Raw genomic sequence first — 57,671 nt, 5'->3', positions numbered from 1 at the left:
CCACAGAGCCCGCCTGGGCCAACGCTACCCGCGCAATCCTGTACCTGCGGGCCGAAGGCCGGGAGTCCCTGCCCTCACCGCAGCGCATCGCCACTCTGTTTGGCCTGACGCGCCGCGAAGCGGCGCTCGCGCTTTTGCTCAGCAGAGGGCTCACGTTGTCGCAGGCAGCACAGAATCTCGGAATTTCGGTGATGACCGCCCGGGCATATCTGCGCCAGGTGTTCCAGAAAACCGGACTTTCACGCCAGGTCGACCTGATCCGCCAGATCCAGGCGAGCATTGCCGCGGTTGCCTGAAGCCCGGCGTGCGCCGGGTCTGCGAATGCAAGCTTGCCAGCCCATATCCTTTAGATGATTATATGCAAGGCAGGTGGAGTGTCTCCGCTTCCTCCGCCCGCACGATCTGATCGTCTGCGTCTGGCAACCCTCGCGCGAAAACGGCGGCAACGATTGACGGGAGAACGATGTGACGGACCTTTCCGGCAAGCGCGCGGTGGTGACCGGGGCCGCATCGGGTATCGGGCGGGCAATTGCCGCAGAACTCGCTGGCCGAGGTGCGCAGGTGCTGCTGGCTGACGTCAATCAACCGTTGCTTGGCGAAACCGCTGCGCAGATCGGCGGTGGTGTGCTGTGGCAGGTCTGCGACGTTTCGGACCATGCGGCGGTGGAAGCGCTGGCAGAGCGCGCGCGGAGCGAAATGGGCGGTGCCGATCTGGTGTTCGCCAATGCCGGTGTCATCGCGAGTGGGCCGTTGCTGAAGATGAAGCCGGCCGAGGTCGACTGGATACTGGGGGTAAACCTGCGTGGAGCGTGGAGCACCCTTGCCGTCTTCGGTACAATGCTGGCGGAGCAGATCGAGGGCGGTCGGCTCTGCGTCACAGGTTCTGAGCATTCGTTCGGGCTGCAGCATGCCGGCGCGGGTATCTATACCGCAAGCAAGCATGCAGTACTTGGGCTTGCCGACGTGCTGCGCGCCGAACTGCCGACGAATGTGAGCATAAGCGTGCTCTGCCCGGGTCTTGTGGCAAGCGGACTGGGGCAAGGCCGGCGACCCGAAGGCATCGCGCTGCCGGGCGGTAATCCCGAATTTGTCGCGGCGATGCAGGCCCGCGCAATGTCGGCCGGACCGGTTGCGCGGGCAACGGTCGAGGGTACGATCAAGGGCGAATTCCTGATCGTCACCCATCCCCACGCAGTGAAAGCGGCGGAGCGACGCCATGCCGAGGTCGCGGCGGCCTTTGCCGCACAGGCACCCTATTCCGGTGAAGCCGAGCGCTACAGCGTCCCAAGGATCATGGCCGAGGTCTCGGCAGAGCTGAAGGCCAAGCGGTCGTCCTGACCTGTCCTGATCAATCAAGGTCCCGACCGCGATCGCGTAATCGGTGTCTTCGCCAGCATCGATGAATCAGGGCTTGCCCGAGTCACGAGTTCGATGCATGACATATAGTATACCAGTTAGGAGGATTATCGGGTGAGCGGTCGGTATTCGAAATACGTCGGTCTCGACATAACGCTTGATGGGCCCGTGCTGACGGTGATGCTCAATGACCCGCCGATGAACTCTCCATCGCCCGAGGCGCATGACGAACTTGGCCGCATCTGGGCCGATGCCTCGGCTGATCCGCAGGTCAGGGTGATCGTATTGACCGGCGCGGGCGATAAGGCGTTTTCGGCGGGGGGAAACATCAATCGCATGGTCGAACTGTGGGGCGACCGCGGCCACTGGCAGGTCGGCATGGCGGAAGCACGGGCGCTGATCGTCGGTGCGCTGGAGTGCACCAAGCCGGTCATCTCGCGCATCAACGGGCATGCGATGGGGCTCGGCGCGAGCGTGGCCCTCACCGCGGACATTACGGTCATGGTCGACGATGCGAAGATCGGCGACCCGCACGTCAAGGTGGGCTTGGCAACGGGTGACGGCGGCGCGCTGCTGTGGCCCAATCTGGTCGGCATCGTCGAGGCGCGGCGACACCTGCTCACCGGTATCCCGCTTTCCGGCGCACAGGCCGCAGCAAAGGGCCTTGTCACCGAGGCGGTGCCGCGCGCCGAACTCGATGCTGCCGTGCAGCGTTGGGTGGATGCGCTGCTCGCACTATCACCCAGTGCGGTACAGACTACGAAGCGGGCGCTCAATCTCGCGATCATCGATCAGGCAAAAGCCTACATGGGCGAGATGCTGCGGCTTGAGACCAGATCGTGGACCTCGGTCAACCATCGCGAAGCGGCCACTGCAATCGCAGAGAAGCGCAACCCCAACTTTATCGACGAATGAGAACCATGGACGAAACGATTGAACTGGGCGTTCTCGCCGAAAGCTTTGCCGAGATGCTGGGCGCGGAATGGCCGCGCGAGAAGGCCATTGCGCACTCATTCGGGACGGATGCGCCCTTCGAAGAGGGGCTTTGGCAGACGATGGCCGATCTTGGCTGGACCGCGCTGACGGTGCCGGAGGCCCATGGCGGGCTTGGCCTTGGCCCAGACGCTGCCCTGCGACTTCACATGGCATTCGGCTCCTCTGTCGCACCGGTGCCTATGCTGGGTACCACGCTGGCCGCTGCGTTGCTGACAAGCGCACCTGATCATCCGCAAGGAGGCGCGCTGCTTGGCGGGCTTGCGGAGGGATCGGTGCGTGCAGCCTTCGCAGCCACGACAAGCGCGCCGCTTGTGGCCGATGGCGAGGCTGCAAGCGGCAAGGTGAACGACCTGCTCGACGCCCCATGCGCGACTCACCTGTTCCTGCGCGCGACCCGTGGTGGAGCCACCGGCTGGCTGGTCGTGCCTGCCAATGCCGCTGGCATTGCCATTGAACGGTTCGCTCTTGTCGATACTTCCCGCTCGATGGGGAATGTCATGCTCGATGGTGTGGCGATCGACGATGCCTCGTTTGTTGCTGCTGACGCCGCTGCCGAAGCCGCGGTAACGCGGGCTGCAATGCTGGCGATCGCTGGCGACGCGCAGGGCGGCGGCGAGGCCGTTCTGGCAGCGACGATAGAGTACATGTTGGGACGCGAACAGTTCGGTGTATCGATCGCCTCGTTTCAGGCGCTCAAGCATCGCGTTGCCGATCACCACACCGCGCTCGCTGCCTCGCGAGAGCTGCTCGAAAAGGCTGCAGCGCTACCCGCCGCCGATCCTGAAGCGCTGCTCTACGCCATTTCGGCCAAGCAGCATGCCACACGGCTGACCGCCGAGGTGGCACGCGACTGCATCCAACTTCACGGTGGGGTCGGCTTTACGGCCGAGTACGTGCCGCACATTTATCTGAAGCGCGCCAAGGTCAACGAGTGCCTGTGGGGCACCCGCTCCGCAACGCTCGACAGCGTGGCCGAACTGCTCGAGTGCATCGGCCTGGAGACCGTGAGTGCGGAGGGCACGCCCCGTGCCTTCGACATTCTTGGCAAAGTCGGCGACGAACCTGCATTCCGTCGGGAGATCCGCGACTGGCTTGCTGCCACGCTTGATCCGGCGTGGCGCGGCAAGTGGCAGTCGGCGCGCGAGAGCGACCTTCGGGCATTGATCATCACGTGGCTGGAGGAGCGGCGCAAGGTCGGTCTGGCCGCGCCGCACTGGCCAAAGGAATGGGGTGGCCCCGGTCTGCCCTTTGCATACCAGATCATGGTATACGAGGAGCTTTGCCGCGCTGACGCTCCCGAACTCGATATGTTCACCATTTCGTTGTTCCACACCCCGGCGACGCTGTTTGAGCACGGTTCGCAAGCGCAAAAGGACAAGTACCTCGACGGAATCGTCAACGGGACCGATATGTGGGTGCAGGGCTTCTCCGAACCCGGCGCAGGTTCGGACCTTGCAAGTCTGCGTACCAGCGCGGTCCGGCAGGGCGACCACTACGTGGTCAACGGCCAGAAGATCTGGTCGTCGGGCGGGATGAACGCCCGTTATTGCCTGCTGCTCGCGCGTACCGACCCGAACGGCAAGCGCAAGCATGACGGCATCTCCTATTTCATCATGGACATGCAGTCCCCTGGCGTCGAGGTCCGCCCCATCCGGCAGATCACGGGCGAAGCCGAGTTCTGCGAAATCTTCATGGACGACGTCAGGATCCCGGTCGAAAACCTGATCGGAGCTGAGGGCAACGGCTGGATGATCGCGCAGTCGACGTTGTCGACCGAGCGCGGTCTTCTGATATTTGGCGCAGTAGAGCGGCTGGCTCGGAGCTTCGCACTCGACGGACGTGACGCCGCCGGAAGCTGGATGCAGGACGCACAGTTCCGTCGCGAGTACGCGCAGTACTGGGCCGAACTCCAGACCATCCGCCTCATGATCCGCAAACTACTGATCGAGCTTGAAGCCAATCCGGACAAGGCCTCCCCGACGCTACCCACTTTCATCAAACTGACCTTCGGTCCGTTCCTGCAGCGCTACAGCGAGTTCCTGCTTCGTGCCGAGGGGATGGAAGCGATGAAGTGGGAGCCGGCGATCCCCGGCACCGGACATTCCAGTCGCCTGCGCTTCCAGGATTTCCTCAAGAGCTACGGCTGGACCATCGCAGGCGGCTCGAACGAGATCATGCGCAATATCGTTGCCGAACGTATCCTGGGCATGCCGCGCGGGTGACGCGAAGGGAGCAAGGGAAAAGCGGATGAACGAGAGCCCTTGCCCTGCGGAAAACGCGCGTTTCGTGGCGATGATCGTACCGTTGATGATGACCGAAGTTGTTGCCACGCTCGGTCTGGTCATGCTCTTCGCAGCGCTGCGCCAGCTCGCTGTCGATCTCGGCTCAGCCGCAGCCGCAGGTTGGCTGGTCACGGCGTTCATCCTTTCCTCCGCAGTCGGCGGCGCACTGCTCGGCCGGGTGGGAGACGTTGTCGGTCGGCGCCGTGTGCTGCTGGCGGTTCTGGCTGCGGCCGTGATCGGCTCGCTGATCGGTTGCTTCACGCGCAGCGCCGGCCCCCTGATGCTCGCGCGCACGCTGCAGGGCCTTGCCGGGGCATCGATGCCGCTGTGCATCGGCCTTGTCCGCGAGCGTGCACCTCCTGCGCTCGTGCCACGCGGCATTGGGTTGATTTCTGCAACTGCCAGCATTTCCGCTGGACTGGGACTACTCGTCGGCGGGGTTATCGTAGACCTGTTCGACTGGCAGGCGGTGTTCACCGTGCTTGCCATTCTCTCGGTGCTCGCACTTCTAGGCGTGTGGCGCCTCGTTGCGGCTGATCCACCCCGCGGCTCCACCCGGATCGAAGATGTTGTGGGTGGGCTGCTGTTCGCGCCCGGAATAGTGGGCCTGCTGCTGGGCATCGAGGAGATCGGGCACAGTGGCATGGCGGACCCGCGCAGCTGGCTGTGGATCGTGGTGTCCCTTGCGCTGTTGGCGATCTGGGTCTGGCGCGAACTGACCGTCGCGCAGCCGCTGATCTCAGTTCGGCTCCTGCTCGTGCCGCAGATCGCTCTTGCCAATCTTGCTTTGGTGTTCGCCGCCCTGGGTGCGTTCCAGTCGGGCCAGATGATGGCGCAGTTCGGTCAGCAGCCGCCCTCAAGCGGAGCCGGCCTCGGCCTCTCAGCCACAGGCGCAGCCATGCTGCTCACGCCGATCAACATAGCAGCCGGCTTCATCTACGCGCGCTTTGCCGGCCTCGTCGCTCGCCATGGGCCGCGCACGATGGCATTGCTTGGTGGCTTGCTGATGGCCGCGAGCTTCACCGGCCTCGTCCTGGTGCACGGCTCGGTCGTCGTGGTCGAGGTCTGGCTGGCAATCCAGATGGTCGGGCTTGGCATGGTCTTCGTTACCGTTCCGGTCGTGGTTGTGTCCGCATGCCCCCCTGAGCGGGTGAGCGAGGCAACCGGAATGATCGTTGTCATCAGATCAACCGCGATGGCGATCGGCGCGCAAGTGGTCGCCACGCTGCTCTCAACGCCCGGCGCTGGAACTCATGCCAGCGAAGGCACCTGGCGCATAGTCTTTGCCTGGGGCGCCATCACCGCCCTTGCAGTCGCGATCGTCGCTTTGCGGCTTCCTTCCCGCCTTCAGATCGAAAAGGCCCCCGATGTCCCTTGAATTCCAGGCAGAGATTGCCCCGCTTTTCGAACCCTTCGCGCTGCGCAGCCTTTCGCTCGCAAATCGCGTTGTCATGGCGCCGATGACGCGCGGGTTCTCGCCAAGTGGAGTGCCGGGAAAGGACGTCGCCGGATATTATGCCCGACGGGCCGATTGCGGGCTGATCATCACCGAAGGTGTCGGCGTCGATCACCCTGCCGCGCTCGGTGGCAGCGGCGTCGATGGTGACAACGCTCCGCACATGTACGGGCGTTGCGCGCTCGAAGGATGGCGCGCCGTCGTTGACACGGTCCACGCGGCAGGTGGCAAAATCATGCCACAACTCTGGCATCAGGGCGTGATGCGCGAGATGGGAACCGGACCGCACCCCGAAGTCGAAACCGTCCGGCCATCAGGTGTCTGGGGTCCGCTGGATCGCACTGCGATGGTGACGCCTGAATATCTTAGCAATGTTGCAGCAAAGCCCGGGCGCGCCATGACCGACGAAGAAGTCGTCGACGTGATCGAAGGTTTCGCCCGCAGCGCACGATATGCAATGGACGTCGGTTTCGACGGTATCGCCATTCATGGCGCTCACGGCTACATGGTCGATGATTTCCTGTGGGATGGTACCAACAGCCGTACCGACCGCTGGGGCGGCGACCACATCGGTCGCGCCGCGTTTGCAGTCGAACTCGTCAAGGCGATCCGGCGCGAAATCGGGCTGGAGCCAGTCATCAACTTCCGCTTCTCGCAATGGAAACAACAAGATGTACGCGCGCGGCTGGCAGAGACACCGGGCCAGCTCGGTGAAATCCTGGGGCCGATAGCTGATGCCGGCGTCGACATCTTCGACGGCAGCCAGCGCTATTTCGACAAGGCTGAGTTCGAAGGGTCGTCCCTCAACCTGGCAGGCTGGGCCAAGAAGTTGACCGGCAAGGCTGCGCAGACGGTAGGCGGCGTCGGCCTGAGTTCGGGCGTGTACGATTCCAAACGCACAGGTGGATCGGACGCAGCGCGCGAGAACATCGCCAATGTAGCCCAGCGGCTTGCGCGCGGTGAGTTCGATCTCGTCGGGGTGGGCCGCGCAATCATGCACGACCCGGCATGGGTCGGCCGCGTACAGAGAGGCGAGGAGTTGCTGCCGTTTGCCGAGGCCTCTCGCTTCGTCCTGACCTGAGGCTTGTGCAAGGTGCGGATCAGGGCAAGGTCGTCACCTGGGCCCGTTCGGCCTCTCGTTCGTTCCAGTAGCTGTTCCAGCTTGCATCGCTTTGAGGCAACTCGCAGGCGAAGTCCTCCTCACGCCCGGGCCACTTGTTGAAGTCGACGCTGCGCGGAGCTTCACGCGCATCGCCCACGAAAAGGAAGCGTGGGCGTCGGCCCAGGAAGAGCCAGCGGCCTTCTATCGCGACATAGCGGTCAAAATAGACCATGAGGTTGACGATCCATTGATCTCCATCCTCATGTTCGGCTCGGCAATAGACCGTGCCCCGTGCGGTCTCGCTGCCAAGGTCTGTTATCACATGGCCGACGACCTGATGGAAACTGCGGTAGAAGCGAGCCAGCACGGGTCCATAGAAGGCGCGCGCGCCTGCGGCACCCGTGCCATGCTCGCCAAAGCGTGTCTGCGGCGCGAACAGTTCGCCCAGCAATTGGATATCGCGGCTGTCCACTGCACGAGCATAGCTGCTGGCAAGTTGCCTGATTGCGAGCTGCGCTTCGACCGCAGCCAACCGCTCCTCAATTGTCCGGATCATCGTTCTCTCCTTTGGCTGACTACCAAATCAGTGCACTTGTTTATATGAAAATCAAGAGATGAGGACGTGGCGATGTCGAGGGATGCTATGGAGGCCGTACGGTGCAAGTCTGCTGGGGTAGCGACCGAGGCACGCAACACCGTACCGACCATCAGCGGTGCGTTGCATATGCTTGATGACGCGGCGAGGCGCATGGAAGCGGGTGAGTGCGGCGTCGGCTGGATGTTGACCAGCAACCCGGACCTTGTGAATCGTCTCCGCGCCTCGGAAGACATCGCAGTTCCGAAGGTTTAGCGAACGGAAGACTGGCTGAGCCTGGCATGACGCACGGTCAGCCCTCGCTTACCGGAGGATCGAACCGACCGGCTATGGGCGCGAAAGCTGGCACACGGCCTTCGCGCCGTGCAGCAACAGCTTCACGAAAATCGTGCCCCTGCAGCATTGTGAGGGCAAGCGTCGCAGCGTGGTCCTGCGCGGTTGCAAAATCGTGCGTGGCCGCCTGAAAGATCTGCTTCTTAATTGCTGCGAAGCTTGCCGGCGCCCCACTTGCGAGGTCCTGCGCGTAGGCCAGCATGGCTGATCCAAAACCTTCGACCGGCAGCACATGCGCGACAAGACCCTTGGCAAGTGCTTCGCCTGCGCCCATCCGTCGCGCCGACAAAAGCAATTCGGCCGCATTGCCCGGCCCCATCGCGTGTGACAGCAGCCAGGCGAGCCCGCCTTCGGCCGGCAGCCCAAGCTTCACAAATGGCGCAACGAATACGGCGTCCTCGGCCGCGATACGGATATCGGCCGCGCAGGCAAGTGCAAGGCCGATGCCAGCGCAAGCGCCCCTGATCGCTGCAACCACTGGTTTTTCAAGCCGCGTGATGCCATCGTAGCGAAGCCCGTTCGAGCCCGAATGGGCTGCATCAGGTCCGGCCGATATCTCGTCCAGGACCTGCAGGTCCGCACCGGCGCAAAAGGCTCGCCCCGCACCGGCCAGCAACACCACGCGAACTTGCGGGTCCACTGCTGCGCGAGTGAACGCGGCCGTCAGACCCTGGCTTAGCGCACGGTTTGAGGCATTGAGGCGGTCCGGCCGGTTGAGCGTGATTTGTGCAACGCCTCCCGCAGCGCTGTACAACACTGCCTCTTGGGCCTGCGTGTTCACCAGCCAGCCAAGTCAGCAGCACGCTGCCTGTGTCGGCTGGGCGTGCCGAGCCATGCCCAATCAAGCATTGCGCGCTTCATGTAGATGTGCGTGTCGTGTTCCCATGTGAAGCCGATGCCGCCGTGCGCCTCGACTGTATCGCGGGTAATCTGGAGATACGTCTCGGCAAGATGCGCCTTGGCCTGCGCAGCGGCGTGGCGAGCCTTGTCGGGCAGCGCATCCCAGGCATGCGCTGCAAACCAGTACAGCCCGCGCGCCGGTTCGGTGGCCAGAGCCATGGCGACGAGCTGATAGCGCAGCCCTTGGAAAGCCGCGATCGGCTGGCCGTACTGCTCGCGGATTTTCGCGTACTCGACCGACATGTTCACGCAATGATCGGCTCCACCAAAGGCGTCGGCAGCGAGCAGCACGGCAGCGGCATCGAACACTCGCGGTGCAGCGACGGTGCCGTTCGCCAGCAGTTCGGCCGATGCATCGGTGAACGTGACGGTATCGAGCGGACGGGTACGGTCGGCAACATCGAGCCGGGCCACGGTAAAGCCCGCGCCTTTCTCGACTACCGCCAATGCGCCAGTGCCCAGCCCGACGACGATAAGATCGGCCTCTTTTGCATTGGGCACCATTGTCTTGGTACCAGTCAGGGTTTCACCCAGAAGCGTCCATTCATCCGGTGCCCAACGGCCCGGGCCCTCGCCGAAGGCGACGGTTGCAATCTTCTCGCCGCTGGCAAGCGCCGGCAACCATCGTTCCTGCTGCTCTTCCGAACCGCCGAGCGAGATCGCCAGCGCAGCGAGCGCGTGGCCGAGAAACGGCACTGGCGCTGCTGCGCGGCCGAGCGCCTCGGAAACGATCGCGAGGTCGATCAGCTCGAGCCCAAGCCCGCCGTGCGCCTCAGGCACCATGATCGCCGGCACACCCAGTTCGGACAGCGCAGACCAGAGCGCTGCATCGAACGCTGCCTCGCCGGGGGTGTCGAACACCTGATGAACGTGCAGTGCATCACACCTGTCGCGCAAGAGTCCGCTGACGCTGTCGACGAGTGCGTGCTGTTCGGGAGAAAGAAGAAAATTCATGCTGCGGCTCCCTGGCTATTGGCAGCGCGTTCGCTCGTCCGCTCGCGTGGCAGGCCAAGCACCCTTTCGGCGATGATGTTGCGCTGGATGTTGCTGGTTCCCCCGGCAATCGACATCGACAGCGAAATCATGAAGCGTTCGATCCACTTGAGGCGCGCGCCGCCCATGTCGGCAAAGTCGTCCTCCACAGCGTCGCGGGCCAGCTTGGCCATGCGACCAGCAAGGTCGGTCATATAGAGCTTGCGCATGGTCGAGAAAGTATCACCAGGCTGGTTGTGTATGTCGAGCGAGGTCGAGCGGTAGGTCGAGTAGACGAGGCTCATCAACTCCCCCTCGATCGCGGCGAGTTCCTCGCGGATGCGCAGGTCCTTTATTGCCGGTTGCCCGTCGCGTTCGACCTCCTTCAGCAACTTGACGAGATCGCGAAACATTGAAAGCGGCCAGGTCATCGCAGAGATGCCGGAACGTTCGTGCTTGAGCGTCGATCGGGTGACGTTCCAGCCCTTCCCGCGTTCACCCACGAGCATGTCGACCGGTGTCTCGGCATTGTCGAAGAAGACTTCGTTGAACTCCTTCTGCCGGGTCATCTGGACGAGCGGTCGAATGGTGACGCCTGGCTGGCGCAAGTCGATCAGGAGGTAAGAGATGCCTGCGTGCTTCGGAGCGCCAGGCTCAGTGCGCACAAGACAGAAGATGTGAGTCGACTTGTGCGCGTGACTTGTCCAGATCTTGCTGCCGTTGATGATCCATTTGGTTCCGTCTGGCGAGAGCTCGGCACGTGTGCGGAGCGAAGCAAGGTCCGACCCTGCGCCGGGTTCGGAAAAGCCCTGGCACCATACGATGTCGCCAGTCAGCGTGGGCGAAATGAACCGCTGCTTCTGTTCTTCGGTGCCCCATTCGAGCAACGTCGGCACGACAAGCCCATTGCCTGGAATCCGGCCCGAAGGGGCTCGGGCACGAGTCAGTTCTTCACGAATGATCTCGGCGCGCGCAATGTCGTACGGTTGCTCCGATCCGCCGTAAGCGCGAGGGATCGAGCGGTGCATGTAGCCCTGCTCAATGGCGGCAACAATGAAGGCACGTTCATTTGCATGGCTTTTGAGATCGCCGTCTTCGGGCGGCCAATGAGACGCGATGAAGGCGCGCACCTCGGCGCGGAAGGCGTCATATTCGGGCCCAAAACCGAGGTCCACACCTAATCCTCTCTACGATTATCGATACCTCCGGTTCACCAGACGGGACGTTGCCCGTCAAGCCAAAATCAGATAACCACGTTATTGGATTATTAGGTTTGACGATTGCCATTCCTGACACATTGACATTTTTTGTCGTTATGTCAGAAAGGCGCCAGATCTGAGATTCGATGGCGCCAATAACGGTCGCCACAAATGGGAGATTGGCAGTGACATCGGATACTCTGGCAGCAATTCCAGACAATGTGCCGCCTGAACTGGTGGTCGACTTCGATTTTTTCAGTCTGGTCGACGCGATTGAGCGTGGTGAGGCAGAGGATATCCAGAGCGCGTGGGCCGTGCTTCACAAGGGTCCGGATATCGTGTGGACTCCCCGCTACGGTGGCTATTGGATCGCAACCCGCGCGGCAGACATTGATGTGATCCAGATCGATCACGAGCACTTCAGTCACAACGAATTCGACATTCCGCTCGTTCCTGGAAGGGTGAAGTCGATCCCGCTCTCGCTCGATCCGCCCGAGCATACCCCGTACCGCAAGCTTCTGATGACGGCCTTCACACCTCAGAAGGTTCGCGCTTTCTCCCAGATCGCTCGCGACACTGCTCAGGCGCTGGTCGCGAAGCTCAAGCCCCGCGGTGAGTGCGAATTCATCGACGAGTTTGCCAAAGTGCTGCCGATCCAGGTGTTCCTCTCGATGATGGACCTCCCCTTAGAGGATCGCGAGTGGCTGCTGCCGCGAGTAGAGATCGCAGTGCGCAGTGCCGATATCGAGGCCAAGACGAAGAATCAGGGCGAGTTGGTCGGCTACCTGATGCAACACATTGCCGCACGGCAGGAAAAGCCGGGCGAGGACCTGCTCTCCATGATCGTCCACGGCGAAGTCGAGGGCCGGGCGCTCAACCCTATGGAGATCATGGCGATGAGCATGCTGGTCCTCGTCGGCGGGCTGGACACGGTCGCCTCGCAGCTAGGGTTCGTGGCGCACTATCTGGCCCGACACCCCGAGCAGCGGCGCGAACTGATCGACAATCCCAAGCTGATCCCGGTCGCCTGCGAGGAATTCCTCCGCCGCTTCGGCCTGCCCAACACCGCACGCGAAATTACGATGGACTTCGAGTACAAGGGGCTGAAGTTCAAGAAGGGCGACATGATCCAAGCTCCCAAATGCCTCTACGGGCTGGACGACAGGGTCAATGAGCGGCCGTTCGAGGTTGATTTCCATCGAAAGCCTTCAAGCATCAAGCATGCCGCGTTCGGAGCCGGCCCACACATCTGTCCAGGCAATGTGCTCGCTCGGCGTGAGCTGATCGTATTCCTTGAGGAATGGCTGCCTGCGATCCCCGACTTTACAATCGATCCCGAGCGCCCGCCGGTGTTCGCGGCAGGTAGCGTGAACGGCGTGGACAAACTTTATCTCAAGTGGCGCACCTGATTATGACGGCCTCTACAAAGATCGACGACAGCGCGATCCGCGCTGCCATTCGGCAGGCAATAGACGCGGGGCTCGAGGAAGCAGTCCATGTCGTGGCTTACCATGAAGGACGGCAGGTCCTGAACGTGTGGGATGGCTTGGCCGATCCTGTCCGCAACAAGGCTGCGAGCGAAGATACGCTCTACAACGTCTACTCGGTAACGAAGGCCGTCGCTGCCACGGCGCTTCATATCCAGGCCGAAAAGGGCCTGATCGACTACGACGCGCCGATTGCAGCTTACTGGCCTGAATTTGCGCAAAACGGCAAGGCCGCTGCGACCGTGCGCCATGCCCTCACGCACCGTGCCGGAGTGCCGCTGATGCCCGAAGGCGTCACTCCCGAATTGATGTGCGACACCGGCTGGATGACCTCGCAGATCGCTGCGATGGAGCCGCTCGCCCCGCCGGGAGAAAAGACGCTCTACCAGTCGATGACCTTCGGCTGGATCATCGGCGAGATCGTGCGCCGTTCCGATCCCTCCGGCCGCGATCTTGGAACCTTCGTGCAGGACGAGATCGCAAAGCCGCTGGGCCTCACAGATCTCTGGATCGGCATGCCCGATGCTGTCGCGGACCGTGTCGCGGTGATGTCCAACCGTAATGAGAATGATCCTCCCCCGCCCGCTGCCACGCTGTATGCGAAATCGATGCCGTACGCGGTCGATCTCGTACCGCGGGTCTTCGGCCGTCCAGATGTGCAGCGCGCCTGCATTGCCGGGGTGGGCGGCATCTTCAATGCACGCGACGAGGCGCGCTTCTGGGCAATGCTTGCCGAGGGCGGCGCGCTCGACGGGGTTCGGCTGCTATCCGAGGAGCGCGTGCGCACCTTCACCGCGATGCGCGAGAACGGCGACGAGCCCGATCCTGTCATGTTTGGCATCCCCATCCCGCTGAGCACTGGCGGCTACTGGCTGGGTGGCCATCGTGTACCGGGCCCGAAGGTACTTTGGCACCCGGGCGCGGGTGGCTCGCTCGGCTGGGCCGATACCGAACAGCGGCTCGCAGTAGCTGTCTGCCACAACCGCATGTTCAACGCCCAGCGACCGGAAGACGACCCGATCCTGCCTATTACCCGAGCGGTTGTTGCCGCCCTGGACCTGGAGTGGAAAGCATGACCGTGATGCCCAAGCTGGAAGACCTCGTCGATCAGTCGTTCGATCCGTTTGTTGTCGAAAAACTGTCTACCGGCGATTGTCCCGATCCCTACCCTCGCATCCACGAACTGGCTGCACGTAGCCCGGTGATCGAAGGCAGCTACCGCATGCAGTTCACCGACGTTCCCGATGCGCAGATGGGACACCTGCCGCAGGTCATGGTTCTTGGCTACGACGCAGTGCTCCACGTGCTGACCAATCCCGAGATCTTCCGCAACAAGGAGGCTTTCGCCCCGAACCTCGGCAAATCGTTCGGCAACACCGTGACGGTGATGGACGCGCCCGAGCACACCCGCTTTCGCAAGATTTTCCAGAAGGCGTTCCTGCCGCAGGTCGTGGCGAAATGGGGCGAGAGCGTGGTTGATCCGGTGGTTAGCCGGCTCATGGAAAACTTCATCCACCGAGGCGAAGCAGACCTCATCGAGGAGTTCACCCACCACTACCCGTTCCAGGTTATCTACGCGCAGGTCGAACTCGATCCCGCGCAGGGCCCAACGTTTCACAAGCTCGCAATCGCGCAGTTGCTCTCGTCGATCGGATTGCCGCAAGGCCCCGAGGCGAGTGGCAAACTAGGCGCGTTCTTCACGGAGCTCCTGCGCCAGAAGCGCGCTAACCCGGGGCCCGACCTCATCAGTCACCTCGCCAACGTGGAGGCCGATGGCGAGAAGCTGCCCGACGACGTACTCGTATCATTCCTTCGCCAGCTGATGAATGCCGGCGGCGACACAACCTATCGCGGTACAAGCGTGCTGCTCACCGCGCTGCTGACTCATCCCGACCAGCTTGCCGCAGTCATCGCGGACCGCAGCCTCATCCCTGCCGCGATCGAAGAGGCATTGCGCTGGGAAGGCCCGGTCAGTTCCACATTCCGCTACTGCTCGGTGGATACCGAAATCATGGGGCATCCGATCAAGGCGGGTACCTACATCAATACCGTGCTTGCGTCGGCCAACCGCGATCCGGAGAAGTTTCCCGAACCCGACAAGTTCGATATCTTCCGCAAGAACACGGTGCGCAACCTTGCCTTCGCCAGCGGCCCGCACCTGTGCATCGGCCAGCACCTTGCTCGTGTGGAAATGACCCGAGCCCTGAACGCGATCCTCGACCGGATGCCGAACCTGAGGCTCGATCCCGACAAGCCGGCGCCTGCCATAATCGGCCACTTGCTCCGCGTTCCAGAGCATCTTTGGGTGAAGTTCGACGCAAGCTGAAAGCGGATAGCGGAGGGGATCAATGAAAGCCTGGATGTGCATGAACTGCGGTTGGGTCTACGATCAGGCGACCGGCGACCCGATGAGCGGAATAGCCCCCGGCACAGCCTGGGAAGATGTACCCGACGACTGGAAATGTCCGGACTGCGGCGCCGAGAAGGCTGATTTCGACATGGAGGAGATTTGAACTTGGCCGAAGCACAAGCGGCGTTCGACTACGTCATTGTGGGCGCCGGATCGGCTGGTTGCGTGCTGGCCGAGCGGTTATCGGCGGACCCCGCCAATCGCGTACTCCTGCTTGAGGAGGGCGGTGATCACTCCGATATGCTCGTTACCATGCCCAAAGGCTTCGGCAAGCTTCTCACGATGCCCGATCGCGCGCACTACTATGCAACCACCAATCAGCGCGAAGGGGGCGGAGGCCCGGAAATCTGGGTTCGCGGCAAGATGCTGGGCGGATCGAGCGCGGTAAATGGCATGGTTTGGAACCGTGGCCAGCAGGAGGACTACGACCGGCTGGCTGAACTTGCAGGGCCACATTGGTCTTGGGATGCGATGCTGCCACACCTGCGTGGGCTCGAGGATCACGCGATGGGCGCAAGCGCCACACGCGGTACGGGCGGCCCGGTAGCAGTGAAAACACACCCGGCGCCCACGCCTCTTGCCAAGGCATGGATATCGGCAGGTACGGAACTTGGGCTTCCAGCAAAGGAGGACCATAGTGGACCTGCTCAGGAAGGCGTCGGCCCACTGCAATGGAACATCGACGCGCGTGGACGCCGCGTCAGCAGTGCGCGCGCTTTTCTCGACCGCGCACGCCGTCGGCCCAACCTGCACGTCGCGACGGGCGTTCGCATTGATCGGGTGACGCTTGACCGTGGGCGCGCCACTGGGGTCGAAGGGCGCCGTGGCGGCGAAGCGGTGCGTTTTGTAGCGCGCGGCGAAGTGATCCTCGCCGCCGGTGCATTGATGTCGCCGCGCATACTCCAACTCTCGGGGATCGGACCTGCTGAAGCTCTGCGCGCAGCTGGCATACCGGTCATCCTCGATAGCCCGAGCGTCGGGCGCCACATGCGCGAGCACATTCTCCTTTCGCTCAATTTCCGTTTGCGGCACTGGCGCGACAGTTCGAACCGCGAATTCTCCGGAGCCAGGCTCCTCGGAAATGTTGCGCGGCACGTCTTGCTTGGTAGCGGGACGCTTTCCTACGGATCGTCCGAGGCGGCGGCATTCGCGCGCGTGCTGCCCGAATCCACGCGGCCCGACACGCAGATCATGTTCCAGCCCTATTCGACCGAGCGCAGCACGGGCGGCTTCAAGTTCGAGGATGCGCCAGGCATGAGCCTCTATTCATTCCGGCTGCGCCCTGAGAGCGAAGGTTCGATAACCGTCACCTCACCTGACCCCGACGGCCCCGCCACAATCGATCCGAATTACCTCTCCGCCGAAAGCGATCGCCGCGCGGTTATCGGTGCTGTCAGGTTCCTTCGCAAGATTATGGCGCAGCCCGCTTTGGAGCCCTTTGTAGTGGGCGAAACCGAAGCGACCGCAAGCATGCGGAGCGATGACGAGATCCTGGATGCCTATCGCCTTTGGGGCGCTTCGGGCCTGCACGCGACCGCGACCGTACGCATGGGACGTGATAACTCCTCTCCCCTCGACGGTGAATTACGTCTGCGCGGTATCGAAGCGCTGCGCGTGGTCGACTGTTCGGTCTTTCCCGAGATGATCGCCGGCAACACAAACGCGCCAACGATGGCGCTTGCCTCGCGCGCAGCGGAACTAATCCTGGCCCGCTAGTTAGGCCCGCGCTGGCGAACGCCCGGCAGCGCATGGCTTACCCAGTGGCCCGCGATCAATTGTACCGGACTAGCATCGCAATGGCTTAAGGGTGCAACATCGGTGACGCCGGCTTGTTGCAGTGCATCTTCATCACGACGTGACTGGCCCTCGGCATGCGGAGATGAGCCGCCGCAGTGTTCGTGGAAGATGCAACTCGATGGCGAAACATGCTGCAATCGTCAGTGCAACGTGATCCACATTATCATATAATTCAATTATCTGATAATGTGATACTGTGCGGACCGAGTTGGAGGGGTAGTGAGAATGGCGGACCCGCTACGCGTGCCCGATCAGGCGAGCGACATCTCGCCACGATGGCTGACCAGCGCGCTCGCCGAAAACCAGCCTGGCATACAGGTGCACTCAGTCGAGATCGTCGACGTGGTGAAAGGTGCCTGTACCAAGCTGAGGCTGGCATTGCGCACAAATCGCAGTGATTTTCCGGCTACTGTCCTGATGAAGGCCGGGTTCGAGCCGCACAGTCCGCAGATGCGCGGGATGCATGTCAACGAAGTCCACGCTTATCGCGATCTGCTTCCCACCGTTGAAATAGAGTCGCCGCGTTGCTTCGCCGCACTCGCCGACGATACCGGACGGGCACTCGTCATCCTTGAGGACTTGTGCTTGCGCAATGTCCGTTTCCTCGAACCGCAGAAACCGATCGATTTCAACCTCGCGGCGCGATTTCTTGACGGCTTGGCCACGCTTCATGCGCGCTGGTGGAACTCACCACGTTTGCGGGACGGCAGTTTCGCCTGGGTGCCCGATGCAAGCGAAGCGTCTCTTGCCCACTACTTCGAACTGCTGCTCACGCCCGAACACTTTCAGACTTTTGCCACTGCGCCTAGAGGCGCCGCAATGCCACGGGCAATCCTTGACCCGGTGCGGATCAGGGCAGCGCACGCCGCAATGCGCATCGCCCAGGCGAAACACGAGGCACTTGTCATCAACCATGGCGACATGCACCTCGGCAACCTTTACGTCGACGCACAAGGCAATCCCGGCTTTCTCGACGCCCAGCCTCGGCTTGGCTCGTGGTCAATAGACGTCAGCTATTTCCTGATCGCGGGGCTTGATCTGGAGGACCGTCGGCGGTGGCAGGCAGCCTTGCTTCAACATTACCTCGAAGCCCTTGCCGTTCGGGGCGTTGCTGCGCCTTCGTTCGACGATGCGTGGTCGGCTTATCGCCGCAGCGTCATCTGGGGATTGCTGATCTGGCTGCTAAACGGCTCGAATTTCCAGACTGAAGCAAACAACACTGCGGCCGCCTCGCGCTTTGCAATGGCGATGATCGATCTCGACACGTTCGGAATTCTCGGCGTGTAAGGCAAGGAACGACAAGTGAAGCGAACCATTCTTGTGACCGGATCGGCTGGTGGGATCGGCGGAGCGGCAGCGGCGCAGCTTCGCGCAGACGGGCTGCACGTCGTGGGACTTGATCTGCGCGAAGCCGAGGTCACTGCCAACCTTGCAGATCCTGCCGAACGCGATGGTCTGGTAGATCGTATACTGGTTGCAAGCGGAGGGAGCCTGGACGCAGTCATCGCGTGTGCCGGGGTCGCCAGCGCAGACACCAGCGCGATGGTAGCAGTCAACTATTTCGGCACGGTAGCCTTGCTCGACGCCCTCAGACCCATCCTTGCCCGCTCGAACGCACCGCGTGCGGTCGTTGTCACATCATCGGCCACGATCCTGCCGATCAGTCCGCCGCTGGTTGCGGCCTGCCTGGCGGGCGACGAAACGCAGGCTCGAGAGCTGGCCTCCATGGAGCCCGGTCTCGTCTACGCGTCAACCAAGCGTGCACTGAGCCGCTGGGTACGCCGCACATCGGCCCACCACGAGTGGGCCGATGCGGGCGTGTTGCTCAACGGCGTCGCACCAGGCACGGTGCGCACCGCGATGACTGCACCGTTGCTGTCCTCTGCAGAAGGTCGCTCGCTTTTGGCCGAGGCTACGCCGATTGCGACTGCAGACTACGCGAGTCCTGAGGATATTGCACCGCTGCTGGCATTCCTTGCCAGCCCGCAGTGTCGTTACCTCGTCGGTCAGGTTCTGTTCGCGGATGGCGGCAAGGACGTGATCCGGCGTGGTGACGACATCTGGAGTTGAGCCCAGACTTCCGTCGGGCGAGAGGTTATTCGATTGTCCCCAGGATTGCGCCGACTTCATACGTCTCGCCAACCTGCGCAACGATACGGATCGTGCCGCTCGCTGGAGATTCGACCTCGTTGGTCGATTTGTCACTCTCCAGCGCATAAATCGGCTGGCCTTCGGTGACCTGATCCCCATCGGCGACCATCCATTCGGCCAGAACACCCTCATTCATCGAAAAGCCGATCTTGGGCAAAAGAATTTCGGTAGACATAGCTTCCTTCCGATAGTGTCAGCGTAGAAGATCGCGAATTGCGGATGCCAGCACGTCTGCGTCCGGTGCATAGGCATTCTCGAGCGGCTTTGAATACGGAACCGCACTAAAGGCACCGCCAACCCGCTTCACCGGTTTCTTGAGCTGGCCAAACAGTTCCTCGTTAATCACGGCCGCAATTTCAGCTCCGACGCCGTGTTGCTTGACCGCTTCGTGCGCCACCAGCACACGGCCGGTCTTTCGCGCCGAGGCGAGAACTGTTTCGCGATCCCACGGAGCGATCGTGCGAAGATCCACCACTTCGACCGAGATTCCTTCGCCCGCCAAGGCATCGGCAGCGGCACGGGCGTTTACGGCCATGCGGGCATAGGTAACCACGGTCACGTCCGTACCTTCGCGTTGGATTGCAGCTTTGCCAAGCGGTACACGGTGGCCGGCATCGGGCAATTCGAAGCTCATCGGTGCGAAATATGTCGGCAGATTCTCGATCAGGATGACCGGGTCAGGATCTTCGTATGCGGCGCGCAAAAGGCCATACGCATCCTCCGGAGTCGAAGCGGCGCAGACCTTGATTCCGGGCGTGTGCGCGAACCATGCCTCGAGATAGTCGCAGTGCTGTCCGCCCGAGCCAAAGCCAAGCCCGGTCATCGTACGGATCACGATCGGCACACTGGTCTGCCCGCCAGACATGAAACGCAACTTCGCCGCGTGGTTGACGATCATGTCCATCGCCACGGTGGTGAAGTTCATCAGCATGATCTCGGCAATCGGCCGGTACCCGGCAAGGCTCGCCCCGATGGCCGCTCCCATGATTGCCTGCTCTGAAATCGGCGTCGAGCGGACGCGCTCGTCGCCGAACTTCGTCGACAGTCCCTTTGTGATCTTGGCGATGCCCCCACCCTCTGGATCAGCAAGGTCCTCGCCCAGAGTGATTGCCTTTGGGTCCTCGGAAAAGATGTCCTGGTAGGCCTTTGCGAGAGCGGCCAGGATCGTGACGGTAGGCTTCTTGGCCACTGGGGCGGTTGCAGTCGCGCTCATGCCGCGATCTCCTTCTCGAACACGTCGAAGCGCAGGTCGTCCGGCTCGGGCCATGGTGATTCGAGCGCGAACGCGACCGCATCGTCGATCTGCGCCTCGATTTCGGCCTCAAACGAGGCGAGCTCATCCTCGGTGGCGATCCGGTCGGCAATCAAGCGTGCGCGCAGTGCCGGAACCGGATCCGCAGCCATCGCGGCCGACTTCTGTTCCTTTGGCATATAGGAATCGTCATCTCCGAAGGTGTGCCCGAAGAAGCGGAAAGTCATGCATTCGAGCAAGGTCGGCCCCTCGCCCGCGCGCGCGCGCGCCACCGCCTCGCTGAAAGCCAGGTACATTTCTGCAGGATCGTTGCCGTTCACCCGCACGCCCGGCATCGCATAGCCGGCAGCCCGGCCGGCAATGTTGCCGCCCGCGGTCATCTTCTCGAACGTCGTGTGCTCGGCGAAAAGGTTGTTCTGGCAGACGAAGATGGTCGGCAGCTTCCACACCGAGGCGAGGTTCATGGCTTCATGGATCGCGCCGATGTTCGATGCGCCGTCACCAAAAGTGCAGATCGAGACACGGTCTGACTGGTCGAGCCTTGCCGCCCAGGCCAGGCCGTTGGCGATCGGGGCGGATGATCCGACGATGCCGGTCGTGACCATGATTCCGCGCGGTGGATAGGTCAGGTGCATGGGGCCACCCTTGCCCTTGCACGATCCCGTCCTGCGCCCGGCCAGTTCCGCCCAGAGTTCGCGCAGCGGAAAGCCCTTGCCGATCATGTCATGAATGCCGCGATAGATCGTGCAGAGAGTGTCATCGTCACGCAGGATCTCGCCCATCACCGACGGAATGATCTCCTGCCCGCGATAGGAGTAGTAGACCATAGCAATCTGGCCCGACAGGATCACCTTGCGCGCGCGCTCGTCGTTCGCCTTGATGAGCGCTGCGCGCTTGTAGATCGACAGCAGTGTCGCGTTGTCGATGGCGTTAGATGGCATCGGCTCTCTCCCTCGCCGGTTGCAAATACAGATAAATTCGCTAGACGATAAATAGAGAAGGATCAAGCCCATCTAAGGGCACTGGGGAGAACCGGGAATGGCGCTCGAGAAGATTTTCCAGCCACTGAAGATCGGCCCCATAACGGTTCCAAACCGCGTCACGCGCTCCGCCCACGGCGGGCTCGAAATGTCCCCCCGGATGACTGACGACTACATTGCGTATCATGCCAGGCGTGGCAGCGGTGGCTGCGGGCTGACCATTCTGGGCGCAGCAAGCGTCCACCCTTCCAGCATGCTCTACCCTTATGGCTTGTTCTACGACGGCATCGTCGATGATTACCGCAGGCTGATGGCCGCAGTGGAGCCCTCGCCGATGAAGGTCTTTGCTCAGTTGTGGCACGGGGGCAATCTATATCCCGCGCAGGACGGCGGGCCGCCATGGGCGGTTTCGGACGTGCCTGGCATGACGGGACTGGTCGGCCAGCGGATGAGTGAGGCCATGATCGAGGAAGTGATCGGTGCATACGTCCGGTGCGCAAGGCATGCACGCGATGGCGGATTGCACGGCATCGAGATCCACGCCGCACACGGCTACCTGCCCCAGCAGTTTCTGTCGGAAATATACAACGACCGTGCAGATGGGTGGGGAGGCAGTCTCGAGAACCGCATGCGGTTTCTGCTCGAGATAGTGCGACAGGTGCGATCGGCGGTGGGCGGAACGATGGCGGTGGGCGTGCGTCTGGCAGCTAGCGACATGCCCGGCGGCGTCGACGAGGGCATTAACATAAAGGTCCTCGAGCGACTCCAAGCCGAGAACTTGATTGATTACGTCAATATTTCACGTGGCGACTATTACCGCATGGATACGATGGTCGGTGCGATGCAAAACCCGACAGGCTACGAGGTTCCATCCTCTGGCACGATTGCCGCTGCGGCGACTGTGCCCCGCCTTCTTGCCGGGCGATACCGCACATTGGACGATGCCGAACAGCTGCTGCGCGACGGCACCGCGGATCTCGTCTCAATGGTACGAGCCCAGATTGCAGACCCCGATCTGGTCAATAAGACCCGCGAGGGTCGGGCGCTGGAAGTGCGACCATGTATCGGGTGTAACCAGCATTTTCGCGGCGGTCGCTGGGGTTGCGCAGTAAACGCAGCGGCCGGAATCGAATCGCGCTACGACGAGGCACTGATCACTCTGACCGAAACACCCCGCAAGGTGCTGGTGGTTGGCGGCGGTCCGGCAGGCCTGGAGGCAGCACGTGTCGCCGCGATGAGAGGCCACAAGGTGACGCTATGCGAGGCGAGCCCGCGGCTCGGGGGGCAGCTCGACATCGCACGCCTAGCACCCCACAGTGCCGGCTTCGGCGACATTGCTTTGTGGCTTGAGGCCGAGGTCTACAGGCTCGGAGTCGAAGTTCGCCTGAACACCTTCATGGAAGAAGACGAAGTCATCGCCGAAATGGCAGACCATGTAATCGTGGCAACCGGTTCGGTTCCGCGGATGGACGCACAGCAACACACGTTGCCAAGCCAGCTCGTGCCTGGTGCAGACATGCCGCACGTTGTCTCGACGGCAGAACTTTTGCGAGAGAAGAAGCCACGCGGGCGTACTGCGCTCGTGCTTGATACCGTTGGGGACTATGAAGGGTTGGCTGCAACCGAGCATCTGCTCGCGCAGGGGCTATCTGTCACCTATGTCACCGCTCAAGCGGCGCTGGCCTGGAAGAACGAGCGCAGCCTGGCTGCATGGGAGCGCTTTCAGGCGCTCGGTGGGTTCACGTTGCTCGTACGCCACCACCTCGTTGAAATCCGTGAGAACGACGTGATGGTCCGGCCTTATCTTGCGGCAATGCAACAGGTCACAGCCGTACCTGCGGATACTGTCGTGCTTATCACCCCCAACAAGCCATTGCGCGAAATCCACGAAGCCCTGGCACCTGGAAATCCAAACATCCGGATCGTCGGCGACGCACGTGAGCCACGCGATCTGCTCAGGGCCATCTGGGAAGGCCATGCCGCAGCGCGAGAAATCCATTGACCATTGACGAGATGGAAGACCGATTTGCGATCCATGAGCTGATCGCACTCTACGGCCACCTGATCGACGAAGGTGAATGGCACCGCCTTGGTGAATTGTTCACCGACGACATTGTGTTCGATACCAGCGCATTCGAGCACGGCGAAATCACCGAGGGTCTCGCGCGACTTGCTGCCGACTGGGCGACGCCCGGCTGGCCCCACCCGGTAGCACACCACGCCACGAACATCGTGATCAGGACGCTCGAGCTGGACAGGGCCGAGGTCCTCTCCAAGGGCATCGGAGTCGGCCGCAAGGGGCGGGTCGGCAGCGTCACCTACCGCGACACATTGGTGAAGAGCGCCGCCGGATGGCGGATCAAGCACCGCGTGGCTCAACTGCAAAGGGGCAGATGACAGGCGATCGACTTGCAAATTCTTGCCAAATGTCGTTTTACCTAGTTAGATGATAAACAGCAAAGGGGCGAGAGTCGGACGTGGCCACATATGGCGTCTGGCGGCCGCATAAGAGGATGACGAAGACAATGAACGACCTGACCAGCGCCCTCCCTGCGCCCGAGCGCAACCCGGTCAGCGCGGGTATCGTACCGGCGCGCAATTACATTTCGCCCGAGTTCGCCCGGACGGAAGCGGAAGGCCTTTGGAGCCGCGTCTGGCAGATGGCATGCCGCGAGGAGGAAATCCCCAAGATTGGCGACTACTACACCTATGACATCGTCGACCAATCGATCATCGTAATCCGCACCGCCGCAGATGAAATCAAGGCGTTCCACAACGTGTGTCCGCACCGTGGCCGCACGATCACTGAGGGCTGTGGCCACGCAAATCGCCTGTTCTGCAAGTATCATGGCTGGAACTGGAAAATCGATGGGACGGGCGCGAAAGTGGTCGACCGGCACGAGTGGCCTGCCGATGAACTGACCGATGATGCACTGAACCTTGCACCGGTGAAGGTCGGCCGTTGGAGCGGCTGGGTCTACGTCAACATGGACCCTGATTGCGTAAGCCTCGAGGAGCATCTTTCTCCCGCCAAGGACTTTCTAGATCCGTTCGACCTCGGTGGGCTGCGCTACCACTGGCGAAAGTCCACCGTGCTCGACTGCAACTGGAAAGTCGCGCTCGAGGCGTTTGACGAGGGTTACCATGTCCAGACCACGCATAATCAGATGCTGCGCTATTTCGACGACTGGACCCAGAGCTATGCCCACGGCCGTCATGCACACTTCGGCTACTGGGAATCGATGCCGATGGGGTCGCGCTCACCGCGCTTGACCGGCGGCGCCCCCACCGAGGACATCCGCCCGGGAATCCGCGACTACATGGAGGACATGGCGGCGACCCTGAATGCCGGATCGGCTGTTCAAACCGTGCACGCGGCACGGCGTGTCGAACAGGAGGTCGAGCCGGGCACACCAGCGATGGAGGTGCTCATGAAGTTCGGCCAATTCATCTACGAGCACGCGCTGTCGCTTGGTCTCAAATGGCCCGATATCACGGCCGAGCAGATGCAGGCCGCCGGGATCGACTGGCATCTGTTCCCCAACCAGATCATGCTGATGGGACCGACCGGTTCTCTCAATTACCGCGCACGTCCGGTCGGCAACAATCCCGACAAGTGCATATTCGACGTCTATTCCCTTCAGCGCTATCCCGAAGGCGAGGCACCCCCCAAGGTCGAGCTCGAATGGAGCCAGGACCATGCTGACACCGACTTCTGGGGACTGATCCTGACGCAGGACTTCGCCAATGTTGCGGAAGTGCAGAAGGGAATGAAGTCGAAGGGCTTCAAGGGCGCGCGCCCCAACCCGCGACAGGAGATCGCGATCTCAAACTTCCACCGCGCGCTCGAGGATTTCGTCGAGAACGGTTACGCGGGCGAAGGCAATCCGGCATGAGCCAGTGGGACGAGACCCGAGACTTTGTCATTGTCGGGAGCGGCGGTGGCTCGATGATTGCCGCGATTGCGATGAAGGACGCCGGCAAGGACCCGCTCGTCCTTGAAAAGACGGACAAGATTGGTGGCTCGACAGCAATGTCAGGCGGTGTGTTCTGGATACCGAACCATCCGCTTCAGGCCCGCGACGGGATCGACGACAACGCAGAGAAAGCGCGGACGTACCTAGATGCCGCTGTAGGGGACGTTGGCCCCGGAACCAGTCGGGCACGCAAGGACATGTTTCTCGAAGAGGGCCCCAAGATGGTGCTCTATCTTGAGCAGAAGGGCATGCCCTTCGTGCGCTGCGACGGCTGGTCGGACTATCATGACGATTTGCCTGGCGGCTGCCCTGAAAGCCGCAGCCTCGCGGTCGAGCCGTTTGCGGCCGCCAGCCTCGGCAAGGAATGGCAAGGCAAGCTCAGACGTGGACTGACGAACGTCGTTATCCGGGGCATCGAAGGTCGCCAGCTCATGCTGATGAAACGAATGGGCGTCGGCAAGCTCGCCGCGCTCAAAGTCGGTCTGCGCATGGCCAAAAGCAAGATCCTGGGTCAGGACCTCGTTGGTGCCGGGACCGCGATCCAGGGGCGGATGCTCAAGATGGCACTCGATCACAAGGTCGATATTCGCACCGAGGCTGGCGTCGCCGATCTGGTCGAGGAGAACGGCCGGGTAGTCGGTGTCGTGTCGAACAGGAATGGAAAACCCTGGCGGATCCGGGCGCGCGACGGGGTGCTTATCAACGCAGGTGGCTTTTCTCGCAACGCGCAGCTTCGGCAGACATACGGTCCCCAGCCCTCTTCCACCGACTGGACCAACGCAAATCCCGGCGACACCGGCGAGATGATCGAATTGGCCAAGGGACTTGGTGCCGCGCTCGATTGCACAGACGGCGCGGTCTGGATACTGACCTCTACGCCGCCATCTGGCGACCGGTACATGCACGTGCTCGACCTGCCGAAGCCGCACGTGATCCTCGTTGACCAACAAGGCAGGCGTTTCACGAACGAGGCGCAGAGCTATATGGCCAACGGTCAGGCGGTCTACGCGCACGGGGATGTGCCGGTCTGGGCAATAATCGAAAGTCGCCACCGCGACCGATACCCCTGGAGCTTTCACGCCGGAGCTACTCCGCAGGAGTGGTTCGACAGCGGCTACATGAAGAAGGCTGCTTCGCTCGAGGATCTGGCACGCCAGATCGAGGTTCCGGCAGAAAACCTCAAGGCTACGGTCGAGCGCTGGAACGTGATGTCGCGCAAGGGCAAGGATGAGGACTTCGGCCGCGGCTCCAAGGCCTATGATCTTGTATTCGCAGACCCGACCAACGCGTATCCCAACCCAGGCCTAGGCCCGATCGAGCAGCCACCCTTCTATGCGGTAGCGATCTACCCCGGCGATGTGGGAACGTTCGGTGGCATCGTGACTGATGAATATGCCCGTGCGCTGCGCGAAGACGGCTCGGTTATCCCAGGCCTTTATGCCACCGGCAATTCGACCGCCTCGGTCATGGGTCGGACATATCCGGGGGCCGGTGCCTCGATATCGCCTGCATTCATCTTCGGCTGGGTGGCTGCACGCCACGCCGCACGCCAGAATTTCGCCTGAGGAGCCAAAAATGGGATCCGGATCGGAGCAGATGCTCAACGAGCTCTACGACAAGATGAAGATTCGTGAAGTTGTCACCAACTACTGCCGTGGTGTCGACCGGATGGACCGTGATCTGCTGATGAGCGTCTATCACCCCGATGCGATCGACGACCATGGCTTCTTCGTGGGAAATCGCGAAGATTTCTGGGACTGGGTGAATCGCTACCACACCAACGCGCAGATCTCGCACCAGCACATCATCACCAACCACAGCTGCGAACTTGATGGTGATACGGCCCACGCCGAGACGTACTGGATGATGGCCGGCATGGACGCAAAGGACATGACCCTGACACTCGGCGGCGGGCGCTATATCGATCGCATGGAAAAGCGGGAGGGGGAATGGCGGATCGCTGCGCGCAAGTGCGTAGCCGAGTGGGGCGGGGAACCAGCGCCATCGAAGGTCCCGTTGGAATTCATGGCAATGCTTCGCGAGAGCGGCACGGTAGCGCGCGACCGCAGCGATTCATCCTATGAACGACCGTTGGCCGTGAAGCCTGAACGCGTCGGCATCAATCTCGACATCCTTCCACCCGAGTACCGGCCGGAATGACCGGCACGCAGGTGCTCGTTCGTGATTGAACGACTTGCATTTCAGCATCATTTTCGTATAAATCAGATATACGTTTATTCTTAAATAAGGTTCCAATATCGATGGCCACGCTCAATTCGATCGTCCGCGCGGTCCTGGCAATAGATCCGTCGGCACCGGCGATAGAGCACAATTGCCAGTGGTACACATGGGGTGAGCTGAGCGAGATCATCGACTCGGTCGAAGCAATCCTGACGCGAGAAGGCATCGGAGCAGGGACGCGCATCGGCGGAATCCTTCGCAACACGCCGCAAATCGCCGCAGTCATCATCGCAACAATCATCAACGACCGCTGCGTGGTAACGCTCAATCCGGCATTGCCGGACGACAAGCTGGTTGCGGATATCAACACGCTGGAGATCCCGGTGGTCATCGCCGAAATGGTTGACTGGGAGCGACCGGCAGTGATGGCTGCGGTCAAGCAATCCGGAGCACTCGGCATTGCGATAACCGGTGATCGCGCAGAGCCTGTGCGCGTCGTCCTGCCACGCACCGGCAGCGGGTTCCGCAACGACGCAGCCGGGGTCGGGATCGAAATGCTCACCAGCGGAACAACCGGCACGCCCAAGCGCATTCCGCTCAAGGCCGCGAACTTTTCGCGAATGGTGCTCGACGCCGCCGTGTTCGAGAACCGTGACATTGATACGCCTCCCCGATTATCCCGCGCTGTGGCGATTACAAACACGCCGTTTTCGCACATCGGCGGGATATTCAGCCTGTTCGTGACGCTTTCGGCTGGCCGGAAGATCTGCATGCTCGACCGGTTCCGCGTCGAAGAGTTCGTTGGCGCAGTCCAACGCCACAAGCCCAAGGTTGCCGGCGCACCGCCCTCGGCCCTTCGCATGATCCTCGATGCCGATGTGCCCCGGGAGGCCCTGTCCAGTCTTGTCGCCTTTCGAACATCAACCGCGCCGCTCGACCCCGATCTGGCCGACCAGTTCCAGGAACGCTTCGGCATACCAGTGCTGCAGAATTACGGCGCTACGGAGTTCGCCGGGGGTGTTGCCGGATGGACGCTTCCGGATTTCCGCAAGTACGGCGAAGAGCGTCGCGGCAGTGTGGGGCGCATGAACCCGGGTATCGACGGACGCATCGTGCATCCGGAGACCGGCGAGCCGTTGCCCTTTGGTGAAACAGGTCTTCTCGAGATCCGCGCGAAGCACTTGGGCGATGGCAAGAGCTGGGTGCGCACCACCGATCTTGCGAAGATGGACGAAAAGCAATTCCTCTGGATCCTTGGACGCGCCGACAATGCCATCATCCGTGGAGGCTTCAAGATCATGCCTGACGACGTGGTCAAGGCGATCGAGGCGCATCCTGCGGTGCTCGAAGCCTGCGTCGTCGCTCTACCCGATTCCCGGCTGGGACAGGTACCCGCCGCCGGCTATCGCGTGAAGAATGGCGCCTCGGTGAGCGAAGATGAGTTGCGTGCTTTCCTGCGCGAGAGACTGTCGGCCTATCAGGTGCCAACGCAACTGGTCAAAGTCGATGATTTCGTGCGCACGCCTTCGATGAAGCCCAGCCAGCCCGAGCTCAAGAAGCTGTTCGAAGCTGCGTGAGCGTGGCCATGCGCCATAGATGATACCACAGCCGCCCTTCCCCGCGACCGTGCCGGGCCTGATCCGGAGCTTTGCCGAACGCTTCGGCGATAGTGACGCCTTGGTGCGTGAGGGACAGTGCATCAGCTTCAACGGACTTGCCAGTCAGTCTGCTGCCGTCGCCAAAGCACTGGTTGGCCTCGGCGTGAGCCGCGGCATGCGAATTGCGGTATTGGCACCTCCCGGACCCGATTTTGTCGTGACTGTACTCGCCGCGGCCCGGATCGGTGCGGTTATCGGCCCACTCAGCACGCTCTACCAGGCTCCTGAACTCGCCTGGGTTCTGGCCCGCGGCGGATTCGCACACCTGATCGTGGCCGACGGCTTCTTGAACCATGATTACTTGTCCCGCCTCGAAGAGGCGCTGCCTGATCTTGCACAGGCCGAAGAAGGGCTGCTGTTCATAGAAGCGGCTCCAGCCCTGCGTACGATCCACGTGATCGGCTCGGGCGCCCGCCCGTGGTCGCGTTCTTTCTCGCGGCTGCTAGAGGGCGATCCACGCATTGATGACACGATGCTGGCATCCCTTGAGGAGCGCGTCACACCGGCTGACCCGGTCTGCATCATTTATACGTCTGGCAGCACGGCCGAACCGAAGGGCGTTGTCCATGGCCATGGACCGCTCGTACGGCATGCGTGGCAAATGGGTACGACAGCGACGGCGTTCGGGCATGGCGATCGCACGATCACGACGCGCGCGATGTTCTGGGTCGCCGGGTTCGTTGCAACGTTGTTCTACGCGTTGGCAAATGGCACCTGCCTCCTTCTCACCAGCGACGGCTCTGCCGCCAATGTCTTGCGGCTGATCGAGGCGGAGGGCGCGACAGGTCTTTCCGGCGACGTCGGCTGGTTTGACGTCTTGCGCGATTCCGAAGAGTTGGCCAGCGCCGGATACGACATAGTCAGGCTCGACATGGACACGGCCGGAGTTGCGAAAGACGGTACATTCCTCAGCGATCATCTTGTCGCCCGTTTCGGCAATCCGGTGCATCATCCCAGTCAACGCATCGCCCGAAGCTATGGGATGACCGAAACTCTTGGCGCCCATACCTCGCTGCCCATAGGTGTCCTGCTCCCCGAGGACAGACCGAACTGGCAAGGCCGACCGATGCCTGGAGTGGAGCTTCGCATTGTCGATCCTTCGACAAAGGTTGAGCTTCCGGTTGGAGAAACCGGCGAATTACTGGTCCGGGGGTATTGTCTGATGCTCGGCTTCGACGGGCGCGAGCGCCATGAGACCTTCGATAGTGATGGCTTCTACGCTACCGGTGATCTGTGCCGCGTGGACGAAGCCGGATACCTGAAATTTGAGGCGCGTCGCGGCGAAATGCTCAAAGTGCACGGTGCCAATGTTTCACCAGCAGAAGTCGAACTCGCAATGACCGGGCTCATGGGCATCGAGAAGGCAGCGCTGGTGGGGCTTGAGCGCGACGGCGAGACCATCCCCGTTGCTGCTGTGCTGATGGCACCAGGCCGCACGCTAGATGAGCAGGCGGTTACGACTGAGCTGCGCAGACGCCTGTCCTCGTTCAAAGTGCCCAAGCGGATTGTAGCTCTTCTTGAGACGGACATGCCGATGACCGGGTCCGGCAAGATCCGCAAGCCCGTACTTGCAGCCTTGCTTGCCGCCAATTTCGGCTGGAGCCCGTGACAGGGGATCGTCTCGCTTGGAAATCGCGTCGGGTGCGGTGCCGAGGGCTATGGCGCACCCGTCGCCTGGTATCCGAGCCGCGCGCCTTCAGCCCTTGGTCCAGCCGCCGTCAACCAGCAGTTCCACGCCCGTAATGTAGCTTGCCGCATCACTGGCGAGGAACAGCACTGCGCGGGCCATTTCGATCGGTTCCGCCGCCCGACCGATCGGATTGCGGCCCGGGATCATTGCAGGTCCGGCTATCACCGCGCCTCCACTGGCTTCCGCCGCCTTCATCGTCTTGGGCCCTGGCGTATTCATTCCGCCTGGCAGCACCGAGTTTACCCGGATCTTGTCTGCAGCAAATTCAAGGCACGCCAACCGCGTAATTGCGTCGACACCTGCCTTGGCCGCATCGTAGTGCATATTGGGAAAGATCATCGGGTGATGTGAGCAAGCCGACGAGATGTTGACGATTGATCCACCGCCACGCCCTCTCATCTGCTTGACCGCCTCGCGCAGACAAAGAAACGTGCCGCGAGTGGTCACTGCCTGCATGGTGTCCCATTCGGACACCGGCATGTCCATTGTATTGGCCTTCTTTCGGTACGCGGCATTGTTGACGAGGATGTCCACCCCGCCGAACTGCTTGGCAGCCGCGCTGAATCCGGCCTGAACCGCGCCTTCATCGGCCACATCCATCTCCACCGCTATCACCGGCCCACGCGAGGCGAGTTCGGCCGCTGTTTCCTCGGCATGAGCACCATCGAGATCGGCGATCACAACAGACGCTCCGACATCGAGGAACAGTGCCGCAATTTCGCGGCCCAGGCCCTGCGCGGCCCCGGTGATCAATGCCACTTTGCCAGGCAATGTGAATGGCGCGAGCGCCGCAATTTCGTTAGCCAATGCCTTCTCCTGAAATTTGTTGCAGCGCGCCGGTCAATCCCAACGCAGATACAGCTCGTCAAAGCCGGGTACAGAGCCGCAATGCTCGACATGGGTGCGATCGGGATCGAGCCGAAACATCGGCATCCGGCCCACGAACTCCTCCAGGAACACCTGGATTTCCGCGCGCGCCAACGGTGCACCTACACACTTGTGCGGGCCATTGCCGAATGTGTTGTGATCACCCGGCTTTACTTCGCGGTCAAAATCCACCTCTAGTGGATCGTCCCACACGCGTTCATCGATCCCCGAAAGGTTGTTGGGGACCATGATCATCTCGTCCTTCTTGAAAAGGACACCCTTGTACTCGAAGTCCTGCGTGAGAATCCGCCCGGTGTTGGACAAACCGAAGCGGCGGATGAACTCTTCACTGACTCGGCCGATGATCTCTGGCTCATCGCGCAGGCGCTGCTGCTTTTCGGGGTGCGTGGCGAGGTAATGCGTGATGTAGGAGAGCGAGGCAGCTACCGTATCCAGCCCGCCGACGAACAGCAGAGAGGCCATGGACAGCGTCTCCTCGTCGGACTCGAAGCGCGGGTTGCGCCGCCAATTGGCGACACGCGTCAGCAGATCATCACCCTCGCCGCCCTCGCGTTCGTCAAGCACGATCTGGAGGTAGTCGTTTATCCTCTGATTGGCCTCGATGCGCGACTGGAGATCGTACGAAGAAATGATCGCAATGCCCCATTCGACGAATTCCTCACGCCGATCGAGCGGGAGATCGACCATTCGCAGAAACATTGTCACCGGCATGACCCGGCCAAATTCGGCAAGAAACTCGCACTGGCCGTTCGGGAGCATCTTCTCGGCAAGTTCAATCGTCAGTGCACGGGCATCTTCGCGCATCCGCGCCACTGCCTTTGGTGTGAAGGCCGGATTGATGACCGCGCGATACCGTGCGTGGTTTGGCGGATCAACCGCAAGCGGGATCGGCTTCCTGACCATCAGCTGGCGTGGAATCATGAATTCCTCGTGGCTGAAGATCGCATAGTTTTCCTGTACGAAGCGCACGTCCTCAGCGCGGGTGACCATCCAGTGACCACCGTGACGCGGCGTCCAGATTATGTCTGGGCCTGAGTGAAGCTGCCGCTTGACCGCGCGATAGACGCCCAGCTCCTTCAAATTCTCGGGCCGGACGTAGTCGAAATCGACCACGAGATGTTCGGGAACGTGATCCGGTTTCGGGGTCAGCTGCGGAATCGCGTTCGTCATCGATCTGAGTCCTTGGATCGTGATCAGCAAACGAAAGCGGCGCGACCCCTGATACGGGAGCCGCGCCGCCTTTCGTGTTTCAAGGCTTACTTGGCATCGTCACCGAAGCGGTACTTCAGGCTGACACCCCACATCCGCGGAGCGGCATAGATATTGCCCAGCACGCCAAGCGAAGAACGCTGCAGCAGGTTGTTCGCGCCGATGCGATAGGTCTTGTCCGTGACGTTGGTCACGAACACCCCGAGATCGACCGGCTGGCCCATCACGTTCCTCCAGTTCGCCGTCAGATCGAGCGTTGTATAAGGCTTTTCGATAGACTGCGGATTCAGCTTGCTGGTATCGGTCAATGCTACGCTCGACTGATGATAGAGCAGGCCGCCAAAGCTGATCTGGCCGATATCCTCCGAGAGCGGAAGCGTGTAGTCCATCGACAGCGTGTACTGTGTCTTGGGCACCGAGTTGTACAGGTTGTCGGAACAGAACCCTTCAATGCTCACCGCGTTGGGATCGCATGGATTCTTCAATGGATTCGGGATCAGCTTGTCAAACTTGGCGTCCGTGTAGGCGAAGGTTCCGCCGAAGGTGAGCCCCTTCACCGGGATCAGGGTAACTTCCGCCTCAATGCCCTTGATGCGTCCATTACCGACATTCTGGACCTGCGAGACCGGCACAGCGCCCGGAAGGACGACGTTCTTCTGGATGCCCTTGTAACGGTCCGTGTATGCGGCCAGGTTGGTGCGCAGGAATACTCCGTCGAAGTTGAAGTCGGCCTTGACGCCGGCTTCTACCGAGAGGTCGGTTTCCTGCCGATAGGCAGGATTGACGCCCGGAGGCGAAGTACCGTTCACACCGCCAGGACGATAGCCCTTGCTGACCTTTGCATAGAACAACTGGCCACCATCGGTCTTGTAGGAGGCACCTGCCTGCCAGGTGGTGGAGTTGAAAGAACCGGGCGTCTCGGTGCAGCCAACCGCTCCGAAGAGATTATTGAGCGGAATAACGCCGTTCGGCGGGCCAAGGTCAATCGAACCCGCGCCGTAATTCGTGCATTGGCCATGCGGGATCGGTGCAAATGTATTTGCCACGATGATATCTGCAAACGGCGCGGGGGTGCCGATAGCCGTGAGGAAGTCCTTCAGCCCTGCCTCACCGCCAGGCAACGGGCTCAGGTACGTGGCCTGGCGAGAAAGAACCGTATCACGTGTATAGCGCAGGCCGCCGTTGACCTTGAAGTTGTCGGTCACGGCATATTCGAACGAACCATAGACCGCACGCGACTTCGTCGTCAGATAGTTGACACCGACGCGTTGAAGAATCGCCACGTTGACCGTGGCGTTCTCGCTCGGCCCGGCCGGACGCTGCTCATCCATGTAACCGCCCAGAGCCCAGGTCAGGCGATTGTCAAACGCCTTGCCCGACAGGCGGAGTTCCTCGCTGAACTGCTCTTGGTTCGTGAACAACAGGCCACCGCAAGCCGAGTGGCAAGTGAGGACCGCTGCGCCGTTGGATGCAGCGTAATTGGAAGCCTCGTCCTCACGTTCGCGAACATAGCCGAATATGTTTGTCAGCGTGATCGAGTCGGTCAGTTCGGCTGTGGTCTTGTTGACCACATAGAGGTTCTTGCGCCTGCTATAGAGGGGATCAACCAACGAAACGGCGCGGTTGCCGCGGGCCTGCTGGGCAGAGAGTTGCGCATTAAGCGATGCGAGATAGTTGGCGGTGGTGAACGGTGTGTCCCCAGGCTTGAAAGCCCGCACCGACCCATTGGCGTCGATGCCATAGGACCCGGGGAACAGCGGGGCAAGCCCGCCTACACTCGCGCCGAGGGCGGCATCGTTGATCCCCGCAAAGACAACGGACGTGCCGTTGTCGTGCGTGTTCTGGTAGGACACGATAGTCGTGTTCTCCAGCCCTTCGACCGGGCGGAGGGTCAGGCCGAAACGGTAGCCTTCGTAAGCAACGTTATCCAGCTTCTGGCCATTGGCGACGTTTGTCGTGAAACCATCGCGGCGGGCCGTCTCGAAGGCGGCGCGGAAAAGAACCTTGTCCGCAACCAGTGGAACATTGACCGCGCCATTGACCGTGCGCAGTCCGTAGTTGCCTACCTTGACGCCGAGGTATCCACCGAAGTCTTCCTTCGGAGTCTGTGCGGCGACCATGACGTTGCCGCCATCGGTAACACGGCCGAAAGTGACCCCTTGTGGACCGCGCAAAACCTGTATGTTCTGAACATCGAAGAACTGGCCTTGGGTCAGCCGAGCGATCGGCACTTCGTTGAAATAGGTAATAACTGCCGGGAACACGGTCCCGAACGAATAGCCCTGCCCGCGGATGGTGTAGGTAAGGTTGTTACGATCGGATACCGAAGCGGTCACGCTCAGGCCCGGAGTGCTTTGCACCAGGTCGACCGGATTGAATGAGCCCTTGGCTTCGATCTTCGCCGGAGTGATGATCGAAACCGCAACGGGAACGTCTTGCAGGCGCTCCGAAGTACGCCGGGCAGTAACCACGATGTCCGTCATTGGCGGAGCGCTCTGATCGACCGATTGCTCCGCCTCTGCGGCCATGGGCGCGTTGGCTACTTCGGTTGCAGAACTTGCCGCGAATGCTGGCGCGCTCACACTGAGCGCAGTGCTGGCACAAAGGGCCAATTTCCAGATCTTCATCCGTACCTCCCATGGTCCACCCGACGAAGGGTGGCCTTTCTTCCGGATTGCGCGGTCCGTTACTTAAATCACGTGACTCGCGGCGGGCCCGTTGGGGGACCCGTTCCGGACCCAAGGGCTAGCACAAGCCTCTCTCTTGTCAATATTAGTTATACGATTATTTGGCGCGGCCGCATCACTCGACCTTGGGAGAAGCGCCAGCCTCGGCCGTGTGGGTGAGGCCGGAGGTCCTTGTGTCGCAAACGAAAATAGATATTATCAAGTTAGATAATTACCCGACTCCAGAAGATGCACTGCAGTATGGGGAGGTGAGTGGATGACAAGGCAGATCGGCGTCGATCTCCACGAAAGCGCGGCTCATCATGCCGATTCGCCCACACGCGAACGAGCTGGGCCAGAGGGGTGTTGTCACCGCAGCATATGGGCTTCGCCAGGAGCGCGGGTGCCTCACCAGTGCAACCAAAGGAATGTGCAATGACGGAGAAGAACGCTCCTCTCATCCACGCTTTCGGCCTTTCGAACCGCACTGCGCTTGTGACTGGCGCCGGGTCTGGACTGGCGGAAACCATTGCTCAGATACTTGCTCTGGCCGGTGCCAGTGTGATTGTTGCGCACGACGTCCTCAGCGAGGCTGACCGCGTAGCTTCAACGATATGCGAAAGGGGCGGCACGGCGCGGGCTGTTGCCTGCGATGTCAAGGTTGAAGCAGACGTCATAGCGCTTTTCGAAGATTGCGTGGCGCGCGACGAAATTCCTGACATCGTCGTAATGGGCGCGATGATGCAGGGTGGGGTCCCCGCGATCGACATGAGTGCCTCGCAATGGGACGCGATGTACGCGACTAATGCCCGCGGCGCTTTCCTGACCGCACGCGAAGCCATCCGCCAGCTCAAGCGGGTATCGATGCCCGGCAGAATCATCGCCCTTTCGACGATGGGTTCGGAACATCCGGTTCTCGTCGGCAATGCAGCTTATGGTTCGTCAAAGGCCGCGCTCAACCAATTGTGCCGCCAGCTTGCCTTCGAACACGCCGCCGACGGCATTCGCGTCAATGCTGTTTTGCCAGGCGCGGTGCCCGGCAATGCGCCCAAGATGGAAGGTGCCACTTTCGTTGGAGGACCGGGGGCAGATCCCTCCCGCCACTTGTCGGGCTTCGGCAAGCCTGCAGACGTCGGCTGGCTCGTGGTCTACCTTGCCAGCCCATCGGCGGACTACATCACCGGGCAGACGTTCGTGATCGATGGAGGCTTTGGTGTCGGCTGATCGAAGCGGGCCATATGCCGCTGCCCTTGTGCCCTTCGCAGCAACGCTCGATCCGACGACACTCATCACTGCAGCAGAAGCGGCCAGCGGGCTGTCCGACTGGGGCGGAAAGCGTTGGGATGAAGAGCGCTTTCGCCACGATTTCTCGTTGCTTTGCCATGCGATTGAAGAGGATGCACAGCTTACTCCGCTCGGTCGCAGTCGCACGCATTCGCGCTTTCACACAATGCTGGTCTCGCGGCTGCGCTACATAGCGATGCGCAAGGCGCTTCCGGGGATCGATGCTCAGCGTCTAGTCGCACCACTGATTGGCAGCGGACTTCCGCGTGCAGGCACCACTTTCCTCCACGGCTGTCTCACTCAGGACCCTGCCAATCGCGTTGCCCGCGCATTTGAAGCTGCGATTCCTGCGGCGCTGCCGGGAGACGACCCGCGCGAGATGCTCTACGGCGATATCCTCGCCTTTCAGGGGATGACAGACGATGCGCTCACCCGCATCCATCCTTTCGGTGCAGAATTGCCCGAAGAGTGCATATTCCTTCAGGAAGCCGATATCGGCTCGCTATATTCGGTCTACTGGAATGCGCCGACATTTGCCGTAGTCCTGGCGGACAAGGCCGCCAGCGCGTTGCGTTGGCAGATCGGGGTCATGCAAGCGCTTCAGGCGGCAAAGCCCGGCGGGCGCTGGGCACTCAAGGCACCGGGGCACATGTTCGCGTGGGAGGAAATGCGGCTCGCGTTTCCCGATGCTGCAATCTACGTAAATCATCGCGACCCTGCCAAAGTCATCCCGTCAATCGCCAGTCTGTTCATGGGGCTGCGCCGGTTGTTCTCTGACCTGGCGAGCGATCCCGCCGAGGTTGGTGCAGGACAACTCGTGGGCTGGTCGCAGGCGATGAACGCATATGCCGCGTGGCGGAAGGGTCCAGGTTCGGACGCCAACGTAGTCGACGTCCACTTCGCGGATTTGACGGCACGCCCACTCGAGACCGTCGCAGCTCTCTATGACCGCTTCACGATCCCGTTCACGGCCTCCTACCGTGAAGCGCTGCTGCGTCATCTGGACCGCGATCAACACGGAAAGGGACCGGCGCGGCACTACACGCTGGCTGAGTTCGGGCTGGATGAAGCGCAGATCGAAGCACACTTCGGTCACTACATGGACCAGTTCGACATCGCACGGGAGAAGCGGGTGTGACCGTCCAGGAATCTGGCCCGCTTGCAGGCAAGGTGGCTCTCGTTACGGGTGGCGGCAACGGCATCGGCCGCGCAACAGTTATGGCCCTGCGCAAAAACGGGGCACAAGTGGCTTGGACCGACATCCTCGAAGCCCCACCGCCGGAAGATAGCGGCCAGCTCGCGATCCGCGCCGACGCCACGCTTGAACCCGACGCTGCTCGCACGATTGAGGAAACCCTTTCGGCTTTCGGACGGCTCGACATCGCCGTACACAATGTCGGCAATTTCGGCGCGGGGGACCGCTGGGATACTCCTCTTGAAGACACCGCGCTGGAAGCTTGGAATGCGACCGTGTGCCAGTGTCTGACCAGTTGCATGCTCGGCATGAAGTACGCAATTCCCGCGCTTCGTCGCAGTGGCGGCGGCGCGATCGTCAACATCGCCTCGCTGGCCGGCATCCGTGTAACCCGATTTGCCTCTCCGGCCTATGCCGCAGCAAAGGCCGGCGTGGTTCACCTCAGCCAACATGCCGCAGTGATGCTTGCTCCCGAGAACGTCCGCGTCAACGTCGTCGCCCCGGGGCTGACTTTGACGCCAAATATCGAGAGCAGCATGCCGCCGGCAACCCGTGCGGCGATCGCGGCGGAGTTTCAGCCGATGAATCGCATGATGACGACGCAGGAGATTGCCGAGGCGATCCTGTGGGCCGCTTCCCCTGCGAGTTCGGGTGTCACAGGACTGGTCATTCCGGTCGACGGCGGATGGGCGGCGAAGTGACGCTTCAAAAGGAGAGGAAGAACGACATGACCGGCATTCTCGAAGGACGCGTCGCCATCGTTACAGGGTCGGGCCGAGGTATCGGGCGCGGCATAGCAGTCGAACTAGCGCGTGAAGGCGCCAAGGTTGTTGTCGCGTCGCGCAGCCAGGGTTCGATCGACGACACACTTTCTCTCGTTGCGCGAGCTGGCGGCACAGCGGTTGGCCAGATCTGTGACGTCGGCGAGCACGCCGACATCGTGGCCACTGTCGAGCGGGCGGTATCGGCCTTCGGCGGTCTCGATATACTCGTCAACAATGCGCAAGCCTTTGGGACCAAGGATGCCCCAGATTCCTCGCCGGTGCTAACAGGCATAGAGAAATTCCGCGACGCGGAGTGGGATCTGACCTTCCAGACCGGACCGACGGCAAGCTACCTCTTCATGAAGGCTGCGTTTCCCCACCTCGTCGCCTCGGGCCGAGGACGGATCATCAACTTCGGCTCTTACTGGGGCCAGGCAGGCAATGAAGGCTCGGTTGCCTATAATGCCGCGAAGGAAGCGATCCGCGGCCTGTCCCGAACCGCCGCGCGCGAGTGGGGCAAGCATGCAATCACTTGCAACGTCATCAATCCGGCAATCGAGACCGACGCTCTGCGCAACCATACAGGCGGAGACCCGGCTGCAACAGCGGCCGCTGCGGCTGGCATCCCGTTGCGCCGCTTCGGCGACATTTTTGCCGACGGCGGCCGGATCGCGGTATTCCTTGCCAGCGACGATGCCTCCTTTCTCACCGGCATGACCTTTCAGGTCGATGGCGGGCTCTTCATGTATCCCTGAACACTTTGAATCATTTGCAGTTTTGCGAACGACAATCTCCCTCGTGCCTGAAGGAAGTGACATCGTAGGTCGGCGCTATCGGGCCGATCCAGCATCGCAAGACACACGGGAGAGCATGCCATGACCAATCCCATCGCCAATCGTGGCCAGTTTCTGGCCGAGCGCGATGTGCTCGCGATGCGCACCGATCCTAGGGTTTCATCGACCCGCGCCATCATCGAGATGCTGTTTGCGCGGGGATACAGCGATCGTATGCCAGTCGAAGCAAAGCCACTGTTGTCGGCCTTTGCCGACGAGTTCTTCAATAACTGGCTGTTCAAGGCAGCAGCCTCGGACGCGCAGCACCCCCGGTTCGTCCGTGACTTCATGCCCGCTCACCGCTGGCCCGGCCAGGTGGCAGACCATGAAGTCGTTGGTTCCCGAACCGGAGGAGACAATCCGGACAACTGCTACCGCCTGGCCGGGATCGAGCATGGCACAGCCTACCGGATCATCGGTCGCCTACCGGCCCAGCCTGATGAAAAGGCGGCCAACATCTCGTTCACGCTGACCGCAAACTACGGCACGAGCCAGACGGTCCAGACAGTCGAAGACCACGAATTGGCGATTGCACCCGATGGCTGGTTTGACCTGACGATAGACGAGCAGCCCGCGAATGGTCGAGCAAATCACTTGACCACCCGGCCCGGCACGCGCTTCCTGTTCGTTCGGGATTCAATGATGGATTGGGCCCGCGAAACGCCACTCGATCTCCAGATTGAGCGCATCGGCGAAGCACGCACCGCCCCCCTCACCACGCAGGACATGGCAATCCGTGCAATCGAGCACGCACTGAACGATCTCTACCTGTACTTCTGGTTCCAGAACATCTGGAGCGGAATGGCGCTCAACACGATCACGCAGGCAGAGGCCATGCGTGGCGCGGGCGGCGGGCTCGTTACGCAGGGAATATGCAACGGAACCTTCGACCTCGGCCCCGACGATGCCGCAGTGATCACCTACGATCCGGTCGACGCGGGCTATGCTGCGGTACAGCTCACCGAATGGCTTTATCGCAGCCTTGACTATCATCGCATCCAGTCGAGCCTGACTGCGGCGCAAAGCCACGTCGATGCTGATGGGCTCGTCCGTGTCGTAATCGCGCGTCGCGATCCCGGCGTTGCCAACTGGCTCGATACCGGTGGGCAGAGCCGCGTGCACTCGATCCTGCGCTGGCAACGGATGAAGCCCGACGGTCGTCCGATCAAGGCCAAGCTGACACTGACGACGATCGACAGGTTGCGCCACGAATTGCCCGTCGGCACCTTGTGGGTCGAAACTGCCGAGCGCAAGTCTCGTCTCGAAAGCCGTGTTGCCGCGTACCGGCGCCGCATCACCGCCTGAATCAATCCCGGTCACTGCGAAAGGAATGCGATCATGCCCCGTCTGCTACTCGTCAATTCACGGGCCAATGAAGGGCGCGAGGATGAATACAAGGCCTGGTACACCAGCACCCATATCGGCGAGGTGACACAAGTTCCAGGCTTCCTTTCGGGTACCTTCAACGCCTGTATTGGTCCGGATGGCCAACCGACCGGTGAGTTCATCGCAATCTACGAAGTTTCCGACGAACCTCCGGCCGTGCTGATGCAGGCACTCATGGGCGCCAGCAAGGACATGCAGATGACCGATGCGATTGATGGATCGAGCGTGCGGTTCAATTTCCTCGATCGGCAGTGACCGTGAGCACACCCGGTCGACAAGGGAGCATCATGGGCTGACTTTGGCGGAAGGGTGTGACGGCAATAGGCACTGCGGTCGGTCCGGAACCGGTCCGCCGCCCGGCGAACCAGGCTTGGCGAAAGGCACTCTAGAACCCGAGATCGCGCACCGGCACGTCGATCGGGCCCGAAACCTGTTGCACGGCGCTCAGCAGCGCATCGCGCGGCAATTCCGCAGGCAAGGAGCAAGTCACGGACCATGGCCAACATTGCCGTTCTCGTCTCTCCTCGCACGTTCGCAGTCAGCCTTGGCGCAATGACAGACATTCATGCGCGCCTGGGCGAAGTGTTCGAGAGCAACGAAGCACTTGGCAATTATGCAGGAGTCGCAACCCGCCTCACGATTGCGGCGTCGACGGGCGTGCCTGTTCACTTCGCAGGGGGAATGCCCCTGCCTTGCAGCACCACTTTCACGGCAATCGAAGATGCCCGGCTGATCTATTTGCCCGCCTTCCAGGTCGCGACGATCGAGCATCTCCAGGCCATACTCAAGGCGGCCGAGCCATTCCATGTGTGGCTGGCGCGCGCAGCCGCTGGCACGCCTATCGGTGCAGCTGGTGCCTCGGTCTTTCACCTCGCAGCCGCTGGATTGCTCGATGGAGGCGAATGTGCCGTACCGCCTCGCCTCGCTGCCGCTTTCCAGGACCTCTTTCCCAGAGTGAGCGTCGCGAAGACACGCACGCTGTGCGTATCGGACGGGCCTGCTCCCAGGATCACGTGCAGTCGTGACTGGCAAAACGGTGCACTGGCAGTTCGGCTGCTGGCGGCGGGGTTCTCGACAGCAATTGCCGAGAGCCTGGCTCTGCGCGAACCGCCTGAGGGCGATGCCGGCTTCGTCCCCAATGAGCCCGATCCCGTTGTTGCCCGGGCGCGGACATGGATCCGGGACCGTTTTGCGCGGGACTTCCGCATCGCCGATCTCGCGCGTGAACTTGGCGTTTCGCATCAGGGCCTGATCCGCCGGTTCCGCGCAACGGGAGGAGACACGCCTCGCAGCTACGTCCAACGGCTGCGTTGCGAGACCGCTGCGAGCATGCTGGTCGAGACACGCCGCACGGTCTCAGAGATCGCCCAACTCGTCGGATACCGAGATATCGCCTCGTTTCGCGATGTATTCGCCGCGCATGCCGGCATGTCGCCGTCAACCTGGCGCCGCACCCAGCAATGTAGCCAAAAGCGGCCCCTCTAAAACCGCTGGGCAGGATGGTGTGGCAGAGTGGAGCTTACTCCTCGTGCACGACGCCTGAAGCCGCATTTGCGCTCTTCCAGAAGTCTCCGCCCATGACCATGTCGAGTTCGAGTTCCGCTACCTCAGATACCCGCGCGAACAGCATGTAGAGTCCGATCACATGGATTAACTCCACGATCTGGCGCGGGGAGTAGAACGCCTTGACGGCGTCAAACACGAAGTCATCGACCCGCACGGTCTTGACCACCTGCCGGGTGAACGCGAGCAGCGCCTTCTCGCGATGATTGAACGCAGGATCCCCAAACCGGTCGTCGGCGATCGCTGCAACCTTTTCGTCGGGAATGCCCATCGCTTTGGAAACTTCGAGGTGCTGTGCCCATTCGTACGCGCCGCGATCGAGATGAAGGACTGCCAGCACGCAAATCTGGCGCTCGAGGGGCGGCACTTCGATATCGCTCATCATCGCGCTCACCGCGCCGCCGATACCAATGCGCATTGAACGCGCGTGTGCGAGAAGCATTGCGAGATTGGACCTGCCACTCGGCGTGCTGTGATAGCGCTCCTGCTCTTCTTCCGTCAGATCCTCGACGCGCATTGGTGGAATACGGTTCATGCGATCAGGTTCTCCGGGGCAGAAGGGGGGACGGGACAGGAAGCAGTTGGAACCTCGACTTCCGCTTGAGGGCTGATGCGCTTCAGTTTTCGCTGCTGCGGCGCAGGGTAACGGCATGGTCGCCGTCGAACACCACGACAATGCGCTTGCCGACCGGTGCTGTTGGCACATACTCGTTGCGCTTCTGCCGCACCCCGGGGTGATCCACACGGATGAACGTATCGTCATCCACGCGGAAGCAGCGCTCGACCCCGTCGCTCGTGCGCACTCGGATCTCGTCTTCGCGTGCCTCGATGATCTCCGCTAGCAGAACGCGAGGATCAGTCGCGGATTGCACGCGGGTGTCGAGGGTCACCCGGCAACGCTTGGACGTATTCGGCATCGACGCGTGCGGCGTGTAAGGGTTGATCATCAGCACATCGCCGGGAAAGTAGTCGGTTGTGGCCCAGGCATCATCGGGGATCACCCCGGCGGGGACAGGGCTCGGTGTCTTGGCCACGTTGTGGAGATACCCCCGGTTGCATTGCCGTACCGCGACCATCAACCCGCCTACCTCGCGCTCGCACGGCGTAAGCGGTGTCCATACCGGCCTGTAGTTGACAATTCCCGGGCTGAAGAACCCATCCTGATGAATTCCCGTGATCGAGCCGCCCGGTGGATAGACGCGGTACTGCACGATCGGGAGCAACGCTGCCGGTTCGCCCAGAACCGTATGAAACAACGCCGCATTGGCAGGATTTGCCACCAGCTTGCGGGCAATGCCGGAAAATTCGGGACTTTCCTCCATCCCTGCGGGTGCGGCCATTCCTGTCCAGGTTGCGCTCGCATCGCCGGGTGCAACCAGACCGTGCCGTGCTGCGACCGCCAGCATCGCATCACGCGCCTCCAGCACAGAAACAGGGTCGAGCACCCCACGCAGCAGGATATATCCCTCCTCGTCGTGAAAGCGCATCAGCGCAGCGTGATCTTCGAGCAGGTGGTTGCAAGATTGCAGTTCCTGCGTCGGTCGCACCGCCAGCACATCGGCGTCAGGCGCATCGGGCATAAAGAGCGCTTGGCTCGCCATCAAACAATCCGCTCCTTCCTTATACTCCGCCAGGAGGCTTTATCTTTGACCATACCACCATGGCAGTTTCCCCCAAGCAATGGGTAATGTTCGCATTCTTAAGGGGTGGTTTTCACTCTCAGAATGCTTTTGCTTGTTTGCGATCAGTCTTGCTTGCTGTTCAAGACCGCGTATCGAAGCCGCACGGCCTCACCTTGTGCTCGACATGCTATCGGACAGGATGAGCGGACAAAGGCACGAGATGCTCACGGCCCCTTTTCATTCAGCTTGCTGGATTGCACCATAGTGGCTCGGGACCGTCGAGACCTTCAATTTCGGTCTTGGTCGCAAATCGAAGTTCTTTGGTTCTGACCTAGGTTAGCACCGTGAGCGGTGTTTTCAGCCCACGTGCGCGTGGGGCAGAGCTGATCGATGCGCGAAGCTGAGTGACCATTGGCGAGGCTGGTGAGCGTCGCGGTCAGCCATGCGTGTTGATGCCGGTGAGCTTCCAGTTCTCGATGAGTGTGGCGATCAACGCCCAGTTATCGCCGCCTTCGTCGGAACCTGCGAACAGGGCGTTCTTGCGGTTGAGAGCCAGCGGGCGGATGGCGCGTTCGACGGCATTGCTGTCGAGATCGATGCGGCCATCGACGAGGAAGCGTGTCAGCCCACCCTAGCGTTTGAGGGCGTAGCTGATCGCTTCGCATAGCTTGGCCTTGGCGCTGACCTGCCGGCCGCGTGCTTCGAGGAACCTGTAGAGGTCGTCGAAGATCGGACGGCTGCGCTGGTCGCGGGCGTCGCGACGCTCGTCAGCGGCAAGCCCGCGGACCTCATTCTGATCGCCGCGCGACTGATCGCGCAAGGGGGGCAGATACCAAGCCGCTCTGCCGACCCAATCGGCAAGGGTTGAGCGATCCAGCTGAATACCCTGACGGGCATAGATCTGCGCCTGTCGGTACAGCGGAAGGTGATCGGCATACTTGGAGACCAGCACCTGCGCGATCAGCGCCTCGGTGAGGATGCCCGCTTGCTCGCCACAATCGGAGGCGATGGCTCTCGCTCGTCGAGAACTGCTGGTACGAACATGGGAGCCTCGCGAGACGGGGCAGGCCGCGATACCGCGCTCATCCATCTCCTTGGGTAGTAAACGACGACACGTGAAGAGCTGAAATGCCGAAATGCCATGGCGACTGGCCACTGCGCTCACGCTCAGCTTGCCGGAATAGCTCTCCGCAACGATTGAGGCCTTCACCTCCAGCGGCCAGTCCCGCCGCTTGCCAGCGCCAGTGAAGACCTCGAAGCGCCGCACGCCACTGCTACCAGCATCATCACATGACATCGTCATAGCACCAGCGCTCCTCGACAATCAGGGGGCGGACACTCGGCGCTTCACATCACCCACGCAGGGTGGGTTCAGGACATCGCTTACTTAGGCACCTATAGGACGTCATCACACACCGGACGGCAGCAGCAAGCGCGGCTCACCAGACGGTTACGGCCATAGCATCAAGCTTGTGCAACGAAAGCACCCACCGGCACCCCGGTGCGATCAAGCGGGCGCTGGTCCTTGGCGACAGTGACAAGGTTCGCGCAGGTGCGCAAATCCTCCATCCAGAGTTCGGCGATGATGTTTCCTAATTGGTAACGGTCAGGAGATCGGGCAAACGATAGGGTGAGGCCGACACCATCAGCTTGATCGGTCGGCACTATGCCAGTCCTCAAGGAATATCTCGCTTGCGCGCCAAGCTAATGCCATGACCGGGCCATTTGTATTGCCGGTGACTTGCTCGGGCATAACCGAGCAGTCCATCACCCGAAGTCCCGAAACACCCTTAACGCGCAAACGTGCATCCAGCACAGCATCATTAGAGTCCCCCATGCGGCAAGTGCCGATGGCATGCTGGCAATTACCGTCGGCGCGTGCTGCATCGAGGATCTCATCATCGGATTGCACTTGCGGCCCAGGCCATGTTTCCGCCTTAATCATCGGCGCGACTTTTTCATGCCCAAAGATCGAGCGGAAGAAGCGAAATGTCCCGATGATAACGTCTCGATCATGCTCAGTTGATAGAAAATTGGTTTTAATTATTGGGGCGTCATCGGGGTTAGCCGAACGAACCAGCACACTGCCTTCACTTGTGGTACGTGCGGGATAACCCATTGCATTAAGGCCGGGGTGAGGCTCTAATTCAATCTTCGCAAGATTCCGTTTGGTAGACAATGACCAGAATGTCACTTGCGCATCTGGCCTCGGCAGATCGGGACGTGATTTGATGAAACCATTGATATCATAAGTCGTCGCCAAAACGCCGCTTCGTGAAACAAAATAGCGCAGCGTTTCAGCCAAAAGACCCGTCCCTTGCAGCCGCGAATTGTGGCTGTAATCCTGATTGAGCGACACTTGGGTAGTGATGATTTTATGCTCACGCATATGGCGCCCGACGCCGGGGTGATCGAGTTTCACTTCAATTCCCAGCGACCGCAGCTCTTCGGCCGGGCCGATGCCGGAAAGCTGGAGCAGCTTTGGTGTCGCCAAGGCTCCTGCGGCAAGGATCACTTCGCCGGTGGTCCGATATTCGACCGGCAATCCGTTGAAGCGACCGACCACCCCGCACACGCGGGTACCATCAAACAGCAGGCGATCAATCGCTGTGTCGATTACGATCGTCAGGTTTGGACGTTTTTCCGCCCGGCGCAAAAAGGCATCGCGCGAACTCCAACGGCGTCCCTTGTGAATGGTGACCGGTGAATATCCGATTGTTTCACCGTCGCTTTCATTGGCATCGTCTGCGCGCGGCACGCCAAGAGTAGTGGCGGCGTCGAGCAGCGCTTCGGTCAGCGGGCTGCGGTGGCGCTGTATTGAAACGTGCAGCGGCCCGCCCACACCCCGCTTTCCGCCCTCGCCCAGCGTGTGGTCTTCCATTTGCTTGAACACGCGGCCCATTTGGTCCCAGCCCCAACCAGGGCATCCTTGCCTTGCCCAGCTGTTGTAATCCTCGGGATGGCCGCGGCAGTAAATCATCCCGTTGATCGCGCTGGAGCCGCCAAGCCCGCGCCCCCGCATCCAAATTGCCGGCTGATTCCCGTTACCCATATCGGGTTCCGTGATAAATATGGACGTCAATCGCTTGTCCATCAGCGTGCGGCCAAGACCCATCGGCATGTTTACGAGCGCGCTTTTGGTCCGGCCGCCAGCTTCGATCAGCAATACCTGCACTTTGGGATTGGCAGAAAGGCGTTCGGCCAGAACACACCCGGCAGAACCCGCACCGACGATGATGAAATCTGCGTTGCTCATATCATTGCCTCAATTCGCAGCCAGCGGCTTGCTTCAATTGAATTCGACACCGCCATCAATGTTCAGGGTTTGGCCAACCACATACCGCGCGCCTTCACTCGCAAGGAAAATCGCGGCTTCACACAGATCGCTTGGCACCCCCAGCCTGCCCGCCGCGATGGTCGCGCATACGTTCAGATCGATGTCCTCACCCGTCGCGCCGAGCGCTCCGCCGGCATAAGTGCGCTTGATCTGATCCCACATGGCGGTTTGCATGTAGCCCGGGGCAATTGCATTTACATTGATTCCGTGGCCGATCATCGCCTGTGCCAGTGATTGTGTGAGGTTGATCACTGCAGCCTTGCTGGCAGAGTATTGGAGCGCCATTCCCGCACCATGGCGCCCAGCAATCGAGGCAATGTTGATGATTGCCCCGCCAGTGCCTTGCGCCACCATTTGTCGCGCTGCGGCCTGGGCTACGAAAAAAGTACCGAACAGATTGACGTCGATTGTTTGGCGAAAACTTTCGCGCGTTGTTTCGAATATCGGTTGGTACCGCACAATTCCTGCAGCATTCAGCACAAGGTCGATGCCGCCGAACTGCTCCACGCATAAGGCAACCGCAGCCTCGATATCGCCATCTTTGGCTACATCCATGCCTATCGCTGCGCCGGCCCCGCCCGCCTCAGCAATGCGCTCTGCGGTTTCGGACGCAGTTTCAAGATTTGCATCGCAACACAAAACCGCTGTGCCTTCGCGCGCCCATGCTTGCGCAATCTCACGCCCAAGGCCGCTACCAGCGCCAGTGACCAGCGCGCGTCGCCCCGAAAGCCTCATGCGTCAGGTTCGCCGTAGATAAGCGGAATTACCGCATTGATATCCAATATAGGGTTTGTGCCATCCCAGATCGCTGCTTGAGCAATAAGAAAATCCGAGAGCGGTTTCACGCTAGGGATCAATGCTTCCGATATCTCAATTTGGGGCCATGCTTCGCCAGCCCCGGAAAAATAAGCAAAGCGGCAAGGCCCGCCCGCTGCACGGCCCTCGTGTACAAGCGTCAGGCCCTGATCCAGCAGTCGTTGGCGGGCGCTATCATATTGTGCAGGGTCGTCGCACCACGTAGAAACATGCTGCAATCCTGTGCGTCCTGCTGCCAGAAAATCACGATATGCGCTGGGTGCGTCATTGTGCTGCTGGATGATTTCAACTTGCAGTCCCGCAGAATGCCCCACGGCAATGCTCGTGACAGGTGGCTTCGCGCGAGTGCCGCGATAATGATAATCTTCGTCAAATTCGAGATTGCGAAAAACAACGAATGGACCAACGCCGACAACATGGGTCCAGTGCAACATTGCTGCATCAATATCGTCGACAATTATACCAACCTGGCGCAGTGGACCGACCAATCGGGTCATGGCGCGTTTCTCCTGTCTCGGCCTGTGAAAACTAGACGACGATGCCGCAAAAGGGAGGGCTGGCTTGTCTGCCAGCCCTCCATTCGATCAGAAATAAACGTTGATTGCCGCGCTGACCGACCATGGGCGGGCAGGCGCACCGGCATTGCCGGTTGAGGTGTTATTCACGTAAAACTGATACTTTGCGTTAGCAATATTTTCGCCGAACACCGACAAGCGGTAGTGCTTTTCTGGCGAAAGCCAGGAAACTCGCGCATTGAGGATGAAGTAATCACCCTCTTTGACAAGGTTAGCCGGATCCCAGTAAAATCCGCTGTTATAGGATCCTGTCGCCGATAACTGCATTTCGCCACCGGCTACCGGCACATTGTACGTCCCGGTGAGGTTTGCGGTAAATTCCGGCGTGCGGATCATGTCTTTGCCGCTGGCGTCACCAGGGCCTTGAGAGTTTCCGCCAATCGCCACGCCCGATGCGTCACGCAAAGGCAGTGTGATGATTGCACCCTTGAAGTCCTGATAGCGCGCATGAGTCCACGCAGCCCCACCCTGAAGCGAGAATGCATTGCTGACCGGCACAGTGAATTCCAGGTCGGCACCATAAATCTCAGCAGACGCCGCGTTCTGCAGAACCGTTGCCAAGCCTGCACCGCTGTTAGTTTGGATCTGCACCTGAATCTGGCTGTACTTATAGTAGAACGCCGAAGTGTTTATTATAACACCGCCACGATTCTGCTTATAACCAATTTCAAAAGCGTCTACCGTTTCTGGCTTAACTGGCGTTGGGCTGAGAAATACGACATTGTAATTGCCACTCTTGAAACCACGACTGTAGCTGGCGTATATGCTTGATGCAGGATCCAGCTTGTAACGGATCACGGCACGCGGGGTCCAGCTGTTCCACCGCGTCGAATCGTTGACCAGTTCGAGGCTCGGAATGCCGCCGCGTGCGCTCTTTTCCTCGCTGCTGAAGCGCAAGCCACCCGTTATTGTTAGCTCCGGGCTCAACTCGTAGTTGATCTCACCATACACCGACTCCGCAACGGTTTTCACGCTGGTAAGAATCGAAGCGGGGCGCGCGCCGGTTATGAAAAGATCCGTAGACGTTTTGTCGTTATAGTAGAATGCACCGGCAATGAAATTGAACGGACCGTCGAGGTGCGACGAATAGTTCAACTCCTGAGTGAAATTGTCTTCTTTGGTTGGGATGCGGGCAGTCGCAAGGAACAGCGGCGAATTGTCGATGTCCGAAACCAGACTGGGTTCAATCCGCTGATAGCTGGAAATGCTGGCGATGGTTCCGGCACCCAATTCGACCTTCGCGGTCAAACTGGCACCATACTGCTTGGTGACGATCGAAGGCGTCTGATCAAGCGCAGCTTCGTAGAACCCGCTGGGGAATGTTACACCAAACTGGCGGGCAATATTATTGCCATCAATCGGACGGACGGCGAAGGGCGAGTTATCGTCCGTACGCGAGTAGTTTCCAGCCAGAACAAAGTTGACCGTTTCGCTTGCATCAAATTTGATTTTGCCGCGTGCAGCGAAGCTCTCTGCTCGCGCAATCTTGCTGTTCGTTGTCACATTGGTGACGTAGCCGGTGTTGTGACCGTATTGCACAGACAGGTTGGCGGCGACATTTTCCGACAATGGCGCATTGACATAACCATCAAGCCGGATCTGATTGAACCGGCCATAGCTTGCGCCCCCCTTGAACGAAATGTCCTGGTCCGGGTCAGCGGTCACGATGCTGATTGCGCCGCCTGTCGCATTGCGGCCGAATAGAGTTCCCTGTGGCCCCTTCAACACTTCGATCCGCTCGATATTGTTGAATTCGAACAAGTTACCGGTTTGGCTGGGTTGATAAACACCATCGACATAGATCGAGACGTTTGCATCAGCACCAGGGCCCGTCACAGAAGTGCCAATGCCGCGGATTGTCGGCTGCGCAAAGGCACCCTGCACGGCATAGTTAAGGCCGGGTGTGACAAGACCGAGATTTTGCGCAGATATGATACCAGCAGTGTTCAGCGCTTCGCCGGTTTTAGCGGAGATGGCGATAGGAACGTCGGTCAAACGTTCGCTACGGCGTTGTGCGGTAACAATGATTTCACCCTGCTCATCCGTAGTTGGATTGCTTTGCCCATCGGCCTCTTGGGCAAATGCGGCCGGTGCACCCAGCATAGCTATCGACGCAACGGACAGCAGTAAGCGCCTTTTCAACATCTCTGACCTCCCAGTTTCAGCCGGTATTTGCACCGGTCTGACAAACACAATTGCACGGCCAGCAGCCGTCGCTGGGAGCACTTATTGCGGAAGGAGTGTATCTGTCAAGACAGTTGTCTAGTCAAATTGTCTTAGCGCTCGCTCTTCAGACATTGCCGGACCGATAGGAGCAGAAGCAAGGTAGCTGTAAAAGCCCTCTATTGCTTCGTTTTTGAACGCATCAAGCGGCATGTGCAGTCCCGGAAATACCGCGTGCAGTGCTGTCTGCTCGATCTTGTAAAGCTCAAGGTGGCCGCGCGCCCGCTTGTGATGATCAGGCTTGCCCTCATGCGTGGCCTGAAACGCCGCGAACCGCTGGCCCAGAATATCGATAATCTCGTCGCGTCCATCAGAGAAAAAATTGGCCATATTCAGATAAAGGTCTGAAACGATGTAGTAAGAAAAAAGCCATTCCCGCTCATCCTCGAACGAGGAAAAGAAAACTTTTTCGAGCCATATACTTACGCTTTCCAGAGTAATATCTGGCAAACGTAATAGCGTTGAAAACATTTGCACCTTTAAAGTGTGCTTTTTGATTATGATTTCGAGTAACACTTCTTCTTTTCCGCGGAAATGCGTATAAAAGGTTGCACGACTGATATTCGCCCGAGAAACTATGTCATCGACAGTCGCGTAATGAAATCGTTTCTCCTTAAATTCAATTTCCGCAGCTGTGATAATTTTGGCTCGCGTATGCATGCGCTGCTGCGACCTAGGCGTCGCCTTTGGGCGCATGGAACTGCTCAATATTGTATCGGAATTCTTTGCATGCTTATTGCTCATAATGACCATACTCAAACGCGTTTGAAAGCCAGTTTAGCCCTCAGCTAAGGGTTAGAATGTTAGAGCAACTTATGGCTCGATGCCAAAGCGGCGAGATTGGTCATTTCACCTAACTTTGACGACTATCCAGAACCTTTCGACGGATTCTCCAAACACCATGCCCTATTGCCTAGAAGCACACAATGTCTCCTCTGACGAGATGTCCTCAGCGTTGATCGCATCGAGAAGGTCAGCCTTTCCGTGTCCCATGGCAATCTCGTTATCGCAAGAAAGACGCAGGCTGATCTTGAGTTTGATCCCCTCGGACATGACCGACAAGAAATGTTGGAACGTGAGGCGGGGCAATGCGTTGTGCGTCTCGCTGATGATCAATCGAGTTTCGTGACTGTCCCTATCCAGTCCTCTACCTCCGATTCGAGCCAAACCGCGCATTTCGGGCCGAGTGATCTTGATTTGGGAAACCGCCCATCGCTCATCCGCTGGCAAATGGCAGATCGGCGCAGCCCAGCGCGGGCCATTACATCCGGCAGACGCAGAATACGGGCCGGCGGCGTTGCTTCGGCGACATGTGACGTGTAGGTTTCATTCTGAGTTGACTGGGGCATCGCTAATCTCATTTTCTTGGGTTCGCCCCCCAAACTCCGGATTTACCGAGGCAGCGACATCGCGATGTCCCGACCCACAAAATCATCGATGTGCTTGGCAAGCATTCGCGCCACGATCTGTGAGGTGCCATTGGCCCACCGAGGCCGCAGCTTCTCAATCCTGCACCCGAGTGTCCGCTGCAGATGGACTGGAAGACTCGTGAAAAACTCTTCGAGAAATTCTCCCATCTCGCCGTGCATCCACTCGCAAGCCAGGTCTTCCTGCCCGGCGAGAGCGAGGATCATGGTCTGGCTTTGATGTCAATGGCGGCGCAGGCTCGGTCATCGCTCTCTCCTTGGCCACTGCACAACCTTGGGTCGCATTATGGTTGCGAGGAGCTCAAAAAACATCTTATTTATATATAGGCTTTTTGAGGCTGTTGGGTCAATGTGGGCCATTGATTGATTCGGCCCAGCCGAGTTGTTTACACAATGGGTATTAGGGTTTTGGAAGATATCCGCATCGAGCGCCAAGGCGCAGTGGCTCTCGTCATCTTGGCACGCGACGAGGCAAACAACAGCTCTCGCCCGCAAACGCTCAAGGAAATCTGCGAGGCGATGGATTTGCTGGTGCAAGACAGCTCCGTCCGCGCGATCGTACTGGCGGCGGATGGGCGACATTTTTCTGCGGGTGCGGATTTCGCCTTTCTTGACGATCTGACGCGTATGGACGCTGCAGCAATTCGGCATCAGGTTTACACCCATTTCCAGGGCGCAGCGCGGCGCATCTACCATTGCCCCAAGCCGACCATCGCACTGGTTCAGGGCGCAGCTGTAACCGTCGGGTGCGAGCTTGCCGCCGCCTGCGATTTCCGGATTGCAGCCGATGGGGCATTCTTTCAGGAGAGCTGGATCAGGCTGGGCATCATGCCCCCGCTGGGTGGCACCTTCCTTCTTCCGCGTATCATTGGCATGGGGCGGGCTGCCGAGATGTGTCTGCGCGGGCGCGCGGTGAAGGCCGAGGAAGCAAAGGCCATCGGGCTGGTCAGCGACGTCGTACCGCCCGAACAGTTGCGCGAGCACGGCCTTGCCATGGCGCGAGAACTCGCGCAATCGGCCCCAATGGCCTATGCCGCGATCAAGACTGCCCTGCAACGAGGAAGCCAAAGCGCCATCGAGTCGGAGTGGTCAGCCAACCTGCCGCAACAGGCCATCCTGCTCACCAGTGCGGATTTCCGTGAAGGGCTCGCTGCGGTCCGCGAGAAACGCGCAGCCAGCTTCCAGGGCTGCTAGACAGCAGGTGCTTTCGCATCCTCTTCGATGAGATCGGCCGCCCGCCATGCCATCGCCATGGCTGGCGCATTGGTATTGCCCGAAACCAGCGACGGCATGACCGAGATGTCGACGACCACCAACCCAGCCAGCGCCGGCTGCGAAAGGATGCGGCTGATGGTACGCAACAGCGGTACGGACACGCGCCGGTAATAAGTACCCATCCGGTGAGCCCCGCCTTGCTCGGCCGCTGAGTGAGCGCTGTTAAGCGTGCTCTTGTGCGTGCGCTTAGGAGCGGTGGATGAGCCGGATCACGGTGTTTTCGGGGCCGGAACGGCGCCGGCGGTGGAGCGATGAGGAACGGCTGCGGGTGCTGGCCGAGGCGTTCTCGCCAGGAGCCTGCGTGGCCGAGGTCTGCCGGCGGCATGATATCTCGACCTCGCTGATCTACACCTGGCGGAGCAAACTGCGGCAGGCACATGCCGAGGCGGAGGCCAGTGAGCCGTCTGTGCCTGCCTTTGCCGAGGCCTTGGTCGTCGATGAGGGTGCGGGGTATTGTGCCGGAACAGCACCGGCGATGGTCATCGACCTCGCTCGCGGCAAGCGGGTGAGTGTGTTCCCTTCGGCCTCGCCGGCGCAGTTGGTCGCCGTGCTGAAGGCGCTGCGGTGATCCCTGCCGGGGCGCGGGTGTGGCTGGCGATGGGCCATACCGATATGAGGAAGGGGATGCAGGGCCTGGCGCTGCTGGTGCAGCAGGCGCTGGAGCGCAATCCCCATGGTGGGGACCTGTTCGTCTTCCGTGGCCGGGCCGGATCGCTGGTGAAGATCATCTGGCATGACGGGATCGGCATGTCGCTCTACGCCAAGCGGCTCGAGAAGGGGCGATTCGTGTGGCCCTCGGCGAAGGACGGGATGGTCTCGCTGACCAGCTCGCAGCTGGCCTGCCTTCTCGAGGGCATCGACTGGCGCAACCCGCAGTACTCGTGGCGCCCGGCCAGCGCCGGATAGGCGAAGAACCGAGCATTTCTGGCTTGATCGGGACCTTCGGGAGTGATTCACTCTCCGGTGTGGAAGCCGCCCTCACGCCCCTTCCGGACGCTGTCGCAGCGCTCAAGGCGCTGCTGGCGGCAGCGACCCGGCGGGCGGATGATGCCGAGGCCCGGCTCGCCAATGCCCAGGCCCGCGAGAGCGCGACCGAGGCGGTGATCGCCCACCTCAAGCTGCAGATCGCCAAGCTGAAGCGGGAGCAATACGGCGCCAGCGCCGAACGCACCCGCCGCCTGCTCGAGCAGATGGAACTGCAGCTCGAAGACCTCGAAGCCGATGCGGCCGAGGACGACCTTGCTGCCGAGGTCGCGAGTGCCAAGGCGTCCAGTGTCACCGCGTTCGAACGCAAGCGGCCCTCGCGCAAGCCGTTCCCTGATCATCTGCCACGTGAGCGGGTCGTCATCCCGGCGCCTTGCGCGTGCCCCGCCTGTGGCGGCGAGCGGCTGTCCAAGCTGGGCGAGGACGTGACTGAGACGCTTGAGGTTATCCCGCGCTCGTGGAAGGTGATCCAGACCGTGCGCGAGCGCTTCTCATGCCGGGACTGCGAGACCATCACCCAGCCACCGGCACCGTTCCACGTGGTCCCGCGCGGATGGGCTGGCCCCAGCTTCCTCGCCATGCTGCTGTTCGAGAAGTACGGCCAGCACCAGCCCCTCAACCGCCAGGCCGAGCGCTTCGCCCGCGAGGGCGTGCCGCTCAGCACCTCGACGCTGGCCGATCAGGTCGGTGCGGCAACCTTCGCCCTGATGCCGCTCTACCGGCTGATCGAGGCCCACGTGCTGGCCGCCGAGCGACTGCACGGCGACGATACGACGGTGCCGGTGATGGCCAAGGGCAAGACCGATACGGCGAGGCTCTGGACCTACGTCCGCGATGATCGGCCCTACGCCGGATCCGATCCGCCGGCGGCGCTGTTCCACTACTCGCGCGACCGACGAGGTGAGCATCCCCGGGCACATCTCGCATCCTGGGCAGGCATCCTGCAGGCCGATGCCTATGGCGGGTACGGCGAACTCTATGCCGAGGGTCGCCAGCCCGGTCCAATCCTCGAGGCAAGCTGCTTCGCCCATGCGCGGCGCAAGTTCTTCGAGCTGGCCGATGTTGCCGCCGCAGCCCGGCGCCGGAGCCGCAACGAACGCACCGGCATGATCTACCCGATCGCGCTGGAGGCCGTGCAGCGGATTGATGCGCTGTTCGATATCGAGCGCGGTATCAACGGCAAGCCCGCCGCCGAGCGGCTTGCGCTCCGCCAGGAGTTCAGCGCACCGCTCATGGCCGAGCTGCATTCCTGGCTCACCAGCCAGCTCGCCCGGCTGTCCCGCAACCATGACCTCGCCAAGGCCATCAACTACATGCTGCGGCGTTGGGATGCGTTCACCCGCTTCCTCGAGGATGGCCGCATCTGCCTCACCAACAACGCCGCCGAACGCGCGCTGCGCTGTGTGCCACTGGGGCGGAAGGCATGGTTGTTCTGCGGGTCGGACCGCGGCGGCCAGCGGGCGGCGGTGCTCTACACGCTGATCCAGACCGCTCGGCTCAACGATGTGGATCCGCAGGCATGGCTCGGCGATGTGCTGGCACGGATTGCGGACTGCCCCGTCAGCAAGCTTGGCGATTTGCTGCCTTGGAGCTGGCAGCCAAGCCAAGGCTGACGTTTCGGACGCCGTAAAATCGTGCGGTATTGTAAGGCATCGATCCATGGCGCAAATCTAGCCCTATGAGTGCCGAGATCCGAGTAAGCGATATTCTTCGTGCCGATCAAACCCGCTGGCGATTGCTGGGGATCGTCGCTGGACTGGACCTGCCCGATTGCTGGATCGGAGCAGGCTTCGTGAGAAACGCTGTTTGGCAACGCCTACATGGTCGCTCCGAGTTGCCACTGGAAGGCGATGTAGACGTAATCTGGTATGATCCCGATTGTGCCGATGCTGCAGAAGATCGTCGGCTTGAAGCCCGATTGGCGAAGTTGGAACCGTCGTTTGATTGGTCGGTAAAAAATCAGGCGCGCATGCACACGCGCAACGGTGACGCCCCTTATTCTTCATCATCCGACGCAATGGCCCACTGGCCAGAGACGGCGACAGCTGTCGCCGCCAGACGTCGTGGGTCAGATGGTTGCGAGATCGCCGCCCCACTAGGCTTGGAAGACCTGTTCGGCCTTGTGCTCCGCCCCACTCTGCGCTTTCGTGGACAGAAGCGCGGGATCTACGAACAGCGCGTCTTGAGCAAATCATGGACGAAAACGTGGCCGCTTTTACGCTGCGCAGAGGGATAGCCTGATCCAGCCCAGCCGCCTCACGCCATGTCTCTACGCGATGGTCGCCGGATGGATACGGTAATAATCGGGGCAAGTTAGTTCGGATCAGTCTCCGCCGGCGCGTCCGGGTCAGGGCTCGCTATCAGGATCGAACCGCGGCTTGCCGGACGCATTACATAGCCGCCGCAGATCGCCCCATGCTGTTTTTCCAGCGCAAAGCCCGCGAAATTCTGGGTTATTGCTCCCTTAGCGCAACCGGGACTGGGCGCACAGCAACCGATGCTCGCGCATGCTCTGACCGACATCGGGCGCGTCATGCCTTATGACGTGACCCCCTGATTTTCCTCCACGAGCGATTAGAGTCTGGCCTGAAGGAAGGACAGACGATGAAGCGTGTGAGGTTTTCAGAAGAGCAGATCATTGGCGTGCTGAAGGAGGCGGAGGCGGGTGCGAAGACCGCTGATTTGGCTCGGCGGCACGGTGTGTCGGAAGCGACGATCTACAACTGGAAGGCCAAGTATGGCGGGCTGGAGGTGTCGGAGGCCCGGCGTTTGCGGGAGCTCGAGAGCGAGAACGCGAAGCTCAAGCGGCTGCTGGCCGATGCGATGCTGGACAACGTGGCTCTGAAGGAT

General features: G+C 60.8%; 54 protein-coding genes and 2 pseudogenes (1 of these 56 running past the window's edge). 33 read left to right on the top strand and 23 right to left on the bottom strand.

Translation table 11 applies throughout. From position 1 onward, the window contains the following. From IQ25_RS16225 to IQ25_RS16200, 6 genes are all read left to right on the top strand, one after another. Positions 1–296 carry the end of a helix-turn-helix transcriptional regulator gene (locus IQ25_RS16225; protein WP_144907324.1) on the top strand. 775 nt of this gene lie to the left of the window's left edge, so 296 of the gene's 1,071 nt are visible here — the last part of the coding sequence; its start codon lies beyond the left edge, outside the window; the stop codon is at positions 294–296. A gap of 169 nt (positions 297–465) precedes the next feature. Then, a complete protein-coding gene (locus IQ25_RS16220; protein ID WP_144907323.1) occupies positions 466–1,338 on the top strand; it encodes an SDR family oxidoreductase in 873 nt (290 codons plus the stop codon). A gap of 132 nt (positions 1,339–1,470) precedes the next feature. Further along, positions 1,471–2,271, top strand: coding sequence for an enoyl-CoA hydratase/isomerase family protein (locus tag IQ25_RS16215; RefSeq protein ID WP_144907322.1), 801 nt, complete (start codon positions 1,471–1,473; stop codon positions 2,269–2,271). Positions 2,272–2,276: 5 nt separating this feature from the next. Continuing rightward, the gene (locus IQ25_RS16210; protein WP_158637769.1) at positions 2,277–4,574 is read left to right on the top strand and encodes an acyl-CoA dehydrogenase; all 2,298 of its coding nucleotides are present in this window, start codon (positions 2,277–2,279) and stop codon (positions 4,572–4,574) included. Between the two features lie 25 nt (positions 4,575–4,599). Further along, on the top strand, positions 4,600–6,012 hold the full coding sequence (locus tag IQ25_RS16205) for an MFS transporter (protein ID WP_144907320.1): 1,413 nt from the start codon (positions 4,600–4,602) through the stop codon (positions 6,010–6,012). Then, positions 6,002–7,171, top strand: coding sequence for an NADH:flavin oxidoreductase (locus tag IQ25_RS16200; protein ID WP_144907319.1), 1,170 nt, complete (start codon positions 6,002–6,004; stop codon positions 7,169–7,171). Before IQ25_RS16205 ends, IQ25_RS16200 begins: the two co-directional genes overlap by 11 nt. A 19-nt stretch (positions 7,172–7,190) precedes the next feature. Here the strand turns inward: IQ25_RS16200 and IQ25_RS16195 are convergent, their stop codons facing one another. The 4 genes from IQ25_RS16195 to IQ25_RS16180 form a co-directional block, all read right to left on the bottom strand. After that, a complete protein-coding gene (locus IQ25_RS16195) occupies positions 7,191–7,748 on the bottom strand; it encodes a nuclear transport factor 2 family protein (RefSeq protein ID WP_144907318.1) in 558 nt (185 codons plus the stop codon). A gap of 331 nt (positions 7,749–8,079) precedes the next feature. Then, entirely contained in the window at positions 8,080–8,874 is a 795-nt protein-coding gene (locus tag IQ25_RS16190) for an enoyl-CoA hydratase-related protein (protein WP_158637768.1), read from the bottom strand. 23 nt (positions 8,875–8,897) lie between these two features. Beyond that, the gene (locus IQ25_RS16185; RefSeq protein WP_144907316.1) at positions 8,898–9,974 is read right to left on the bottom strand and encodes an acyl-CoA dehydrogenase family protein; all 1,077 of its coding nucleotides are present in this window, start codon (positions 9,972–9,974) and stop codon (positions 8,898–8,900) included. Then, on the bottom strand, positions 9,971–11,167 hold the full coding sequence (locus IQ25_RS16180; protein ID WP_144907315.1) for an acyl-CoA dehydrogenase family protein: 1,197 nt from the start codon (positions 11,165–11,167) through the stop codon (positions 9,971–9,973). Before IQ25_RS16180 ends, IQ25_RS16185 begins: the two co-directional genes overlap by 4 nt. A 209-nt stretch (positions 11,168–11,376) precedes the next feature. Here IQ25_RS16180 and IQ25_RS16175 point away from each other — a divergent pair, with 209 nt between their 5' ends. The 7 genes from IQ25_RS16175 (at position 11,377) to IQ25_RS16145 (ending at position 18,955) form a co-directional block, all read left to right on the top strand. Next, positions 11,377–12,600, top strand: a complete 1,224-nt coding sequence (locus IQ25_RS16175; protein ID WP_220094552.1) for a cytochrome P450 — start codon at positions 11,377–11,379, stop codon at positions 12,598–12,600. 2 nt (positions 12,601–12,602) lie between these two features. Next, positions 12,603–13,754 (top strand): serine hydrolase domain-containing protein, encoded by a 1,152-nt coding sequence (locus tag IQ25_RS16170; RefSeq protein WP_144907313.1) that lies wholly within the window; start codon positions 12,603–12,605, stop codon positions 13,752–13,754. Continuing rightward, the gene (locus tag IQ25_RS16165; RefSeq protein WP_144907312.1) at positions 13,751–15,004 is read left to right on the top strand and encodes a cytochrome P450; all 1,254 of its coding nucleotides are present in this window, start codon (positions 13,751–13,753) and stop codon (positions 15,002–15,004) included. The genes IQ25_RS16170 and IQ25_RS16165 overlap by 4 nt, the downstream gene beginning before the upstream one ends. 22 nt (positions 15,005–15,026) lie before the next feature. Further along, entirely contained in the window at positions 15,027–15,191 is a 165-nt protein-coding gene (locus IQ25_RS16160) for a rubredoxin (protein WP_144907311.1), read from the top strand. A gap of 2 nt (positions 15,192–15,193) precedes the next feature. After that, a complete protein-coding gene (locus IQ25_RS16155; protein WP_144907310.1) occupies positions 15,194–16,804 on the top strand; it encodes a GMC family oxidoreductase in 1,611 nt (536 codons plus the stop codon). A 306-nt stretch (positions 16,805–17,110) separates the two neighbouring features. Next, on the top strand, positions 17,111–18,172 hold the full coding sequence (locus IQ25_RS16150; protein ID WP_144907309.1) for a protein kinase family protein: 1,062 nt from the start codon (positions 17,111–17,113) through the stop codon (positions 18,170–18,172). A 15-nt stretch (positions 18,173–18,187) separates the two neighbouring features. Beyond that, a complete protein-coding gene (locus IQ25_RS16145) occupies positions 18,188–18,955 on the top strand; it encodes an SDR family oxidoreductase (RefSeq protein ID WP_144907308.1) in 768 nt (255 codons plus the stop codon). 25 nt (positions 18,956–18,980) lie between these two features. On the opposite strand, the gene IQ25_RS16140 is transcribed toward IQ25_RS16145, so the two are convergent. The 3 genes from IQ25_RS16140 to IQ25_RS16130 are packed head-to-tail and all read right to left on the bottom strand — an operon-like array spanning position 18,981 to position 21,229. Continuing rightward, complete coding sequence (locus IQ25_RS16140; RefSeq protein WP_144907307.1) at positions 18,981–19,211, bottom strand: biotin/lipoyl-containing protein; 231 nt, start codon at positions 19,209–19,211, stop codon at positions 18,981–18,983. Between the two features lie 18 nt (positions 19,212–19,229). Beyond that, positions 19,230–20,249: an alpha-ketoacid dehydrogenase subunit beta gene (locus IQ25_RS16135; RefSeq protein ID WP_144907306.1), complete on the bottom strand. Its 1,020-nt coding sequence runs from the start codon at positions 20,247–20,249 to the stop codon at positions 19,230–19,232. Further along, a complete protein-coding gene (locus IQ25_RS16130; RefSeq protein WP_144907305.1) occupies positions 20,246–21,229 on the bottom strand; it encodes a thiamine pyrophosphate-dependent dehydrogenase E1 component subunit alpha in 984 nt (327 codons plus the stop codon). The genes IQ25_RS16135 and IQ25_RS16130 overlap by 4 nt, the downstream gene beginning before the upstream one ends. A 97-nt stretch (positions 21,230–21,326) precedes the next feature. Between IQ25_RS16130 and IQ25_RS16125 the strand changes: the two genes are divergently transcribed. From IQ25_RS16125 to IQ25_RS16095, 7 genes are all read left to right on the top strand, one after another. Continuing rightward, positions 21,327–23,270: an oxidoreductase gene (locus IQ25_RS16125; RefSeq protein ID WP_144907304.1), complete on the top strand. Its 1,944-nt coding sequence runs from the start codon at positions 21,327–21,329 to the stop codon at positions 23,268–23,270. Further along, positions 23,267–23,665, top strand: a complete 399-nt coding sequence (locus IQ25_RS16120; protein WP_220094551.1) for a nuclear transport factor 2 family protein — start codon at positions 23,267–23,269, stop codon at positions 23,663–23,665. The genes IQ25_RS16125 and IQ25_RS16120 overlap by 4 nt, the downstream gene beginning before the upstream one ends. A gap of 128 nt (positions 23,666–23,793) precedes the next feature. Continuing rightward, positions 23,794–25,164, top strand: a complete 1,371-nt coding sequence (locus tag IQ25_RS16115) for an aromatic ring-hydroxylating oxygenase subunit alpha (RefSeq protein ID WP_144907303.1) — start codon at positions 23,794–23,796, stop codon at positions 25,162–25,164. Then, on the top strand, positions 25,161–26,810 hold the full coding sequence (locus IQ25_RS16110; RefSeq protein ID WP_144907302.1) for an FAD-binding protein: 1,650 nt from the start codon (positions 25,161–25,163) through the stop codon (positions 26,808–26,810). The genes IQ25_RS16115 and IQ25_RS16110 overlap by 4 nt, the downstream gene beginning before the upstream one ends. A gap of 10 nt (positions 26,811–26,820) precedes the next feature. Beyond that, on the top strand, positions 26,821–27,405 hold the full coding sequence (locus tag IQ25_RS16105; RefSeq protein ID WP_144907301.1) for a nuclear transport factor 2 family protein: 585 nt from the start codon (positions 26,821–26,823) through the stop codon (positions 27,403–27,405). 101 nt (positions 27,406–27,506) lie between these two features. Beyond that, on the top strand, positions 27,507–29,003 hold the full coding sequence (locus IQ25_RS16100) for a class I adenylate-forming enzyme family protein (protein WP_144907300.1): 1,497 nt from the start codon (positions 27,507–27,509) through the stop codon (positions 29,001–29,003). A gap of 19 nt (positions 29,004–29,022) precedes the next feature. Further along, complete coding sequence (locus IQ25_RS16095) at positions 29,023–30,693, top strand: class I adenylate-forming enzyme family protein (protein WP_144907299.1); 1,671 nt, start codon at positions 29,023–29,025, stop codon at positions 30,691–30,693. Positions 30,694–30,780: 87 nt separating this feature from the next. On the opposite strand, the gene IQ25_RS16090 is transcribed toward IQ25_RS16095, so the two are convergent. From IQ25_RS16090 to IQ25_RS16080, 3 genes are all read right to left on the bottom strand, one after another. Continuing rightward, positions 30,781–31,581, bottom strand: a complete 801-nt coding sequence (locus IQ25_RS16090) for an SDR family NAD(P)-dependent oxidoreductase (RefSeq protein ID WP_144907298.1) — start codon at positions 31,579–31,581, stop codon at positions 30,781–30,783. A gap of 33 nt (positions 31,582–31,614) precedes the next feature. Continuing rightward, positions 31,615–32,832 carry a cytochrome P450 gene (locus IQ25_RS16085; RefSeq protein ID WP_144907297.1) on the bottom strand — a complete coding sequence of 406 codons (1,218 nt, stop codon included), beginning with the start codon at positions 32,830–32,832 and terminating at the stop codon, positions 31,615–31,617. A gap of 86 nt (positions 32,833–32,918) precedes the next feature. Next, positions 32,919–35,498 (bottom strand): TonB-dependent receptor, encoded by a 2,580-nt coding sequence (locus IQ25_RS16080; protein ID WP_144907296.1) that lies wholly within the window; start codon positions 35,496–35,498, stop codon positions 32,919–32,921. A 474-nt stretch (positions 35,499–35,972) separates the two neighbouring features. Here IQ25_RS16080 and IQ25_RS16075 point away from each other — a divergent pair, with 474 nt between their 5' ends. The 7 genes from IQ25_RS16075 (at position 35,973) to IQ25_RS16045 (ending at position 42,484) form a co-directional block, all read left to right on the top strand. Continuing rightward, entirely contained in the window at positions 35,973–36,761 is a 789-nt protein-coding gene (locus tag IQ25_RS16075) for an SDR family NAD(P)-dependent oxidoreductase (protein ID WP_158637767.1), read from the top strand. Next, positions 36,751–37,959 (top strand): sulfotransferase family protein, encoded by a 1,209-nt coding sequence (locus IQ25_RS16070; RefSeq protein ID WP_158637766.1) that lies wholly within the window; start codon positions 36,751–36,753, stop codon positions 37,957–37,959. Before IQ25_RS16075 ends, IQ25_RS16070 begins: the two co-directional genes overlap by 11 nt. Then, positions 37,956–38,717 carry an SDR family NAD(P)-dependent oxidoreductase gene (locus IQ25_RS16065; protein WP_144907293.1) on the top strand — a complete coding sequence of 254 codons (762 nt, stop codon included), beginning with the start codon at positions 37,956–37,958 and terminating at the stop codon, positions 38,715–38,717. Before IQ25_RS16070 ends, IQ25_RS16065 begins: the two co-directional genes overlap by 4 nt. Positions 38,718–38,743: 26 nt before the next feature. Further along, positions 38,744–39,535, top strand: a complete 792-nt coding sequence (locus IQ25_RS16060; RefSeq protein ID WP_144907292.1) for an SDR family NAD(P)-dependent oxidoreductase — start codon at positions 38,744–38,746, stop codon at positions 39,533–39,535. A gap of 120 nt (positions 39,536–39,655) precedes the next feature. Further along, positions 39,656–40,918 carry a hypothetical protein gene (locus IQ25_RS16055; protein WP_144907291.1) on the top strand — a complete coding sequence of 421 codons (1,263 nt, stop codon included), beginning with the start codon at positions 39,656–39,658 and terminating at the stop codon, positions 40,916–40,918. Between the two features lie 33 nt (positions 40,919–40,951). Then, the gene (locus IQ25_RS16050) at positions 40,952–41,254 is read left to right on the top strand and encodes a hypothetical protein (protein WP_144907290.1); all 303 of its coding nucleotides are present in this window, start codon (positions 40,952–40,954) and stop codon (positions 41,252–41,254) included. 240 nt (positions 41,255–41,494) lie between these two features. Continuing rightward, a complete protein-coding gene (locus tag IQ25_RS16045; RefSeq protein ID WP_144907289.1) occupies positions 41,495–42,484 on the top strand; it encodes a GlxA family transcriptional regulator in 990 nt (329 codons plus the stop codon). A 34-nt stretch (positions 42,485–42,518) separates the two neighbouring features. Here IQ25_RS16045 and IQ25_RS16040 read toward each other — a convergent pair whose 3' ends face one another. From IQ25_RS16040 to IQ25_RS15980, 12 genes and pseudogenes are all read right to left on the bottom strand, one after another. Beyond that, positions 42,519–43,097 (bottom strand): carboxymuconolactone decarboxylase family protein, encoded by a 579-nt coding sequence (locus tag IQ25_RS16040; RefSeq protein WP_144907288.1) that lies wholly within the window; start codon positions 43,095–43,097, stop codon positions 42,519–42,521. A gap of 82 nt (positions 43,098–43,179) precedes the next feature. Continuing rightward, positions 43,180–44,163, bottom strand: coding sequence for a phytanoyl-CoA dioxygenase family protein (locus tag IQ25_RS16035; RefSeq protein ID WP_144907287.1), 984 nt, complete (start codon positions 44,161–44,163; stop codon positions 43,180–43,182). A gap of 308 nt (positions 44,164–44,471) precedes the next feature. Continuing rightward, positions 44,472–45,172 (bottom strand): annotated as a pseudogene (locus IQ25_RS16030) (IS66 family transposase); the annotation flags it as partial. Between the two features lie 96 nt (positions 45,173–45,268). Then, positions 45,269–45,481, bottom strand: a pseudogene (locus IQ25_RS16025) (transposase); the annotation flags it as partial. A gap of 167 nt (positions 45,482–45,648) precedes the next feature. Continuing rightward, positions 45,649–45,849 carry a hypothetical protein gene (locus IQ25_RS16020; RefSeq protein ID WP_144907286.1) on the bottom strand — a complete coding sequence of 67 codons (201 nt, stop codon included), beginning with the start codon at positions 45,847–45,849 and terminating at the stop codon, positions 45,649–45,651. Then, entirely contained in the window at positions 45,830–47,440 is a 1,611-nt protein-coding gene (locus IQ25_RS16015) for a GMC family oxidoreductase (protein ID WP_144907285.1), read from the bottom strand. Before IQ25_RS16015 ends, IQ25_RS16020 begins: the two co-directional genes overlap by 20 nt. Positions 47,441–47,473: 33 nt before the next feature. Then, complete coding sequence (locus tag IQ25_RS16010) at positions 47,474–48,256, bottom strand: glucose 1-dehydrogenase (protein ID WP_144907284.1); 783 nt, start codon at positions 48,254–48,256, stop codon at positions 47,474–47,476. After that, a complete protein-coding gene (locus tag IQ25_RS16005; RefSeq protein ID WP_144907283.1) occupies positions 48,253–48,834 on the bottom strand; it encodes a VOC family protein in 582 nt (193 codons plus the stop codon). Before IQ25_RS16005 ends, IQ25_RS16010 begins: the two co-directional genes overlap by 4 nt. 87 nt (positions 48,835–48,921) lie before the next feature. Next, entirely contained in the window at positions 48,922–51,057 is a 2,136-nt protein-coding gene (locus IQ25_RS16000; RefSeq protein ID WP_144907282.1) for a TonB-dependent receptor, read from the bottom strand. 117 nt (positions 51,058–51,174) lie between these two features. After that, entirely contained in the window at positions 51,175–51,879 is a 705-nt protein-coding gene (locus IQ25_RS15995) for a TetR/AcrR family transcriptional regulator (protein WP_158637765.1), read from the bottom strand. 368 nt (positions 51,880–52,247) lie between these two features. After that, positions 52,248–52,484 (bottom strand): AlpA family phage regulatory protein, encoded by a 237-nt coding sequence (locus tag IQ25_RS15985; protein WP_144907280.1) that lies wholly within the window; start codon positions 52,482–52,484, stop codon positions 52,248–52,250. A gap of 42 nt (positions 52,485–52,526) precedes the next feature. After that, a complete protein-coding gene (locus IQ25_RS15980) occupies positions 52,527–52,769 on the bottom strand; it encodes a hypothetical protein (protein WP_246415807.1) in 243 nt (80 codons plus the stop codon). Between the two features lie 201 nt (positions 52,770–52,970). On the opposite strand from IQ25_RS15980, the gene IQ25_RS15975 reads away from it, so the two are divergent. Further along, positions 52,971–53,756: an enoyl-CoA hydratase/isomerase family protein gene (locus IQ25_RS15975; protein WP_240950381.1), complete on the top strand. Its 786-nt coding sequence runs from the start codon at positions 52,971–52,973 to the stop codon at positions 53,754–53,756. On the opposite strand, the gene IQ25_RS15970 is transcribed toward IQ25_RS15975, so the two are convergent. Further along, a complete protein-coding gene (locus IQ25_RS15970; protein WP_144907279.1) occupies positions 53,753–53,959 on the bottom strand; it encodes a GMC oxidoreductase in 207 nt (68 codons plus the stop codon). The genes IQ25_RS15975 and IQ25_RS15970 overlap by 4 nt on opposite strands. Before the next feature lie 77 nt (positions 53,960–54,036). Here IQ25_RS15970 and tnpA point away from each other — a divergent pair, with 77 nt between their 5' ends. The 5 genes from tnpA to IQ25_RS15945 all read left to right on the top strand — a co-directional run. Beyond that, positions 54,037–54,405, top strand: a complete 369-nt coding sequence (tnpA, locus tag IQ25_RS15965) for an IS66-like element accessory protein TnpA (RefSeq protein WP_144907278.1) — start codon at positions 54,037–54,039, stop codon at positions 54,403–54,405. Next, a complete protein-coding gene (tnpB, locus tag IQ25_RS15960; RefSeq protein ID WP_258537052.1) occupies positions 54,402–54,743 on the top strand; it encodes an IS66 family insertion sequence element accessory protein TnpB in 342 nt (113 codons plus the stop codon). Before tnpA ends, tnpB begins: the two co-directional genes overlap by 4 nt. A 59-nt stretch (positions 54,744–54,802) precedes the next feature. Continuing rightward, complete coding sequence (gene tnpC / locus IQ25_RS15955; RefSeq protein ID WP_144907386.1) at positions 54,803–56,434, top strand: IS66 family transposase; 1,632 nt, start codon at positions 54,803–54,805, stop codon at positions 56,432–56,434. A 65-nt stretch (positions 56,435–56,499) separates the two neighbouring features. Then, positions 56,500–57,057 (top strand): nucleotidyltransferase family protein, encoded by a 558-nt coding sequence (locus IQ25_RS15950; protein WP_144907277.1) that lies wholly within the window; start codon positions 56,500–56,502, stop codon positions 57,055–57,057. 368 nt (positions 57,058–57,425) lie between these two features. Beyond that, positions 57,426–57,671, top strand: a 246-nt coding sequence (locus IQ25_RS15945; protein WP_144907276.1) for a transposase, incomplete at its 3' end; no start/stop codon positions are given.

This window comes from Novosphingobium taihuense (genome assembly GCF_007830315.1).
GTDB lineage: Bacteria > Pseudomonadota > Alphaproteobacteria > Sphingomonadales > Sphingomonadaceae > Novosphingobium > Novosphingobium taihuense.
This window is presented reverse-complemented; position numbering and strand designations above follow the sequence as displayed.

Bases quoted from the DNA above. Each gene is read 5' to 3' on its own strand.
- IQ25_RS16210 (WP_158637769.1), top strand. From the start codon at position 2,277: ATGGACGAAACGATTGAACTGGGCGTTCTCGCCGAAAGCTTTGCCGAG.
- IQ25_RS16205 (WP_144907320.1), top strand. From the start codon at position 4,600: ATGAACGAGAGCCCTTGCCCTGCGGAAAACGCGCGTTTCGTGGCGATG.
- IQ25_RS16200 (WP_144907319.1), top strand. From the start codon at position 6,002: ATGTCCCTTGAATTCCAGGCAGAGATTGCCCCGCTTTTCGAACCCTTC.
- IQ25_RS16195 (WP_144907318.1), bottom strand. From the start codon at position 7,748: ATGATCCGGACAATTGAGGAGCGGTTGGCTGCGGTCGAAGCGCAGCTC.
- IQ25_RS16185 (WP_144907316.1), bottom strand. From the start codon at position 9,974: ATGAATTTTCTTCTTTCTCCCGAACAGCACGCACTCGTCGACAGCGTC.
- IQ25_RS16170 (WP_144907313.1), top strand. From the start codon at position 12,603: ATGACGGCCTCTACAAAGATCGACGACAGCGCGATCCGCGCTGCCATT.
- IQ25_RS16165 (WP_144907312.1), top strand. From the start codon at position 13,751: ATGACCGTGATGCCCAAGCTGGAAGACCTCGTCGATCAGTCGTTCGAT.
- IQ25_RS16160 (WP_144907311.1), top strand. From the start codon at position 15,027: ATGAAAGCCTGGATGTGCATGAACTGCGGTTGGGTCTACGATCAGGCG.
- IQ25_RS16150 (WP_144907309.1), top strand. From the start codon at position 17,111: ATGGCGGACCCGCTACGCGTGCCCGATCAGGCGAGCGACATCTCGCCA.
- IQ25_RS16140 (WP_144907307.1), bottom strand. From the start codon at position 19,211: ATGTCTACCGAAATTCTTTTGCCCAAGATCGGCTTTTCGATGAATGAG.
- IQ25_RS16135 (WP_144907306.1), bottom strand. From the start codon at position 20,249: ATGAGCGCGACTGCAACCGCCCCAGTGGCCAAGAAGCCTACCGTCACG.
- IQ25_RS16130 (WP_144907305.1), bottom strand. From the start codon at position 21,229: ATGCCATCTAACGCCATCGACAACGCGACACTGCTGTCGATCTACAAG.
- IQ25_RS16125 (WP_144907304.1), top strand. From the start codon at position 21,327: ATGGCGCTCGAGAAGATTTTCCAGCCACTGAAGATCGGCCCCATAACG.
- IQ25_RS16115 (WP_144907303.1), top strand. From the start codon at position 23,794: ATGAACGACCTGACCAGCGCCCTCCCTGCGCCCGAGCGCAACCCGGTC.
- IQ25_RS16110 (WP_144907302.1), top strand. From the start codon at position 25,161: ATGAGCCAGTGGGACGAGACCCGAGACTTTGTCATTGTCGGGAGCGGC.
- IQ25_RS16105 (WP_144907301.1), top strand. From the start codon at position 26,821: ATGGGATCCGGATCGGAGCAGATGCTCAACGAGCTCTACGACAAGATG.
- IQ25_RS16100 (WP_144907300.1), top strand. From the start codon at position 27,507: ATGGCCACGCTCAATTCGATCGTCCGCGCGGTCCTGGCAATAGATCCG.
- IQ25_RS16095 (WP_144907299.1), top strand. From the start codon at position 29,023: ATGATACCACAGCCGCCCTTCCCCGCGACCGTGCCGGGCCTGATCCGG.
- IQ25_RS16085 (WP_144907297.1), bottom strand. From the start codon at position 32,832: ATGACGAACGCGATTCCGCAGCTGACCCCGAAACCGGATCACGTTCCC.
- IQ25_RS16080 (WP_144907296.1), bottom strand. From the start codon at position 35,498: ATGAAGATCTGGAAATTGGCCCTTTGTGCCAGCACTGCGCTCAGTGTG.
- IQ25_RS16075 (WP_158637767.1), top strand. From the start codon at position 35,973: ATGACGGAGAAGAACGCTCCTCTCATCCACGCTTTCGGCCTTTCGAAC.
- IQ25_RS16060 (WP_144907292.1), top strand. From the start codon at position 38,744: ATGACCGGCATTCTCGAAGGACGCGTCGCCATCGTTACAGGGTCGGGC.
- IQ25_RS16055 (WP_144907291.1), top strand. From the start codon at position 39,656: ATGACCAATCCCATCGCCAATCGTGGCCAGTTTCTGGCCGAGCGCGAT.
- IQ25_RS16050 (WP_144907290.1), top strand. From the start codon at position 40,952: ATGCCCCGTCTGCTACTCGTCAATTCACGGGCCAATGAAGGGCGCGAG.
- IQ25_RS16045 (WP_144907289.1), top strand. From the start codon at position 41,495: ATGGCCAACATTGCCGTTCTCGTCTCTCCTCGCACGTTCGCAGTCAGC.
- IQ25_RS16040 (WP_144907288.1), bottom strand. From the start codon at position 43,097: ATGAACCGTATTCCACCAATGCGCGTCGAGGATCTGACGGAAGAAGAG.
- IQ25_RS16035 (WP_144907287.1), bottom strand. From the start codon at position 44,163: ATGGCGAGCCAAGCGCTCTTTATGCCCGATGCGCCTGACGCCGATGTG.
- IQ25_RS16015 (WP_144907285.1), bottom strand. From the start codon at position 47,440: ATGAGCAACGCAGATTTCATCATCGTCGGTGCGGGTTCTGCCGGGTGT.
- IQ25_RS16010 (WP_144907284.1), bottom strand. From the start codon at position 48,256: ATGAGGCTTTCGGGGCGACGCGCGCTGGTCACTGGCGCTGGTAGCGGC.
- IQ25_RS16005 (WP_144907283.1), bottom strand. From the start codon at position 48,834: ATGACCCGATTGGTCGGTCCACTGCGCCAGGTTGGTATAATTGTCGAC.
- IQ25_RS16000 (WP_144907282.1), bottom strand. From the start codon at position 51,057: ATGTTGAAAAGGCGCTTACTGCTGTCCGTTGCGTCGATAGCTATGCTG.
- IQ25_RS15995 (WP_158637765.1), bottom strand. From the start codon at position 51,879: ATGAGCAATAAGCATGCAAAGAATTCCGATACAATATTGAGCAGTTCC.
- IQ25_RS15985 (WP_144907280.1), bottom strand. From the start codon at position 52,484: ATGCCCCAGTCAACTCAGAATGAAACCTACACGTCACATGTCGCCGAA.
- IQ25_RS15980 (WP_246415807.1), bottom strand. From the start codon at position 52,769: ATGATCCTCGCTCTCGCCGGGCAGGAAGACCTGGCTTGCGAGTGGATG.
- IQ25_RS15970 (WP_144907279.1), bottom strand. From the start codon at position 53,959: ATGGGTACTTATTACCGGCGCGTGTCCGTACCGCTGTTGCGTACCATC.
- tnpA (WP_144907278.1), top strand. From the start codon at position 54,037: ATGAGCCGGATCACGGTGTTTTCGGGGCCGGAACGGCGCCGGCGGTGG.
- IQ25_RS15950 (WP_144907277.1), top strand. From the start codon at position 56,500: ATGAGTGCCGAGATCCGAGTAAGCGATATTCTTCGTGCCGATCAAACC.